The organism is Synergistes jonesii (genome assembly GCF_000712295.1).
GTDB classification, from domain to species: Bacteria; Synergistota; Synergistia; order Synergistales; family Synergistaceae; genus Synergistes; species Synergistes jonesii.
In genome coordinates, this window is record NZ_JMKI01000053.1 from 1 (window position 1) to 57,671 (window position 57,671).

The 57,671-nt window shown below is 57.5% G+C and carries 46 protein-coding genes, 1 tRNA gene, 1 rRNA gene, 1 pseudogene and 1 riboswitch (1 of these 50 running past the window's edge); of the genes and pseudogenes, 10 read left to right on the top strand and 39 right to left on the bottom strand.

The window, feature by feature from the left end; translation table 11 throughout:
* Positions 1–871: ribosomal RNA gene (locus tag EH55_RS12075) — 16S ribosomal RNA — on the bottom strand; the annotation flags it as partial.
* 267 nt (positions 872–1,138) lie between these two features.
* Between EH55_RS12075 and EH55_RS12080 the strand changes: the two genes are divergently transcribed.
* Positions 1,139–3,445, top strand: a complete 2,307-nt coding sequence (locus EH55_RS12080; RefSeq protein ID WP_051682889.1) for a transglycosylase domain-containing protein — start codon at positions 1,139–1,141, stop codon at positions 3,443–3,445.
* A gap of 45 nt (positions 3,446–3,490) precedes the next feature.
* Here the strand turns inward: EH55_RS12080 and EH55_RS12085 are convergent, their stop codons facing one another.
* From EH55_RS12085 to EH55_RS12170, 18 genes are all read right to left on the bottom strand, one after another.
* Positions 3,491–4,528 (bottom strand): deoxyguanosinetriphosphate triphosphohydrolase, encoded by a 1,038-nt coding sequence (locus tag EH55_RS12085; RefSeq protein ID WP_328286391.1) that lies wholly within the window; start codon positions 4,526–4,528, stop codon positions 3,491–3,493.
* Between the two features lie 113 nt (positions 4,529–4,641).
* Positions 4,642–7,278: a pyruvate, phosphate dikinase gene (gene ppdK / locus EH55_RS12090; protein ID WP_037978263.1), complete on the bottom strand. Its 2,637-nt coding sequence runs from the start codon at positions 7,276–7,278 to the stop codon at positions 4,642–4,644.
* A gap of 127 nt (positions 7,279–7,405) precedes the next feature.
* A complete protein-coding gene (glyS, locus tag EH55_RS12095) occupies positions 7,406–9,460 on the bottom strand; it encodes a glycine--tRNA ligase subunit beta (RefSeq protein WP_037978265.1) in 2,055 nt (684 codons plus the stop codon).
* A complete protein-coding gene (gene glyQ / locus EH55_RS12100; RefSeq protein WP_037978268.1) occupies positions 9,460–10,359 on the bottom strand; it encodes a glycine--tRNA ligase subunit alpha in 900 nt (299 codons plus the stop codon). Before glyQ ends, glyS begins: the two co-directional genes overlap by 1 nt.
* Positions 10,360–10,409: 50 nt before the next feature.
* Positions 10,410–11,123, bottom strand: coding sequence for a DNA repair protein RecO (gene recO / locus EH55_RS12105; protein WP_037978270.1), 714 nt, complete (start codon positions 11,121–11,123; stop codon positions 10,410–10,412).
* The gene (gene era / locus EH55_RS12110; protein ID WP_037978273.1) at positions 11,120–12,037 is read right to left on the bottom strand and encodes a GTPase Era; all 918 of its coding nucleotides are present in this window, start codon (positions 12,035–12,037) and stop codon (positions 11,120–11,122) included. The genes recO and era overlap by 4 nt, the downstream gene beginning before the upstream one ends.
* The gene (locus EH55_RS12115) at positions 12,021–12,464 is read right to left on the bottom strand and encodes a cytidine deaminase (RefSeq protein WP_037978276.1); all 444 of its coding nucleotides are present in this window, start codon (positions 12,462–12,464) and stop codon (positions 12,021–12,023) included. Before EH55_RS12115 ends, era begins: the two co-directional genes overlap by 17 nt.
* On the bottom strand, positions 12,454–12,960 hold the full coding sequence (gene ybeY, locus EH55_RS12120) for an rRNA maturation RNase YbeY (protein ID WP_051682890.1): 507 nt from the start codon (positions 12,958–12,960) through the stop codon (positions 12,454–12,456). The genes EH55_RS12115 and ybeY overlap by 11 nt, the downstream gene beginning before the upstream one ends.
* Before the next feature lies 1 nt (position 12,961).
* Positions 12,962–15,121 (bottom strand): HD family phosphohydrolase, encoded by a 2,160-nt coding sequence (locus tag EH55_RS12125; protein WP_037978278.1) that lies wholly within the window; start codon positions 15,119–15,121, stop codon positions 12,962–12,964.
* Entirely contained in the window at positions 15,075–16,070 is a 996-nt protein-coding gene (locus EH55_RS12130; protein WP_037978279.1) for a PhoH family protein, read from the bottom strand. The genes EH55_RS12125 and EH55_RS12130 overlap by 47 nt, the downstream gene beginning before the upstream one ends.
* A gap of 15 nt (positions 16,071–16,085) precedes the next feature.
* Positions 16,086–16,319: a NifU family protein gene (locus EH55_RS12135; protein ID WP_037978280.1), complete on the bottom strand. Its 234-nt coding sequence runs from the start codon at positions 16,317–16,319 to the stop codon at positions 16,086–16,088.
* Positions 16,320–16,335: 16 nt separating this feature from the next.
* Positions 16,336–17,139, bottom strand: coding sequence for a nucleoside triphosphate pyrophosphohydrolase (gene mazG / locus EH55_RS12140; RefSeq protein WP_037978283.1), 804 nt, complete (start codon positions 17,137–17,139; stop codon positions 16,336–16,338).
* Positions 17,132–20,281, bottom strand: coding sequence for a transcription-repair coupling factor (gene mfd, locus EH55_RS12145; RefSeq protein WP_051682891.1), 3,150 nt, complete (start codon positions 20,279–20,281; stop codon positions 17,132–17,134). The genes mazG and mfd overlap by 8 nt, the downstream gene beginning before the upstream one ends.
* Positions 20,268–20,852 (bottom strand): aminoacyl-tRNA hydrolase, encoded by a 585-nt coding sequence (gene pth, locus EH55_RS12150; protein ID WP_037978292.1) that lies wholly within the window; start codon positions 20,850–20,852, stop codon positions 20,268–20,270. Before pth ends, mfd begins: the two co-directional genes overlap by 14 nt.
* Positions 20,853–20,970: 118 nt before the next feature.
* Positions 20,971–21,639 carry a 50S ribosomal protein L25 gene (locus tag EH55_RS12155; protein WP_037978296.1) on the bottom strand — a complete coding sequence of 223 codons (669 nt, stop codon included), beginning with the start codon at positions 21,637–21,639 and terminating at the stop codon, positions 20,971–20,973.
* Between the two features lie 36 nt (positions 21,640–21,675).
* Positions 21,676–22,671, bottom strand: a complete 996-nt coding sequence (locus EH55_RS12160; RefSeq protein WP_037978297.1) for a ribose-phosphate diphosphokinase — start codon at positions 22,669–22,671, stop codon at positions 21,676–21,678.
* A 50-nt stretch (positions 22,672–22,721) separates the two neighbouring features.
* Positions 22,722–24,119 carry a bifunctional UDP-N-acetylglucosamine diphosphorylase/glucosamine-1-phosphate N-acetyltransferase GlmU gene (gene glmU / locus EH55_RS12165; protein ID WP_037978299.1) on the bottom strand — a complete coding sequence of 466 codons (1,398 nt, stop codon included), beginning with the start codon at positions 24,117–24,119 and terminating at the stop codon, positions 22,722–22,724.
* A 53-nt stretch (positions 24,120–24,172) separates the two neighbouring features.
* Positions 24,173–24,248 (bottom strand) — tRNA-Gln (locus EH55_RS12170).
* A 277-nt stretch (positions 24,249–24,525) separates the two neighbouring features.
* Between EH55_RS12170 and EH55_RS12175 the strand changes: the two genes are divergently transcribed.
* From EH55_RS12175 to EH55_RS12185, 3 genes are read left to right on the top strand one after another with little or no spacing between them, the layout of a single operon-like run.
* Positions 24,526–24,951 (top strand): Fur family transcriptional regulator, encoded by a 426-nt coding sequence (locus tag EH55_RS12175; RefSeq protein WP_037978301.1) that lies wholly within the window; start codon positions 24,526–24,528, stop codon positions 24,949–24,951.
* A gap of 7 nt (positions 24,952–24,958) precedes the next feature.
* Positions 24,959–25,492, top strand: coding sequence for a Synerg-CTERM system glutamic-type intramembrane protease MrtS (gene mrtS, locus EH55_RS12180; protein ID WP_037978306.1), 534 nt, complete (start codon positions 24,959–24,961; stop codon positions 25,490–25,492).
* Between the two features lie 57 nt (positions 25,493–25,549).
* A complete protein-coding gene (locus EH55_RS12185; protein ID WP_037978309.1) occupies positions 25,550–26,629 on the top strand; it encodes a hypothetical protein in 1,080 nt (359 codons plus the stop codon).
* 100 nt (positions 26,630–26,729) lie between these two features.
* On the opposite strand, the gene EH55_RS12190 is transcribed toward EH55_RS12185, so the two are convergent.
* The 19 genes from EH55_RS12190 to EH55_RS12280 all read right to left on the bottom strand — a co-directional run bounded on the left by EH55_RS12190 (position 26,730) and on the right by EH55_RS12280 (position 52,344).
* Complete coding sequence (locus EH55_RS12190; RefSeq protein WP_037978312.1) at positions 26,730–27,617, bottom strand: UTP--glucose-1-phosphate uridylyltransferase; 888 nt, start codon at positions 27,615–27,617, stop codon at positions 26,730–26,732.
* Entirely contained in the window at positions 27,610–28,974 is a 1,365-nt protein-coding gene (gene glmM, locus EH55_RS12195) for a phosphoglucosamine mutase (protein ID WP_037977628.1), read from the bottom strand. The genes EH55_RS12190 and glmM overlap by 8 nt, the downstream gene beginning before the upstream one ends.
* A 42-nt stretch (positions 28,975–29,016) precedes the next feature.
* On the bottom strand, positions 29,017–30,348 hold the full coding sequence (locus EH55_RS12200) for a CdaR family protein (RefSeq protein ID WP_037978314.1): 1,332 nt from the start codon (positions 30,346–30,348) through the stop codon (positions 29,017–29,019).
* Entirely contained in the window at positions 30,338–31,168 is an 831-nt protein-coding gene (gene cdaA / locus EH55_RS12205; RefSeq protein WP_037978316.1) for a diadenylate cyclase CdaA, read from the bottom strand. Before cdaA ends, EH55_RS12200 begins: the two co-directional genes overlap by 11 nt.
* A gap of 106 nt (positions 31,169–31,274) precedes the next feature.
* Complete coding sequence (locus tag EH55_RS12210; RefSeq protein WP_037978317.1) at positions 31,275–32,120, bottom strand: deoxyribonuclease IV; 846 nt, start codon at positions 32,118–32,120, stop codon at positions 31,275–31,277.
* 63 nt (positions 32,121–32,183) lie between these two features.
* The gene (gene mtrB, locus EH55_RS12215) at positions 32,184–32,417 is read right to left on the bottom strand and encodes a trp RNA-binding attenuation protein MtrB (RefSeq protein WP_037978319.1); all 234 of its coding nucleotides are present in this window, start codon (positions 32,415–32,417) and stop codon (positions 32,184–32,186) included.
* 32 nt (positions 32,418–32,449) lie between these two features.
* A complete protein-coding gene (gene dnaE, locus EH55_RS12220) occupies positions 32,450–35,878 on the bottom strand; it encodes a DNA polymerase III subunit alpha (RefSeq protein ID WP_037978323.1) in 3,429 nt (1,142 codons plus the stop codon).
* Positions 35,879–35,959: 81 nt separating this feature from the next.
* A complete protein-coding gene (gene dnaX / locus EH55_RS12225; RefSeq protein WP_051682892.1) occupies positions 35,960–37,687 on the bottom strand; it encodes a DNA polymerase III subunit gamma/tau in 1,728 nt (575 codons plus the stop codon).
* A 37-nt stretch (positions 37,688–37,724) separates the two neighbouring features.
* Positions 37,725–38,840: a M48 family metallopeptidase gene (locus EH55_RS12230; RefSeq protein ID WP_051682893.1), complete on the bottom strand. Its 1,116-nt coding sequence runs from the start codon at positions 38,838–38,840 to the stop codon at positions 37,725–37,727.
* A gap of 194 nt (positions 38,841–39,034) precedes the next feature.
* On the bottom strand, positions 39,035–40,231 hold the full coding sequence (trxB, locus tag EH55_RS12235; protein ID WP_037978327.1) for a thioredoxin-disulfide reductase: 1,197 nt from the start codon (positions 40,229–40,231) through the stop codon (positions 39,035–39,037).
* A 65-nt stretch (positions 40,232–40,296) separates the two neighbouring features.
* The gene (prmC, locus tag EH55_RS12240; protein ID WP_051682894.1) at positions 40,297–41,145 is read right to left on the bottom strand and encodes a peptide chain release factor N(5)-glutamine methyltransferase; all 849 of its coding nucleotides are present in this window, start codon (positions 41,143–41,145) and stop codon (positions 40,297–40,299) included.
* A 1-nt stretch (position 41,146) separates the two neighbouring features.
* A complete protein-coding gene (gene prfA / locus EH55_RS12245; protein ID WP_037978329.1) occupies positions 41,147–42,220 on the bottom strand; it encodes a peptide chain release factor 1 in 1,074 nt (357 codons plus the stop codon).
* Positions 42,189–43,157, bottom strand: coding sequence for a DUF1385 domain-containing protein (locus tag EH55_RS12250; protein WP_236617134.1), 969 nt, complete (start codon positions 43,155–43,157; stop codon positions 42,189–42,191). Before EH55_RS12250 ends, prfA begins: the two co-directional genes overlap by 32 nt.
* Positions 43,154–43,840 carry an FAD-dependent thymidylate synthase gene (gene thyX, locus EH55_RS12255; RefSeq protein ID WP_037978331.1) on the bottom strand — a complete coding sequence of 229 codons (687 nt, stop codon included), beginning with the start codon at positions 43,838–43,840 and terminating at the stop codon, positions 43,154–43,156. Before thyX ends, EH55_RS12250 begins: the two co-directional genes overlap by 4 nt.
* A 94-nt stretch (positions 43,841–43,934) precedes the next feature.
* On the bottom strand, positions 43,935–44,171 hold the full coding sequence (rpmE, locus tag EH55_RS12260) for a 50S ribosomal protein L31 (RefSeq protein WP_037978334.1): 237 nt from the start codon (positions 44,169–44,171) through the stop codon (positions 43,935–43,937).
* Between the two features lie 354 nt (positions 44,172–44,525).
* The gene (locus EH55_RS12265) at positions 44,526–45,833 is read right to left on the bottom strand and encodes a hypothetical protein (protein ID WP_037978339.1); all 1,308 of its coding nucleotides are present in this window, start codon (positions 45,831–45,833) and stop codon (positions 44,526–44,528) included.
* 24 nt (positions 45,834–45,857) lie between these two features.
* Entirely contained in the window at positions 45,858–47,825 is a 1,968-nt protein-coding gene (locus EH55_RS12270) for a TonB-dependent receptor plug domain-containing protein (protein ID WP_037978341.1), read from the bottom strand.
* A gap of 70 nt (positions 47,826–47,895) precedes the next feature.
* Complete coding sequence (locus EH55_RS12275) at positions 47,896–50,376, bottom strand: Ig-like domain-containing protein (protein ID WP_037978347.1); 2,481 nt, start codon at positions 50,374–50,376, stop codon at positions 47,896–47,898.
* 12 nt (positions 50,377–50,388) lie between these two features.
* Positions 50,389–52,344 (bottom strand): hypothetical protein, encoded by a 1,956-nt coding sequence (locus EH55_RS12280; protein WP_037978350.1) that lies wholly within the window; start codon positions 52,342–52,344, stop codon positions 50,389–50,391.
* 315 nt (positions 52,345–52,659) lie between these two features.
* A riboswitch (cobalamin riboswitch) is annotated at positions 52,660–52,925 on the bottom strand.
* 374 nt (positions 52,926–53,299) lie between these two features.
* Here EH55_RS12280 and EH55_RS14005 point away from each other — a divergent pair.
* Together EH55_RS14005 and EH55_RS14900 are read left to right on the top strand one after the other, a co-directional pair.
* Complete coding sequence (locus EH55_RS14005) at positions 53,300–53,575, top strand: type II toxin-antitoxin system RelB/DinJ family antitoxin (protein WP_081839583.1); 276 nt, start codon at positions 53,300–53,302, stop codon at positions 53,573–53,575.
* 61 nt (positions 53,576–53,636) lie between these two features.
* Positions 53,637–53,801: pseudogene (locus EH55_RS14900) on the top strand (type II toxin-antitoxin system mRNA interferase toxin, RelE/StbE family); the annotation flags it as partial.
* A gap of 157 nt (positions 53,802–53,958) precedes the next feature.
* Here EH55_RS14900 and EH55_RS12285 read toward each other — a convergent pair.
* Positions 53,959–54,549, bottom strand: a complete 591-nt coding sequence (locus tag EH55_RS12285) for an NYN domain-containing protein (RefSeq protein ID WP_037978353.1) — start codon at positions 54,547–54,549, stop codon at positions 53,959–53,961.
* Between the two features lie 901 nt (positions 54,550–55,450).
* Between EH55_RS12285 and EH55_RS13660 the strand changes: the two genes are divergently transcribed.
* The 4 genes from EH55_RS13660 to EH55_RS12315 form a co-directional block, all read left to right on the top strand.
* Positions 55,451–56,041 carry a zinc-ribbon domain-containing protein gene (locus tag EH55_RS13660; protein ID WP_051682895.1) on the top strand — a complete coding sequence of 197 codons (591 nt, stop codon included), beginning with the start codon at positions 55,451–55,453 and terminating at the stop codon, positions 56,039–56,041.
* A 78-nt stretch (positions 56,042–56,119) separates the two neighbouring features.
* Positions 56,120–56,332, top strand: coding sequence for a hypothetical protein (locus EH55_RS12305; RefSeq protein ID WP_037978358.1), 213 nt, complete (start codon positions 56,120–56,122; stop codon positions 56,330–56,332).
* Positions 56,325–56,591: a type II toxin-antitoxin system RelE family toxin gene (locus EH55_RS12310; RefSeq protein ID WP_037978360.1), complete on the top strand. Its 267-nt coding sequence runs from the start codon at positions 56,325–56,327 to the stop codon at positions 56,589–56,591. The genes EH55_RS12305 and EH55_RS12310 overlap by 8 nt, the downstream gene beginning before the upstream one ends.
* Before the next feature lie 49 nt (positions 56,592–56,640).
* Positions 56,641–57,671, top strand: partial view of a phage minor head protein gene (locus EH55_RS12315; RefSeq protein WP_037978363.1) — the 5' portion only. Its footprint extends 580 nt past the window's final position; 1,031 of the gene's 1,611 nt are visible here — the first part of the coding sequence; its start codon is at positions 56,641–56,643; its stop codon lies off the right edge, out of view.

Sequence of the window (57,671 nt, forward strand, 5' to 3'; positions counted from 1 at the left end):
AGTCTTGCGACCGTAGTCCCCAGGCGGGACACTTATCGCGTTAGCTGCGGCACGGAGTAACTGCTTACCCCACACCCAGTGTCCATCGTTTACGGCCAGGACTACCGGGGTATCTAATCCCGTTCGCTGCCCTGGCTTTCGCACATGAGCGTCAGTCTTGTGCCAGGAAGCCGCCTTCGCCACCGGTGTTCCTCCCGATATCTACGCATTTCACCGCTACACCGGGAATTCCGCTTCCCTCTCACATACTCTAGATTATCAGTTTCAACTGTGATGCAAAGGTTGAGCCTCTGCCTTTTACAGCCGACTTGATTATCAGCCTGCGTGCGCTTCACGCCCAGTAATTCCGGACAACGCTTGCCACCTACGTATTACCGCGGCTGCTGGCACGTAGTTTGCCGTGGCTTTCTCTTGCGGTACCGTCACTCGCTTCTTCCCGCAAAACAGGGCTTTACATCCCGAAGGATTTCTTCACCCACGCGGCGTCGCTGGGTCAGGGTTTCCCCCATTGCCCAATATTCCCCACTGCTGCCTCCCGTAGGAGTCTGGACCGTCTCTCAGTTCCAATGTGGCCGGTCAACCTCTCAGTCCGGCTATCCGTCTTCGCCTTGGAGGGCCTTTACCCCTCCAACTAGCTGATGGAACGCGAGTCTCTCTGTTACCGGATCGCTCCTTTTACCTCTCGGCTTATGGGGTATTAGCTGACGTTTCCATCCGTTGTCCCCCTGTAACTGACAAGTCCTCACGCGTTACTCACCCGTCCGCCACTAAAATCATGTCTAAGCAAGCTTCTACATGATCCCCGTTCGACTTGCATGTGTTAGGCGCGCCGCCAGCGTTCGTCCTGAGCCAGGATCAAACTCTCCGTTTGATGCTGACATCTCATTCGCTGGAATTAACTTGGTAATTCTTTTATCTCTTATACACCGTATTCTATTGACATGGTTCGGTCGTTGATATTTCTCAAAAAATGTCTCGTATCGACGACAAAAGGTATTGTATTACGCTTTCCTCAAAAAAGCAACCCCCGATTTTTGATTCCAGCCCGTTTTTTTGTTGACCTCAGCTTTCTTTGTTTGCCGACGCTTTATGATATAATGCGCTGATAGAAGGTATTTGCCGGAGGTATTTTTTGACTATGTCTTCAACTGCCCGTCAAGACACCGATTTTTCTATAGAACATAAGCCAAAGAAAAGGCCCTTTATCCTTTCGTTCTTCTCCTCCCTTCTGCTCCTTGCTGTGCTGCTTTGCGCGGCCGGCGCGGTCGCGATGATATTTTTTCTGAAGGACGTCACCTCTTCGCTTCCCTCTTACCAGGATATGCTGGATCATCAGCCGAGCCTCGCCACGACTCTCTACGACAGAAACGGAAAGGTGATTACGCAGCTTTTCCAGGAAAACAGGACGTGGGTGAAGCTCGACGCGGTCTCTCCGTGGATGGTGAAGGCCATCTTGGCCGCCGAAGACAGCTCTTTCTACGAGCATTCCGGCATAAGGCCGGTCGCCGTCATCCGCGCCGGGCTCGTCGATATTTTTCACAGAGGCGCGAAGCAGGGCGCGAGCACTATCACGCAGCAGCTCGCAAGGAATCTTTTCCTGTCGAGCGAGAAGACTATTATAAGGAAGGCCAAGGAGGCTGTGCTCGCCCTGAGGCTGGAGCGCATCTACACCAAGGACCAGCTTCTTGAGATGTATTTGAATACCATTTATATGGGGCACGGCGCCTACGGTATAGAGGCGGCGGCGAAAACTTATTTTGGGAAGCAGCCTAAGGAGCTCGGGATAGACGAATCGGCAGTTCTTGCAGGGCTGGTCGCCGCACCTGAAAAGTATTCGCCTTTCAGGCACGCAAAGAATTCGCATGTGCGCAAGGCTTACGTTATGCGCAGGATGCTCGACCTCGACTGGATATCCAACGAGGATTACAAGAGGCTGATAGATAAAAAGCCGGCGCTCGTGAAGCGTAGGAACAGGGAGACGAGTTCGCTTTCTCTCGACGGAGCTCCTTATTTCGTTTCGTACATTCTTTTCAATCAGCTGCTGCCGGTCTACGGCACGGATAAAATTTACCGAGGGGGGCTGAAGATTCATACGACGATCGACCTCGACATTCAGCGAAAGGCCGAGGAGATCGTTTCAAAGATGCCGCACGAGGGCGCGCTCGCGGCCATCGATCCGAACACGGGGGAGATCATCGCGCTCGTAGGCGGGCGCGATTTCAACAAGAGCAAGTTCAACCGCGCGACTCAAGCGTACAGACAGCCGGGCTCCGCTTTTAAACCGTTCGTCTACGCCGCCGCGATCGAGCAGGGCTATCGCGGAATCGATCACATCCTCGACGCGCCTCTCGAATTTTCAAACGGTTGGTCGCCGACTAATTACTCGTCGAACAAGTACGACGGAGAGGTCACTTTGATGACGGCGCTCGCTAAGTCTATCAACACCTCCGCGGTGCGCCTCGCGCAAATCGACGGCATAGAGCGCGTGGCGGGGATCGCGCGTCGCCTCGGCATCACGACGCCCTATCTGCCCGACGATCTGTCGCTTGCGCTCGGCTCGGCGAGCCTGACGCCGCTCGAGCTGCTCGTCGCCTACTCGGCCTTCGCAAACAACGGCTATCGCGTGAAGCCTTACTCCGTCAGAGAGGTCCTTTCGCGCAACGGCGACTCGCTCGAACAGAACGGACCGAGCATGGAGAGCGAAATTTCTTCGACGACGGCGGTAGAGGTGCGTTCGATGCTTCAGCAGGTCACGGCGTGGGGAACTGGGACGCGCGCTAAGATAGACGGCTATGAAACCTTCGGCAAGACGGGGACGACGAACGATTACACCGACGCGTGGTTCGTCGGAGGCGTGCCCGGGCTCGTCGCCGTAGTCTACGTCGGCAATGACGACCACAAGCCGCTCGGCGGACGCTCGACTGGTTCGGTGGCGGCTCTGCCTGTGTGGAGGGAGTTCGTTTCCTACGCCGTCGCTAAGATGAATTTGCCAGCGACCTTCTCCGTCCCTGCCGACGCGGAGGTGGAGGCTGTGAGCGTCTGCCGCAAAACGGGCTTTCTCGCAGCGCCGGGCTGCCAGACGGTAACGCTTCTTTTGCCGCAGGGTCAGGCGCCTTCGGCGACGTGCCCCTGGCACGGCGGCTCGAGCCTGGAGGCGCACTCAGACGAAAACGCCCCCGTTCTGTTGCTCGCGCCGGTGGACGACGAGATATCCGCAGAAAGGTATGCGATGAGGCTGCAGCCAAAGTCGAAGCCGATGTCTTCGGACGGTGGAGCGCCGGCAGAGGCGGAAACGGTGCCGCTTCCGCAGAAGAAGCCCTCGCTAAACGAGCCGGTGAAGCTTCCGAGCGCAACGGCCGACCCATATAAGAAAGATCCAAGCCAGATGAGCGAGATGGAAGCGAAGTATCAGCAGCTGCTGAAAAAGTATAAGCTCATCGAATAATATTTTAATATTTTTTGCCGCAGGCCGGCCGCGCTATCGCGGCGTTCAGCGGGCCTTCGGTATCGGCCAGGGGCTGGGGACGAACCTCTCCTGAAAGAAGTGCAGCGCGTAGCGGTCCGTCATGCCGGATATCATGTCTACAGCCTCCTGCGGCGAGCCGCCGTTAGTTTTGAGGCGCTCTTCAAAAAGGGCCGTGAGCACGTGCTCGACGCGCGAATCTTCTATCTGCGCGTTGGCGCGCGCGTAGACGTGACGGTATAAAAAACCGCGCAGCCTTTCTATGTAGGCTAGCATCTTATCGCTGAATTTTATTTCGCGCGCGCCGCTGTTCGCTATCACGTCGATTATCATGTCGTTGATTCTTTGGGAATTCGGAATCGAAATGATTTCCTCCATCTCGGGCGCAAGCGCGTCTCTGTCGATAAGGCCGGCGCGCAGCGCGTCGTCTATGTCGTGATTGAGGTAGGCAAGGGAATCGGAGACTCGCACGACCCACGCCTCCATCGTCGAGGGGTTCGCCAGCCCGTAGCCGGAGCGCACGTCGACCTGTCCCTTCGAATGCTGCAGTATGCCCATGCGGACTTCCCAGCTCAGGTTGAGCCCACGTCCGTCCTTCTCCAGCCTATCGACGACGCGCAGGCTCTGAGCCGCGTGATGAAAGCCCGCAAGCCCATGTTTTTTCGCGAGCTCGTTGAGGACCTTTTCGCCCATGTGGCCGAAGGGCGTGTGTCCGAGGTCGTGTCCGAGCGCTATCGCCTCGGTGAGGTCTTCGTTGAGGCGCAGCGCGCGCGCAACGGTGCGCGCTATCTGCGAGACTTCAAGCGTGTGAGTAAGCCGCGTCCTGTAGTGGTCGCCTTCTGGCAGCAGCAGCACCTGCGTCTTATATTTCAGCCGGCGGAACGATTTGCAGTGGATTATCCTGTCGCGGTCACGCTGGAAGCAGGTGCGCACCGCGCAGGGCTCTTCTGTCCTTTCGCGCCCGCGGCTCTCGGCGGAGAGGCACGCCTGCGGCGAAAGTATTCGTCTTTCTATTTCTTCCCAGCGTTCGCGTATCGTCATCTTTCCTTCTCCGTAATTTTTCATTTTTCCCGCCCATATTATGACAGCCAAAGCAGGCGGACGCAACGGTAATTGAAAGGCCGCGCCCGAAAAGGACGCGGCCCTTGTATTATATTTTCGTCAGCCGTTTAAAGCGCTTATTTGATCGCTCCGAGCGCCGCGAGCGCGGCCGAAAGCCTTGCTACCGGGACGCGGAAGGGGGAGCAGCTCACGTAGTTGAGGCCGAGCTTGTTGCAGAAGGCGATGCTCGACGGGTTGCCGCCGTGTTCGCCGCAGATCCCAAGCTTGATGTCGGGGCGCACGGAACGCCCCTTGGCCGCGGCTATCTCCATCAGGGCGCCGACGCCGTCGCGGTCAAGCTGCGCGAAGGGGTTTTCTTTGAATACGCCCATCTGGACGTATTCTGCGAGGAATTTTCCCTCCGCGTCGTCGCGCGAATAGCCGAAGGTCGTCTGAGTGAGGTCGTTCGTGCCGCAGCTGAAGAACTGCGCGTATTTCGCGAGCTGGTCCGCGACCAACGCCGCGCGCGGCAGCTCTATCATCGTTCCGACCAGATATTCGAGCTTCACGCCGCTCTCTTCGATGATCTTCGCTCCGACGCCGTCGACGAGTTCGCGCATCGCCTTCATCTCGAACTCCGTCCCGACGAGCGGGATCATAATGTCGGGGATTATACGCAGTCCCCTCTTAGTCAGCTTGCACGCGGCGTTGAATATCGCGCGCGCCTGCATCTCGTAAATCTCTGGGTAGATCATGCCCAGGCGGCAGCCGCGGAAGCCGAGCATCGGGTTCTGCTCGTGCAGCTCGCGCGCGCGGGCCATCGTCGCGCTTATCTTCTTCGCCTCAGCGCCGTTCGGGTCGCGCTTCGCAAGCGCCTTTTCCAGCTCCGGTATCTTCGGCAGGAATTCGTGGAGAGGCGGGTCAAGGAGGCGGATCGTCACAGGCAGGCCCTGCATCGCCTCGAATATTCCCAAGAAGTCCTCCTCCTGCATTTTTTCGAGCTTATCGAGCTGAGCCACGCGCTCTTCCTTCGTCGTCGCGACGACCATCGCTTCCATTACCGGGATGCGCTCCGCCGCCATGAACATATGCTCTGTGCGGCAGAGGCCGATGCCCTTCGCTCCAAAGTCGCGCGCGCGCTTCGCGTCTTCCGGCGTGTCCGCGTTCGCCCACACATGGAGCTTCGCTATCTTGTCGGCCGTCGCGAGCAGCTCGCGGAAGTTTTCGTCGAACTTCGGCTCCATCAGCGCCATCTTGCCGAGGATGACTTCGCCGCTGCTTCCGTCGAGCGTGAGGATGTCGTCCTTCTTCACCGTTACGTCGCCTACGGTGAATGTTTCGGCCGCGAGGTCGATCTTCACCGCTTCGGCGCCGGAGACGCACGGCTTGCCGAGGCCGCGGGCGACGACCGCCGCATGGCTGGTCATTCCGCCGTGGCTCGTGAGGACGCCCTGCGACGCAAAAAGCCCGTGGATGTCGTCCGGCGTTGTCTCCGGACGGACGAGGACGACCGCTTCGCCCTTGCCGCCGCGCTCGGCCGCTTCGTCGGCGTCGAAGACGACCCTGCCGACCGCCGCGCCGGGCGACGCGGGGAGCCCCTTGACGAGCACATCGTGCTTCGCCTTGGCGTCGATCTGCGGGTGCAGCAGCTGCTCAACCTGCTCCGGCGAAACGCGCGATACCGCCGTCGCTTCGTCGATGAGGCCCTCGTGCAGCATTTCGACGGCGACGCGGACGGCGGCCGCGGCGGTGCGCTTGCCGTTGCGCGTCTGCAGTATGTAGAGCTTGCCGCGCTCCACCGTGAATTCTATATCCTGGGCGTCGCGGTAGTGTTTCTCAAGGAGCTTCGCGATGCGGTGGAATTCGCGGTAGACCTCCGGCATGTCCTTTTCAAGCGCCGCGATGGGCACTGGCGTGCGTATGCCGGCGACGACGTCTTCGCCCTGAGCGTTGATGAGGTATTCGCCGAAGAGCTTGTTTTCTCCGGTCGACGGGCTTCTCGTGAAGCAGACGCCGGTGCCGCAGTCGTCTCCGAGGTTTCCAAAGACCATCGTGACGACGTTGACGGCCGTACCGTACTCTTCGGGAATCTTGTTTATCTTGCGGTAGGTGATGGCGCGCGGCGTGTTCCAGCTGCGGAAGACCGCGTCGATCGCGAGGCGGAGCTGCTTCCACGGATCCGTCGGGAATTCGCGGCCGGCCTCTTTGACGATCTCTTTGTAGTCGGCCACGAGCTTCTTGAGTTCGCCGGCGGGAATCTGATAGTCGGCCTTCACTCCGGCGTTTTCCCTCGCCTTCGCGAGGCGTTCTTCAAACTTAACTATGTCCACGCCCAAGACGACGTCGGAGAACATCTGGATGAAGCGGCGATAGCTGTCGTAGGCGAATCTTTCGTCGCCGGCGGATTTCGCGAGAGCTGCGACCGTATCGTCGTTGAGTCCGAGGTTCAGTATCGTATCCATCATGCCGGGCATCGATACGGGGGCGCCGGAGCGCACCGAAACGAGCAGCGGGTCTACGGAGGCGCCGAACTTCTTCCCGGCGAGTTTCTCCACTCTGGCGACGGCCGCCTGGACGTCCTCCCATATGCTCGCTATAAAATCCTTTTCCTCCCAGTATTTGTGACACGCTTCCGTCGTTATGATGAAACCCGGAGGCACCGGGAGCCCTATTCTCGACATCTCAGCCAGATTGGCTCCCTTTCCGCCGAGCAGCGTCCTCATATCGGCGCTGCCCTCGCAGAAGTCATAGATGTACTTTTTTGTTGTCCGCATTACTTTATCCTCCTACTCAATTGCCGCAACGCCACACGCGTTAATCGCGGCAAGAATCTTGCCGCGGCGGCCGCTTCGCTGCACTGAGTTCGCACGGCGGCCGCCGTAATTGTAAATCCCTCCGCTGCTATTTAAGTATGCTGAAGTCTCCTATATGCATGAAGAAATTCTGACATTCCCCGAGCAGGGCCAGGCGGTTCGCGCGGATCTGCGGGTCCTTGTCCATGACGAGGACGTCGTTGAAGAATTGCGCTATGACGGGGGCCAGCTCCGCCATCGTCGCGGCGAGCTTCTCCCAGTCGCAGCCGGCAATGGCGCTCTTCGCTGCGGCGGTCAGTTTGCCGAGCTCCCCATATAATTCTTTCTCGGCGTCCGCCGAGAGCTTCGAGGCGTCTACAGCGCCGGGCTCCTCTTCGGCTTTCGAAAGGAGATTCTTCACGCGCACCGCGGCAGTGACGAGTTCGGCGAACCACTCTTCGCCGCTGGCCTTAGTAAGCACCTCGGAGAGGCGGAACATCTGAAGCGGCCTATTCGGCACGGTCTGCATCGCGAGCGCGACGGCCTCGTGGCTCTCTCCCTTTTCGCGGAGCTGGACCTGCTGGCGCTGCGCGACGAAGGCCTTTAATTTCTCCAGGCGCTCCGGCGCGAGCTCAAGCTGCGACGCGGCCATCTCCAAAGCTTCGTCCATATCCACGTCCAAAGAGAGCCCCCAGAGGAGCTCGTTGATCGTCCTCGCCGCGCGGCGAAGCCCGTAGGGGTCCTGGGACGAGGTCGGTTCGAGCCCTATCTTGTATATCGCGGCGAGCGTGTCGAGGCGCTCGCCTATGCCGAGCAGAGCTCCCGATATACGCGAAGGTAGCTCGTCGCCGGCGAATCTCGGCAGATACTGCTCGTAGAGGGCGAGGGCTACTTCTTCGGGCTCGCCGGCCTTGCGCGCGTATTCGCGCCCCATCACGCCCTGAACGTCTGAGAATTCGTAGACCATGTTCGTGACGAGGTCGGCCTTCGCAAGGTCGCAGGCGCGCGAGAGCACCGCGCGGTCGACGTCGCTGCCGAGGTCGTCGGCGAGCTTCAGCGTTATCTTCTTTATGCGCTGCACCTTATCGTAAACGGAGCCGAGCTGCTCCTGATAGGTAACGTTTTTAAGCTCTTCGGCGCGCTCGTCCAGCGACTTCTGCTGGTCTTCCTTCCAGAAGAAGGCCGCGTCGTAGAGGCGCGCGCGCAGAACTCTTTCGTTGCCTTCGCGCACGACGTTCATATCTTTCGCGCAGTTGTTGCTGACGCCGATGAAGTTCGCCATCAGACGCCCCTTCGCGTCGTGAACGGGGAAGTAGCGCTGGTTCTTCGCCATCGAAAGGATAAGGACTTCCTCCGGTATTTCGAGGAATTCCCTGTCGAAGCCGCCGTAGAAGGGGATGGGATATTCGTTCAAGTGAACGTTCTCTTCGAGCAGTTCGGGATCTACCGTGACCTTCGCGCCGAGCTCCTTTTCTATTTCGGCGATTCCGGCGAGTATCATCGACTTGCGCTCTTCGGGATCCGTGATGACGGAGTTTTCGCGCATCGCCGAGGCGTAAGAAGCGGCGTCTTTTATGAGTACGGAACAGCTTCCCATGAACCTGTGCCCGCGGGAGAGGTTTCCGCTCTTTACGCCGCCGAATTCGACGCCGACGACTTTGTCTCCGTAAAGCGCGACTATCCAGCGCACGGGGCGCGCGAAGCGGACGTTTTTATCGGCCCAGTACATGCTCTTTGGGAAGGAGAGGCGGCGCATGAGCCTTTCGAGTATCTCCGGAAGCAGCGACATCGTCGCTTCGCCGGCGGTGCGCTTCTCCGCGACGACATATTCTACGTTTCCTATCTCCTGTATCTTCAGCTCGGATACGTCGACGCCCTTGCCGCGCGCAAAGCCCTGCGCGGCTTTCGTGGGGTTGCCTTCCGCGTCGAAGGCGGCGGCTTTCGCCGGGCCCTTGAAGGTCTCCACGGCGTCCTCCTGCCTTTCGGCCAGGTCGACGGCCGTCAGCACTAGGCGGCGCGGCGTGCACTGCGCCTTTACCCCTCCATGCGGGATGTGGGCTGCGGCGAACTCCTCCTCCGCGAACGCGGCAAGGTCGGCCAAAGCCTTCGGCATAAAGCGCGCCGGTATCTCTTCCGTTCCTATTTCAAAGAGAAGGTCTGCCATTATTTCGCGCCCCCCTTTTCGTATTCGTCGAATTTTCCCATGAGCGGATGCCCCATTTCTTCGCGCTGCTTCACGTAGGCCTGGCAGCACGCCGCCGCCAGGGTCCTGACTCTGCCTATATAGCCGGTCCTCTCCGTGACGCTTATCGCGTTTCTCGCGTCGAGCAGGTTGAAGGAGTGCGAGCACTTCAAAACGTAATCGTAGGCCGGCAGCACGAGCCCGGCTTCGAGCACGCGCTTCGACTCCGCCTCGTATTTGTTGAAGAGGCTGAAGAGCATCTCCGTGTCGGCGATCTCAAAGTTGTAGGTCGAATGCTCTACCTCGCCCTTGTGGTGGACGTCACCGTATTTGACGTCTCCGACCCATTCGAGGTCGTAGACGTTGTCGACCTTCTGCACGAACATCGCGATTCTCTCAAGTCCGTAGGTAAGCTCTGAAGGAACGACATCCATGTCCATCGAGCCCATCTGCTGGAAATACGTGAACTGCGTGATCTCCATGCCGTCGAGCCAGACCTCCCAGCCGAGCCCCCAGGCACCCGTCGTAGGGTTTTCCCAGTCGTCCTCGACGAAGCGGATATCGTGCTCCGCTGGGTCTATCCCGAGCACCTTCAGGCTTTCTATGTACAATTCCTGAATGTCCTCCGGAGCCGGCTGTATGATGACCTGATACTGGTAGTAGTGCTGAAGCCTGTTCGGGTTCTCCCCGTATCTCCCGTCCGTCGGCCTTCTTGACGGCTCTACGTAGGCCACGCGCCACGGCTCGGGGCCGAGGACGCGCAGGGTGGTCGCCGGGTTCATCGTACCGGCGCCGACCTCTATGTCATAGGGCTGCTGAATCACGCAGCCCTGGGAAGCCCAGAAATGTTCAAGACGCATTATTAATTCCTGAAAGTTCACGCACTTTGCCTCCTTTGGTCGGTGCTGCCTTTTCTCAATAATTTGCTATTTTATCTCATATTGGCGAAATATGGCGAAAGTAATTTGATATTCTTGAGAAAATTCTCGTTTTTGCGAGGCTCCTTCGACCAGAGAAGAAATTTCTCGTGCGGCAGCAGCGCGGCCGCGCGAAGTTCCGCAAGCTCGGCGGCGTCCATACTCAGCCCGCCGTTTTTCGCGCAAGAGGCGCAGAAGACCCCCTCCTTCGTCATGACTCCGCGGCCTGAGAGGCGCGTCCCGCAGGAGGCGCATATATCGTAAGAGGGCGCGAGCCCCATCAGATTCAAAAACTTCCAAGTGTAGCGGAACTCGACGGCCGCCGGGGGGCATTTTTCGCGCAGCTGCACGAGCGCGCTCCACAAAGCGCGCAGGAGCGCGTCGTTCTCGCAGCCGGTCGGAGCCTCCCTCGCGGTCAGCTTATAGAGCCGCATCGCGCATAGCAGCGTACCGCCGCTTTCGCGCAGCGTCAAAAAATCCTCCCTGACCTCGGCGTCCTGAAGATATAGTTTTGTCGGGCTCTGATATAGGGAGTAGCGCGCCCACGTCAGCGGCTCGGTGGCGCCGCCGAAGCGGTTCTTCGCGTTCGCGCGCGGCGCCCCCGCCCAGCGCGGCCCGAGCTCCCGCATGAATATCAAAATGGACTGCCCCTCTTTCGCCGAATCTTTGCGCAGAAGGACAGTCCCCGTCTTTGTGTAATAACCCTGAGGCAGATGCGCGGGGATCAACTGCGGTACCCGAGGCGGCGCAGCTCTTCGGGAGACTTGCGCCAGCCAGGTTTTACCTTGACCCAGAGCTGAAGGAAGAGCTTATAGCCGAGGCGCTCCTCGAGCTCCCTGCGCGCCTCACTGCCTATCTGCTTCAGCATCGTCCCGTTCTTTCCGATGATGATTCCCTTCTGCCCGGGACGCTCTACTATCACCGTCGCGCGAATCGTACAGAGCTTTTCCCCGGGATGCTCATCCGGGCTTTTGAATTCGTCGATCAGCACCGCGACGCTGTGCGGGACTTCCTCGTCGGTGTGACGGAGGATCTTTTCGCGTATGACCTCGGAGGCCAGGAAGCGCTCGGTCGAATCCATCAGCATATCTTCCGGATATATCGCCGGCTGCCGCGGCAGCAGCGCGCTTATCGCGGCGGCGAGCTCTTCGAGCCCCCTGCCTTTGTTCGCAGAGAGCGGCGCGACGGCGGCGGGCTTTATGAATTTTTCGTAAAGGGCGACCGCCTTTTTATAATCTTCCGCCCTCGCGAGCTTGTCGATTTTGTTGACCGCCAGAACGACGGGGCGGGAAAGCGACGCAAGCATCTTTAAAATGATCCCGTCCTTCTCGCCGACGGCCCTGTCCTGCGCTTCGACGACGTAGCAGACGACGTCGACGGACAAAAGAGCCTCTTCGGCCTCTTTCAACATGAAGCCGCCGAGCGCGTGCTTCGGCGCGTGGATGCCTGGCGTGTCTACGAAGACGATCTGCTCGGACGCCGTTGTGTAGATGCAGCGCACCGCGTTGCGCGTCGTCTGAGGCTTCGGCGAAACGGCCGCGACTTTTTCCTTGAGCAGCGCGTTTATTATCGACGATTTGCCGACATTCGGACGTCCGAGCAGCGCCGCGAAGCCGCAGCGGAAATCACTTTCCGCGCCCATCATGCGCCCCTCCGCGCGCGTCGTCAAGCGAAAAGGAAAATGGCAGCAGCTCTTTCAGCGGGTAAATTTTCGGCTCGCCGCCATCCTCGAGTATCACGGACATATGCGGATTGAACTCGGCTAAGAACTGCCGGCACGCGCCGCACGGCGGACAGAACATCCCGTCCTCCCCCGCGACGGCGAGCGCTACGGGCTTCGTCAGCCCCTTTATGACCGCCGCGGCCATAGCGCTGCGCTCGGCGCAGATAGAAAGGCTGTAGCTTGCGTTCTCGACGTTGCAGCCGCAGACGGTCTCTCCGTTTTCGAAGAGAAGAGCGGCTCCCACGCGAAATTTTGAATAGGGCGCGTAGGCCATTTTCCTTGCCTCGGCGGCCTTTTCGAGGAGTTTTTTCGCGTCGGCCGCGCCGACCGCGGCTTTAGGCGCCATTCTCGCGCACCTCTTCCTCCAGAAAGCGCGCGACGAGAGAGTCCTGCGCCCTCCACATCGCCTCGCGCTCCCCGTCGTCAGCGTGGTCGAAGCCGAGAAGGTGCAGGAAGCCGTGGCAGATGACGAGCGCCGTCTCGCTCTCCGCACTTTTTTCGTTTTCCTCCGCGTTCTTCGCAACTATCTCCGGACAGACGATTATATCGCCGAGCGGAAGCGAAGCCCAGCCCTCGGGAGGCGCGAACCCCCCCCGCCCATCCTCCCACATCGGAAAGGAGAGCACGTCGGTAGGTCCCGACGTCTTGCGGTATTCCGCGTTCATCTCCGCCATCTTATCGGCGTTCGCGAGGACGAGCGAAATTTCGCACTCCACAACGGCTTCGGGCAGAAGCTTTTTTCCTTCGAGATATTCGGAAAATATTTTTTCAAGCCTTTGAAGCTTCTCTTCTGACAACGCGCAAGCCTCACAGGAAAGCCCGCATCTTATGACCGCCTTCATTTCATTTGTCCTCTTCCTTTTTTTCTTTTTCCTCTTCGCCGTCGCCGCTCTGAAGCAGCGCTGCTCCCATGTCCCGCGCCGTAACGTCGTCGACCTGTTCGCCGCGCTTCAGCTTCGCTTCCTTTATTATCTCCTCGATGTTTTTCACCTCGCGCGAATGGTAGGTCGAACGAAGCACCTCCATGAACGCTTCGGCTACCAAGGACATCTCCCTCATGGTAAAATCGACGTCGTTGAGCTGCTGAGCTTCGACCTTGCTGCGTATCACCTGAATGATGAAATCAGAAAGCTCCTTGCCGTCCGCGAAGGGCTTGTTGCGCCCTTTGACGGCGGCTTCGACGGAGTCCGCGAGCATCACGAGGGCCGTCTCGCGCGACTGAGGGCGCGGCCCTGGATAGCGGAACTGCTCTTCCGTCACGTTTTCGCCGAGGGCCTTCGCCTTCTCATAGAAATATCTCTGCAGCGTCGTGCCGTGATGCTCGCTGATGAAGCACCGCAGCGCCTTCGGCAGGTTCGTCTGCTGCGCTATCTCCAGCCCCTCTCGGACGTGTGATATGAGCAGGCTGCCGGAAAGCGTCGGCGGCAGCCTGTCGTGGATGTTTTTGCCAGGGCGCTGATTCTCGACGAAGTACTGCGGGTTCTTCAGCTTGCCTATGTCGTGGTAATAGGCCCCGGCGCGCACTAGCAGATCGTTCATGTGCAGCCTGTCCGCCGCCGCTTCGGCGAGCGTCGCGACCATCAGCACGTGATTATAAGTTCCCGGCGCCTCCATCTGCAGGCGCTTGATGAGCGGCTGCGACGGGTGGCTGAGCTCGAGCAGACGCAGCGGCGAAAGTATATCGAAGATATTTTCCCAGAGCGGCAGCAGCGCGATGACGATGGTCCCCCAGACCGCGCTGAAGAGTATCGTCGCAAGGATGAGGTTGTAATTGAAATAGAGGCCGAGCCCCCAGTGTATGCCTATCGAAGCGGCGCCGAGGCAGAGGCCGAGAAAGAAGAGGTTGCGCCATATCGTGATTCGATGGTTCGGCGGGTCGATGAAGAGGACCCTTCCCACGCTCGCCGAAACGGCCGCAAGGATGCAGCCGAGACATACGATTCCCGGGTTCGTCCCGTAGGCGATGATTACGCTGACGACTCCTCCGCCGAAGATGACGTGGAAGGAGAGCGAAACGGGCAGGGTGAGACAGAGCCAACCCGTCAGGCCGAGCACGGCCATCGAGTAGCCGCCGAAGCGCGCGAAGACGACCTCAAGCGTCCATACTACCGAGATGACGACCGCGATGTAGACCCATTCGCGCAGAGAGAGCTTCTCGCGCAGCCCTCCCGCGATCCATACGGGCCAAAAGCTCCATACGGCGATGACGCCGAGGATGAAGATGAGATGTTTCCACGGGAAGGCCGCGTCGGGGTAGCCCTGCGACGCGAGCAGCTTAGCGAGCGACGGAGTGACGACCTGCCCTTTCTGAACGAGTACGGAGCCGGTGTGTATCTCCTTTATGACCGAAGGTATCTGAGAAGCGACGTCCTCGCGCAGCTTCTGCACCATTTCGCCGTCGGACTGCAGCGACGGGTTGAGGACGACGTCGAGCATTTGGAACGCGATATTGCGCTCCGACTGAGTGAGCGCGGATTCTTTGAGATATTTCCAGATAAGGGCGGTCTGCTGTTCTCTGTCCGTGGACTGATTTTGGACCTTGCGCCCGATTTCCACCGCGCTGCCGACTATGGCCTTCCGCGACTCCTCGCTCTGCTTGCCGAATATGCGCAGCAGCGGCTCGTTGAAGAGCTGCTGGTAGGAGCCGTCCTTAAGGAGTTCGAGACGGCGCGAGACCTCCGACGCTATTTTTTCATCCTGCACCATCACGTCGATGATTCGCGACGCGGCGCGCTGCCGTAGCTCAAGAGTCGCTGCGCGGTCCTCGTAGCGCGCGGATGTCAAGGCCAGATAGACGCGCTTCGAAGGCATGCCTATCTGATAATTTTCCAGCCTGTCGAACAAATACCAGTTGATACTGACGAGCAGCGCGGCCACGACGAGCAGGATGGCGCAGAAAATTATAAGCTGCCTCTTTTCGCGCAGAAAGGCGAGCTTCGCGACAAAAACCTTTATGTCATCTTTCAGCTTGTTTTTCCGCTCTTCGCCTGTCATAGTCTTCATAAGCCCTCACGATCCTCTGAACTATCTCGTGCCGTACGACGTCGTCGTCGCCGAGCCTTATGAACTCGACGCCCGGGATATCCTTCAAAATATCCTGCACGACCTTTAGTCCCGATTCCTTCGTCCCGGGCAGATCAACCTGCGTTATATCGCCCGTAACGACGGCCTTTGAGCCGAAGCCCAGGCGCGTCAGGAACATCTTCATCTGCTCCGGCGTGGTGTTCTGCGCTTCGTCTAGGATGATGAAGCTGTCGTTGAGCGTACGCCCGCGCATATAGGCGAGAGGCGCGAGCTCTATCACGCCCTTCTCAAAGTAGCGGTCGAAGCGCTCCGCCGGGAGCAGATCGTAGAACGCGTCGTAAAGAGGGCGGAGGTAAGGCGCCACCTTCTCGTTCATATCGCCCGGAAGATAGCCGAGGCGCTCGCCCGCCTCGACGACGGGGCGCACGAGTATGATTCTGCTTATTTTAGCCGACTTGAGCGACGCGACGGCCAGCGCGGCCGCGAGATACGTCTTGCCGGTCCCCGCCGGGCCGATCCCAAAAGTTATGTCGTTGTCGCGTATCGCTCTGATATATTCCTTCTGCCCGCTCGTATAGGGGCGTATCGCCTTGCCCCTGTTGCTGACGCAGACGACGTCGTTGTAGAGCGAGCGCAGGTCGACGCTCCCACCGCTGCGGATGCTGTGGAGCCCGTAGCGCACCTCGGCGCTGTTCAGCTTATGTCCGGAAAGCGACAGCTCGGCGAACTGCATGAGAAGATTCTCTATTTTCGCGACGAGTCCTTCGTCGCCGCCCTTTATGGAGAGAGAGCTGCCCCGCGCGTAGACCTTGACGGGGAAGCTCTGTTCCACAAGGCGGAGGATCTCCTCGTGCTCGGCGAGCAACTTCACGACGGAAGCGTCGGTCAGCGATAAGAGATTTTCCGCCGATTCTCTTCCTTCTTTCATTACAAAAAAGAAAGGCTACGCCCTTTCTACGGCTTTGACTTCGGGGATGGCCGAAACTACCGTTTCTTCGACCATCATGCGAAGCGTTTCCAGCGCGAAGGGGCAGCTGCCGCATGCGCCTTCCATCGCAACGTAGGCCGTCGCGGTAGGTTCGTCGAACTTTACGAAAGTGCAGAAGCCGCCGTGCGACGCGAGCGCCGGCGAGACCTGGCTCTTAAGTACGTCTTTGATCTTCTCTTCTGTTGTCATGATGACTCCTCCGATTTTATTTGTTTGTTTTTGCTTTATTCCAGAATTCGTCGAGCTCGGCCAGTGTGAAATCATTCCACGGGCGCCCCGATTGCTCTACCGATTTTTCCACGCCGCGGAAGCGCCTGTCAAATTTTTCGCACGCGGCGTGCAGGTCTATCTCAGGGTCGACGCCGAGATGCCGCGAAAGATTCACCGCCGCGAAGAACAGATCTCCGAGCTCTTCGGCGATCTCCACTTTATCTCCGCCGGAAATCGCTTCCTTCAGTTCGGCAAGCTCCTCCTCCAACTTCGCAAGCACGGCGGACGTCTCTCCCTTAGGCCAGTCGAAGCCGGGCTTCGCGGCGCGCTCCTGTATGCGGTAGGCGCGCAGCAGCGCGGGCATCCCGCGCGGTATCCCCGCCATATAAGAGGAATCCTCCTCCTTGCCCCTGCGTTCAGCAGATTTTATCCGCTCCCAGTTTTTCAGGACGTCTTCTGAATTTTTTACGCTCGTTTCGCCGAATACGTGGGGATGGCGCCTTATGAGCTTGTCGGCGAGGCGCTCCATTACGTCGCGTATCGTGAAATCCCCGCGCTCCTCCGCCACGCGGGAGACGAAAATCACCTGAAGCATCAGGTCACCGCACTCCTCGCACATATTGGGGACGTTTCCGGCCTCGATGGCCTCTATCAGCTCGTAGGCTTCTTCGACTATGTAGCGCCGCAGCGACATGCAGTCCTGCTCGCGGTCCCACGGACAGCCGCCGGGCTCGCGCAGGCGCTTCATTATCGCGACGAGCTTAAGAAATTTTTCCGCGGTTTCCTTTTCCTTATCCATTGCGATCACTCCCGCTCTGCAATATTTTATCAGATAGGTGCGCGTTTTGTTCTATTATTGTCCGCGCCGCCTCTTTTATTCCGGCGAAGCCGCCGGGGCCGATAAATCCGTCGAGCCGCCTGCGCCACCTCGGGGGGAACTTCAGCCCTTCCCAAGCCGCGTCGGGCCTGCCTTGGAGCACGAGCTCGTAGCGGCTGCAGATCAGTTTAGTTATGCCTAAGGCGTACGAGGCGCCGCGGATGGCCGCGAGGCTGAAGAGGAAGTCGAGCTCGTTGGGAATCTTCCCGAAGCGGTCCTCCGTCTCTTCGCGCAGCGCTGTCGCCTCTTCGGCCGAATCGACCTTAAGCAGCCTCCTGTATAAAGTGACGCGCAGATTCTCCTGCGGCAGATAGTCGCCCGGTATCGAGACGGGGAAGGATATTTCTACAGCCAGTTGCTCGTGGTATCTGCCCTTTATCTTCGCTATCTCGTCGGCGAGCAGGTCGCAATATTTCTGATAACCTATCTTGCTTGCGTTGCCGTGTTGCGAGATTCCTATAAGGTCGCCGCCGCCGCGAATCTGCAGGTCGCGCTGCGCGAGCTGGTAGCCGGCGCCGAGCTCGTCGAGGTCGGCTATCGCTTCGAGTCTTTCGCTCGACTCGACCGAGATATGAGCCTCGGGCGGATAGAAGAGGAAGGCGTAAGCCTGGTCCTCCCGCCGCCCCACCCTGCCGCGCAGCTGATACATCTGCGCAAGTCCGAGCTCCTGCGCGTCGTCGACGATCAGGGTGTTCGCGGCGGGTATGTCGAGCCCGCTTTCGACGATTGTTGTGCAGACGAGCATGTCTACTTTTCCGGCGGAAAAATCCGCCATCGTCTTTTCCAGCGACGCCTCCGCCATTTTGCTGTGCGCGACCGCTATCGTGAGTTTCGGGAAGAGGCGCTTGAGCATCACGGCACGCTCCTGCAGGTCGCTTATCCTGTTGTGCACGTAGAATATCTGCCCGCCGCGGTTCTTTTCGCGCAGCACCGCGCTCTTCAGCAGCTCCTCGGAGAAGGGGCGGACGACAGTTATGACCGGCAGGCGTCTCTGCGGAGGCGTTTCGAGCACTGACATGTCGCGGAGGCCGCTCAGCGAAAGGGAAAGAGAGCGTGGTATAGGGGTGGCGGAAAGCATCAACACATCCACGCCGGGCGCCAGCTTCTTCATATGCTCCTTGTGCATGACGCCGAAGCGGTGTTCCTCGTCGACGATCACGAGTCCGAGGTCTTTGAATTTTACATCGTCGGCAAGAAGCCTGTGCGTGCCTATAAGAATGTCGACCTTGCCCTCCGCGAGCTCCTGCAAAATTTTCTTCTGCTTGCTCACGGCGATGAAGCGCGAAACGACCTCGACTCGCACCGCGGTGTTCGCGAAGCGTGCGCTGAAGGTCTCGAAATGCTGCCGCGCAAGCAGCGTCGTCGGCGTCATGATCGCGGTCTGCTTTCCCGCGAACACCGCCGTACCGGCCGCGCGGATCGCTATCTCCGTCTTGCCGAAGCCGACGTCTCCGACGACCAGGCGGTCCATCGGGACGCCGCTCGCCATGTCGCGCATGACGTCGTCTATCGCCTGCAGCTGGTCCTTAGTCTCCTTGTAGCTGAAGCTCTCTTCGAGCTCGCGCATCATCGCGCCGTTTTCCGGAAAGGCGAAGCCGCCGCTCACCTCGCGCTCGGCGTAAATTTTGACGAGCGCCGCAGCCGCCTGCTCCGCCATTGCCTTCGCCTTCGCAGCGGCTTTCTTCCAGTGCGACGTTTTAAGATTATCCGGCTTCGGCTCCTGCCCCGGCAGAGGCGACCACGGAGATATTTTGTAAAACTGCATCACGGGGATAAGAAGGCGCCGCTCCTCGGCGAATTGAAGGACGAGATACTCCTGCTCCCCCTCGGAGGTTTTGACTCGCTCGGAGCCCATATAGAGCGCGACGCCGTAGTCGTCGTGGACGACCCACTGGCCGCGCATGAGCCCGCTTCCCCAGTCCGACGGCGCCCTGTTTTCTATGCCGCGCCGCGCTACGGTGATTCCGGAAAGCTCAAGCTCGGTGAGCACCGCCGTTTTCGACGCGGCGTCGATAAAGCCCTCGCTCAACACGCCGCTCTTTGCGCCAAAGGAGTTCACGCGCGCCCATTCGAGGTTGCGCGCCGTCTCCGATACGACATTTATCTTGTATCCCTCTTTCAGCAGCGAAAGGCAATAATATTCGACATTCTTAAGCTTGCCCCTGAAGTTCGGAAACTGCGCAACAGGCATCCTGGCGATGCAGTTCTTTACGTCGGGCAGTATTCTAAGCCTTTTGAAGCGGGTGAGCACCGATAGGATGTCGTTCCAGGCGCGCCACTGAAGCTCTTCCCCGCTCTGCGCGTTTATGCTTCTGCTGAGCCACAGCGCGTTTTCGGCGGTCACGTCGAGGGCTGCCGGGTCAAAGAGAAGCGCCCTCATATCGTCGGGGAAAAACTTTTCGAGCCTGCTTTCGCTCTTTGAGACAAGGCTCTGCACCGAACATCTGCGCAGCCGGCGGAGGCTCATCTGGCTCTCCGGCAGGAAAAATCTTATATTTTCAACGTCGTCGTCAAAGAATTCTATTCTGAGCGGATAATCGTCCGAAGGGCTGAAGATGTCCACAACGCTCCCGCGCACGGCGTACTGTCCGGGCGTCCAGACGAGGTCGCAGCGTTCGTAGCCCTTCTGCGCGAGCCAGTCGGCGAGGCGGTCGCGCCCCGCTTCCTTTCCGCATTCCAGCTCAAGGTAGTCGGCCCCCGTCGAGAAGGGGGCCATCAGGGACGCCGGCGTCGCCGCGAGCACGCCTCCGCGGTATTTGAAATTTTCCAGCGCGTCCCCGCGGGCGAAGCGCTGCGCCCCGCTCTTCGAAGTGTCGTCGGCGAGCGTTATCTCCGGCAGTACCTTAACGTTCTCAAACACGCCGAGCGCCGCCGCGTCCGCCGCGAAGTCGCGCGCCTGACGCGCGTCGGGCAGCAGCGCGAGCAGAGGCTCCTCTATGCCGCGGCACACCCAGGGACGCATCGCCCCCTTGGAGGCGACGTGGACGCCCTTGTTCCGCAGCCACAGCTCTTCGTCCAGCTCGACGAGCGCGCCCGCCGAAATGTTTTTTTTATTCTCCGTCATTTAAGCGAAAACCGTTGGCCTTCGTCATGGCCTTGTCGATGCCTTCCCTTATCCAGAGTCCCAGCGCCTCCCAAGCGGCGTCCTCTATTTTGTGCCACTCCCTGCGTTGTTCCGGCGGAATTTTTCCGAGCACCCACTCTTTCATCTCCATTTTTCCCTCCGGCGAGCCCGTGCCGATTCTAAGGCGCGGCACGTCGAGGGTGCCGAGCGCCCCGAGAATCGATTTCAGCCCGTTCTGCCCCCCGGCCGAGCCGCTCTTGCGCATGCGTATCCTTCCGAAGGGAAGCGCGGAGTCGTCGGAGATTATCAGCAGATCGGAAAGTTCGATGTTACCGTAGCGCACAGCCTCCGAGACGGAGAGCCCGCTGAGATTCATGTAGGTGTGAGGCTCGAGGAACGCGACCCTTTCGTCGAAGCAGAGCGCCGGCCCCCAATATGCGCCGCGGAACTTTATCTGCGGCTCGTGAAGAGCGAGGCGCGCGACGAACGAATCCACGATGAGCCAACCGGCGTTGTGGCGCGTCCATACATATTCATATCCCGGATTCCCCAGTCCTACTATCAGCTTCATTTTTCCGCACCCGCCGCGCGGCCTCCGCCGCCGTGAAATAAAAGAGCGCAGCAGCCCGGCACAGTCAAAAGTGACGGCAGGGCGCCGCGCGCGGTTTTTTCCGATTTTGAGAAAAATATTATTCCTCTTCCTTCGCTGCCTTGCCCTTGGCGACGACTTCGACTTCCTTCGTCTCCTCTTCGGCCTCTTCCGGCGCGGGCTCTTCTTCGAAGGCTCTCACCGCCGCTATATGCAGTACGAGGGTATCGGGGTCGCTGAGGACCGTGACGCCCTCCGGTATCCGTATGTCTTTGACGAAAATTTCCGAGCCGATTTCCAGGTCCTGGGCGTCGACCGTGAACTCTTCGGGGATGTCGCTCGGCTGCACTTCGACGAGAAGCATGCGGGTCTTATGGGCGAGCAGCCCGCCCTCCTTGACGCCCTTAGAAAGCTCCGCGTTGACGACGCGGACGGGAATTTCGACCTTGACCTTGTGCCCTTTGAGCACCTGATAAAGGTCTATGTGGCGGATGGCGCGCGTGAGCGGATGGCGCTGCACGTCGCGGATAAGCGCGTTAGCGGTCGTGCCGTCGCTGATCGCGAGCTCTACGAGCGTCGTCTCCCTGCGCGCGCTGTTTGCAAGCGGCGTGATGAATTTTGCCGACACTGTGCCCGGAAGGCCGTTCTTGTAATCGGGGCCGTAAAGTACTACAGGGATGAGATTCTTCGAGCGGATCTTACGGCACGCCCCTGTGCCGGTGACTTCCCTCTTCGCGAAGTCGAGTTTGAGCGTCTGATTCTTAGCCATTGGCGTTTCCTCCTCAGAAATGTTTGCGACTTTAATCTATTTTGTTTCTTTCTTTTCGCTGTCTGCGAACAGAGTGCTGACCGAATGCTCCGAATGGATGCGCCTCAGAGCCTCGGCGAATAGCGGCGCTATCGACATGACCTTTATCTTGTCGATCTTCTTCTCCGAAGGAATGGGTATCGTATCGGTGAGGACGACCTCTTCGATGTCGGATCCCTTCAGGCGGTCGATCGCCGGATCTGAAAGCACGCCGTGCGTCGCGCAGGCGTAGACTTTATCCGCTCCTCTCTCTTTGAGAGCCGCGGCCGCTTTGACTATCGTCCCAGCGGTGTCGATTATATCGTCTACAAGGATGCAGGTCTTGCCTTTGATGTCCCCGATGATATCCATCACCTCGCACACGTTCGCGACTTCGTGCAAACGGCGCTTGTCGACGATGGCGAGATCCGCGCGGCCGATATGCCCGGAGAAGGTCCTCGCGCGCGCTACGCCGCCTATGTCGGGGGAGACTACCGTAAGGAGGTCGTCCTTTATCTCTTTCGAAAGCTTCTTACGGAAGTAGGAGGCGAGGAGCGGGCCGCCCATCAGATGGTCGAGCGGTATGTCGAAGAAGCCCTGTATCTGTCCGGCGTGGAGGTCCGCCGTTATAACGCGGCTCGCGCCGGCCTTTTCAAGAAGATTCGCCACGAGCTTCGCCGTGATGGGTTCGCGCGCCTTCGTCTTTCTGTCCTGTCTCGCGTAGCCGAAATAAGGTATCACCAGATTGACGTTGTAAGCCGACGCCCTCTTCAGCGCGTCGACCATTATCAACAGCTCCATCAGATGCTCGTTTGCCGGCTTACAGGTAGGCTGCACCACGTAGACGTCCGTGCCGCGGACGCTCTCCTCTATGGAGACGGCGATCTCGCCGTCCGCAAACCTCTTCGTCTTCACATTGGAAAGGGGTACGCCGAGATTATCGCAGATACTCTCTGCGAAGTTCTTGCTGTCTCTTCCGGAAAAAATTTTTACCTCCCGTATTCCTGCGAACAATTTCTTCTCCCCCTTAAGGTAGTCGATAAAGATAAAAATTTATAGCTGCGCTATTTGTTCATCTTATGCCTGCGCCTGCGGCTCCAGCCCTCTATATTGGTCTGGCGCGCGCGCGCTACGCCGAGAGCTCCGTCCGGTATGTCCTGAGTTATCACGGAGCCCGCCGCCGTCGATACGTCGTCGCCTACGGTCACCGGCGCGACGAACATCGTGTCGCTGCCTACGAAGCAGTCCCGCCCTATTTTAGTCGTATTTTTCTTTTCGCCGTCGTAGTTGCAGGTGATCGTGCCCGCGCCGATGTTCGTGTTCTCGCCGATCTCGGCGTCGCCTATATATGAGAGGTGCGGCACCTTAGAATCTTTGCCGACCTTGCTCTTCTTTATCTCAACGAAGCGGCCGACGTGAGCGTTAACCAAAAGCTCGGCGTGCTCGCGCATGAACGCGAAGGGGCCGGCCGACGCCCTTTCTCCGACCGTCGAATCGTTCAGCCTGACGGAGCCCTTCAGGTTCGCATTCGCACGGACCGTCGAATTCTTAAGCACGGTGAAGCTTCCGATAAAGGCGCCGTCCTCAACGACGGTATCGCCCCAGAGCTGCACCGACGGATGGATCGTCACGTCGCGCCCTACCTTTACCTTAGGGCCGATCCACACGCTCCGCGGGTCCATGCAATGCATACCGTTGTTCAGCATAAGGGACTTCACTATGCGGTCGCGCATCACGGAAGCGGCCTTTGCAAGCTGAAGCTGGTCGTTGACGCCTAAGAATTCGTCCGGCGCGTCGGACTTTATCGCGTCCACACTGCCGCCCTCTTCTTCTATAAGAGAAAGCGCGTCGGGCAGATAATACTCGCCCTGCGCGTTGCGCGGGGAAATCTTATCTATCACCGAGGCAAGCGCCTCGCTGTCGAAGATATACATGCCGCTGTTCACTTCTTTTATCGCGCGCTGCTCCTCCGTCGCGTCCTTATGCTCGACGACGCTTACTCCGCCGCGTCCACGAATCACGCGCCCGTAGCCGGTCGGGTCGTCGAGGTCGAAGCTCAGGAAGCTGCACGCTTTTTTTTCTTCCTTGTGGCGCGCGGCAAAAAGGGAAAGGGTCTCGGGCGTGACAAGCGGGGCGTCGCCCGCCAAAATCATCACGTTGTCGAAAGAGCTCCACCACCGCTGCGCAAGCTTCGCGGCGTGGGCGGTTCCCTTCTGCTCGCGCTGCCATATTATTTCGCTTTTGGGAAATTCGCTTTCCAGCCAGGATGAGACGGCTTCTCCGCCGAAGCCCACGACGACGGCGCTCTCTGAAAAACCAGCGCTCTGCGCGGCCTTCAGCGGATAATAAAGGATGGGCTCTTCGAGCACCGTATGAAGGACTTTGGGAGTTTTGCTGCGCATGCGGGTACCCTTCCCCGCAGCCAAAACCAGTACCCCGAAGGATTTTTTTTGCTGTTTCATTTAAGGCTCCCCTCCAAAGACGCGCTCCCGGCATACGCTACACCATAAATAAATGGCTGGGGTGGATGGACTCGAACCATCGATGTCGGAGTCAAAGTCCGATGCCTTGGGCCGCTTGGCTACACCCCATTATCCGCAACGGACATTATAACGTCAAATTATACAACTCTGCAAGCGCAGAATGCCATAGTTCAGTCGTCGTCCCGTCAAAGCAGTCTCAAAAAAGCCCGCGGCGGCGCAAGAATAGCGGCATGAGCGATTTATCCGCGCCCAAAGCGCATAACCGATCTTAATTGAATTTTCATTTTACATTTATTATTATTTCAATATACACAAATCAAAAGATATGCTCTATAATAATAATGATTTGCAAAATCATCACGCAGATAGAAGCGGGGGGATAAAAATGTGGGCAGTTGACGATGGAATAGCCGTACTGAGGGAAAGAGGCGCTAAAATAACCGCGCAGCGAATCGCCATCTTAAAGCAGCTTCAGGGAAGAAAAGATCATCCGTCCGCCGAAACTCTCTACAAAGAGCTTTCAGGAGATTATTCGACGATGTCTCTCGCCACTCTGTACAGCACCGCGCAGCTCCTTGAAGAAGCCGGCCTGATCAAGATTCTCAGCATCGACGACAAGAGGGTCTATTTCGATCCCGATACAAAGACGCACGGCCATTTTCTCTGCCAGAAGTGCGGAAAACTTTTTGATATCCCGGTCGACGAAGAAGCGATATTCAAAACGGCCACCGCGGCTAACAACGATATCGCTCAGATCGAACACACCGAGATCTTCTTCTACGGAATGTGCACCGACTGCCTGAAGATCTGATGGGAAAATGAGCGCTGTCATATCGTTCTGTGCCGGCGCCTTTCTGCTTTACTGGCCGTATCTCTGGTGCATGTACAGAAAGGAAGACCCCGGCGCCTACGGCCTCCGCTGGGAGTTCGATAGGCGCGATATAATGCAGACACTCGCCGTGTCTGCATTAATTTTGTCTTTCCTCACGATCGTCGCGGTGAATTGGCCGTGGGACGAACTCCCGCGCAGGCGCGGGCTGTGGGAAGCGTTGAACCTCGGAGCGTCTGGGCTCGCGGCCGCCGTCATCGAAGAAACTTTTTTCCGCGGATGGCTGCAGCCGACGTTTGAAAAAAAGCTCGGCCCTTACGCCGCGATCGTAGTCACCAATCTTATATTCGCGCCGCTGCACCTTATCGCGGCGCCGCGGCTCATATCGCTGTGCACCTTTTTCCCCGGAGTCGTCATGGGTCTGCTGAAGCATCGCTATAAAAACCTCACGCCGCCGGCGCTCTTTCATTTTATCGGGAACGTCTGGGCGATATGGTTCTTCCCGACATCTATCGGTTTTTGACTTTGCTTCTTGATAACGGCGCGCTTTGGTGATATATAAATTCAAGAGGTGGTCTCAATGAATTTCAGAAAAACATTTTTTGTCGCGGCGTTCTGCGCGGCAGTCGTTTTCTCTCAGGCGCGGGGCGAAGCGGAGGAGAAAAAATTGTTCGAGATAAAGATACCGCTGGAAAAGGGAGCGGCGGTCGTCGTCACGACGCCGGACGGCGCGGAACGCGAAGTCGGGCGCGTCAACGCGCTCCCGACGGCGACGCGCTGGCCGAGCTACACTGCGAGCGCCTGGGGCCTTCCCGGGACTGTATGCGCGTCGGCGGTCAACGCGATACATATGCTCGTCTCAGTGGAAGGCGGCAAGGGGCGCACGATGAGCGTGATACCGCAGGAGACGATAGCGCCGGCGGCGGGGGCGGGAGCCTCCGTCATAATCTCGCCTAAAGCGGGAGAGAGCCTATTCGGCGCGTGGGCGCCTCCAGTCGGCGCCCTGGTGCTCGTCGAAAAGCCTGATAAAACGGCCGCGCCCCTGGCCGCCGACAACCTTCCGAAGCCCGGCGACGCGCTTTTGATCACAGCCGACGAATTCGGCGGAACGCCCTACATGATCGACATCGAAAACAGGCCGGGCGGTCGCGTCGTCGCTTGGAGGCGCGGCGGCTGCGAGCTGCTCGCGCGCGTGATAAGGCCGCTCGGCGGCACGGGGCGCTTCGAGGGGACGCTATTTCAGCGAGCCGGCGCGATACGTGCGAACCACTGCGGCGTCATCGACGTCTCGACGTCCCCGCGCGGAGCGGTCGGAGGCTTTCAGATAATCCCGTGGGATCACGCCCTTAAGTCGAAGGAGATGCAGAACGTCTGGACGATGACGCAGTGGCTCGTCGTCGGCGCGGCGGACGGAAGGTCGATGATGGGAGGGAGCGCTCCGCTCTTCAAAAACGGACTCGTCTCCGGTCCGGCGTCCGGCGAAAGGCTCTGGGACGTCTGGTCGACCTACGGCAGAAAGTCGCTCGTCCTCGCGCGCTACGGCAACGGGAAATGGCGGCGCATGAAGGAAGCTGCGGGACGCGGCGACGACGCCCTCAAGGATATAACGGAGCTCAGGATATATTATCCCTTCACTGAGGAGATTCAAAAAATAAATTAGGCCGGGCGAATAGAAGACGAGGCGCCGCGTTCGCGCGGCGCCTTCGATTTATTCGTTGTCTATGTGTCGTTCGTCCGCGCGTGACGCGCGGCGCCGCCTATTAGAGGAGCGCTCCGCTTTCCTTAACGGCTTTTATTACTATTTTTCTCAGCTTGGGGTCTTCGAGCGCCTTTACGACCGTCGCCTTTATCCAACCCTCTTTGACGCCGCAGTCGAGGCGGCTGCCGTTGTAGAGGAGGGCGTAGAGCGGCTCTTCTTCGAGCAGCAGCGAGAGCGCGTCTGTGAGCTGATATTCTCCGCCGGCGCCACGCTTTATTCTTTTAAGGCAGCCGAATATCGACGGCGAGAGAAGGTAGCGCCCCATTATTGCGAGATTCGACGGCGCGTCCGCCGGGCGCGGCTTTTCGACGAGCCCCTTGACGCGGTAGACCCCCTCTTCGACCTCTTCGGCGGCGACTATGCCGTAGCGCGATACTTCGCTTTCCGCGACCTTTTCCACGCAGAGCACGGAGGAATCATATTTTTCCGCGACCGCTTCAAGCTGGCGCAGCACGGTAGGCTTCGCCGCCATCACGTCGTCGGGCAGGATCAGCCCGAAAAATTCGCCTTTGCAGAATTCTTCCGCGCAGAGCACCGCATGGCCGAGGCCGAGGGGCTTCTGCTGATAGGCGTAATGGAATTCCGCGAGCTTATGTATGCCGTCGACCTTTTCCGCGAGGTCCTCCTTGCCGCGCTCGCGCAGGGCAGCGACCAGCTCCTCCGACGGCTCGAAGTAGCGGCGTATGCTTTCCTTGCCCTGCCCGGTGACGAACATTATCTGCGTGCAGCCGGAGGCGACCGCCTCGTCGACCCCGTGGTGTATGAGCGGCCTGTCGATTAGCGTCATCATTTCCTTCGGCACATCCTTAGTCGCGGGGAGGAATCTCGTCCCCAGCCCGGCCACGGGGAATACCGCTTTCTTTACCGGCTTGTAGCGGACCTCAGACATGGCATTCTATTTCCTTTCTGATCGCGTCCTCCATGATGCCGGCGGCTTCGTTCATAAGCTTTTCGTCGCGCGATTCGACGAATATTCTGATAAGGGGCTCCGTCCCCGACGGACGCAGAAGCATGCGCCCCCTGCCGCCGAGGAGTTTCTCCGCTTCGGCGGCGGCCGACGCGACTTTTTCGCTCTTCATTATCTTTTCTTTGCCGTCGACGCGCATGTTGCGCAACAGCTGCGGATAGCGCTCGAAGCGGTCGCTGAGCGTCGAAATCTCTTCGCCGAGCTCCGCGACCCCCTTCAGGAAGAGGACTCCTGCGCAGAGCCCATCGCCGGTGTTCGCGTATTCGAGCGCTATAATGTGGCCGGACTGTTCGCCTCCGATTCGCGCCCCCTCTTTACGCATCGTGTCGAGCACGTATCTGTCGCCGACCGGGCAGCGGAAAACTTTTATACCCTCCTTCGCGAGGAGCTCTTCGAGCGCCATATTCGACATCACGGTCGCGGCGACGCCGGCGCCGAGCCTGTCGCGCTTAGCGAGCCAGCGCCCTATCACCCACAGCATTATGTCGCCGTCGAGCACACGCCCACTGCTGTCGCAGAGCAGCACGCGGTCCGTGTCGCCGTCGTACGCGATGCCGAGCTCCGCTTTGTTCTTTACTACCTCCGACGCGAGCGTATTGATGTGCGTCACGCCGACGTTTTCATTTATGTTCACGCCATTCGGCTTATTGGCGATGAAGGTGACCCTGCCGCGCCAGTCTGAGAAGAGCGGCTCGACGAACGCCGACGCGGCGCCGTTCGCCGCGTCTATAACTATCGGGCAGGAATAATCTTTTATCTCCTCTATTATTTTTTTCAAACGCTTCGCGTACTCTTCGCGGAAGCGCGAGCCGTCGCTGACGCCTCCGATGTTTACCGGCGCCGCGAAGGCGCGCTTCTTTTCGTCGAGGAATATTTCTTCTATATCGGCCTCGTCGTCGTCCGTGAGCTTGAAGCCGTCCTTGTCGAGAAATTTTATGCCGTTGTATTCCGGAGGATTGTGCGACGCGCTTATCACCGCGCCGCCGTCGAAGTCGTTGTGGGCGGCTACGCTGCTGACGCCGGGGGTCGGGATGACGCCGAGGTCCGACGCCGAGCCGCCGGCCGACGTGATACCCGCCATCAGCGCGGACTGGAGCATCTCGCCGGAGCGCCTGGTGTCGCGTCCCACTGCGATCTTAGGTGTACCTGCGCCGCGCTTCCTCAAAAATACCGTGTAAGCCGCGCCCAGCCTCATAGCCGCTTCGGGGCGCATCATCCCGCTGTTTGCAACGTCGCGCACTCCGTCGGTCCCGAAGAATTGTCTTTTCTTATCCTGCATTTTTACGCTGACCCCTCTCAAAATTCACATGAAGCCAGAAAATCATTTGCCGTCCACGGCGGTGACGCGCACCTGCTCAGGTTCGGTCTGAACGATCTGAAAATCCCGTTTCAGGTTTTTGACGAGCACGGGGAGCTCCGTCTGCTGCGATACGATGTTCGAAACGTCCACGTACAGCTCGCAGGGAGCGCCGTCCGTCAGAGAATCGATAGCCGTCTGCGTCCCCTCCACCGTCAAGCTGACGGATTGAGGCGAAAGCTTCCACTCCTTTCCAGACTCGGACCCTTCGACGAGCAGAGGGACGTTCGTGAAGGTCTTTACGCCCATCTTCTTGGACAGGCGGATCTCGACCCTCGCGCGGTCAGGACCGGAAATCTCCACGCCCTCCTCAAGCTGCTCCGGCCTCATCGGTATCATGATCTGGATGTTCTGGTCCAGCCCCGTTATATCGACGGGAGGAAGGACGAGTGACTGCATCCTTTTGACCGCTTCGCTTCTGCCTCGAATCGAAACGCTCTCCGGTATGACCTTGATAGACTCGACTTGCAGATCCTCCTGCGGCGAACCGACGACTGAGACCTTCACAGGAATCCGTTCGCCGACTATCTCGTTTTCAAACGCCGCCGTCGCGTTCGTCTCTTTCGGCGTTATCGTAAGCTTGCCCGTCGGAGTCGTGAGGAAGGGCTGCTTGACGTTCGCCTGAGCCTTCAACGCGACGCTGACGCGCGCCTTGCCGCCCTCGTCGAGCTTGTCGAGCGCTACGACCGCTTCGAGCCCCTGCACCGCGAGGACTTCGTTCTCCGGTCCGCTGATCACCGCGCTTGCGGGGTCGAGCGTGATCGAGGATAAAATCATGCCCTCTGGCGGAGCGCCTTCAGCTCTCGCCTTTATTTCCACCGTGCGTTCGACGTGGCGGTAGACCTCGACCTCGGCAACCGCCGGCTTTAGGCTTATCACGCGCGCGAAGGAGGGAACGTCAAGGTTTATCGGAAGAGTATACTTTCCGGCCTGCAGATTCGCAAGGTCGACTTCGGCGATAAGGTCCGACGGTCTTACGCCCGACAGCATGTTTATCTTGCCGGATATTTTGAGTTCTATCTTATTCGTCGGCGCGTAGAGAGAAAAGCCGGCAGGGAGGTTCGCGTAATTAATCTCGACGCTCAGAGTGCGCGCCGATTCCGAGTCGCTGTCGAGCGCTACGAAGGCCCAGAGCGCCACTGAAATAAACACGGAGACGCATATGAAAAAGCCCTTCGACTGGAGAATCGATTCTCCTTTATAGTTCAGCCTGCCGCTCAACGACGAGAGCTTTCTGTCGACGGCGTTGAGCGTGCCTATGATAAGTCTTTCCAGCGTCTTCTTTTCATTCGGCATTTTTAACGCCCCCTGACCACTGCTGCTGTATTTCTTCGCGCAGCCGCTCCATAAAGTTCGTCTCCCTGCTTTCGAAGCTGAAATAATGGTTGCATATCTTTCTCAGCTGCTCTTCGTCGAGAGGCTTGGAAAAATGCCCGCCTACGGCGGCCGTTATCTCTCCGCGCTCCTCTGAGACGGTCAGAGCTATCGAATCGGACATTTCCGTCACTCCGAGCGCCGCACGGTGGCGCGTACCGTACCATCTCGAGATGTCGGTCTTCTCCGTCAATGGAAGGTAGCAGCCGGCCGCAACTATGCTGCTGCGGTCGAGCACGACCGCGCCGTCGTGCAGAGGCGTGCCGGGCCAGAAGATCGATATCAGAAGCTCCTCGGTGATGTCGGCCTTCAGCATGACCGCGGTGCGCCAGACTTCCTTGAGGCTCGTGTCGCGCTCGAGGACGCAGAGGGCGCCGATGCGCTGCGAGCGGCAGTAGATCAGCGCCTTTGTAAGCTGCTCGGCCCTCGCGTCTATATCCTTTTCGTCCTTAGCCATTTTCCAGAGGTGTCCCTTTCCGAGCTCTTCCAGCATGTGGCGCATCTCCGGCTGGAAAAGCACGGGGATGACTATGATGAACGCGCCGAGCATCTTTCCGATTATCCACGAGAGGCTGCGCAGCTCGAGGATGTTGGCTATCATCCCTATGAAGGCTATCGTCAGCACGCCGCGAATCAGCTGCATCGCGCGCGTGCCGACCAGCAGCAGCAGCACGCGGTATATCAGGAAGGAGACTATCAGAATGTCGATAAAGTCCTGCCAGCGCAAGTCGAAAAAAGCCACCGAACACACCCCTTACTACAGCTCTAAAAAATTATAGCTCAAAAAACGGCTCGAAACTTTACAAATGCCAATCGAATATCAACAACTTATTCGCATATTTTGCCTTTTACTGCCCTCTTACCTTTCGCAGAAACGCCAGATTGCCCTCGTCGCCTACGCCGTCCTTCGGCGTTTCCAGGATGGCCGGCACGTTCTTAAAGCGTTCGTCGTTCATTAGAAGCGAAAAAGGCAGCGTGCCTATCTGTCCTTCGCCGAGGTGCGCGTGGCGGTCGAGGCGCGAGCCCTTCGCGCTTTTACAGTCGTTGATATGCCAGCAGAAGACGTTGTCGATCCCGCAATGCTTATCTATCAGCGATATGAAGCGCTCGTAGGCATCGGCAGAGCGAAGGTCGTAGCCTGCCGCGAAGACATGGCAGCTGTCGACGCAGAAGGCGAGGCGCGGAGGCCATCTCAGCAGATCGCCGATAACGGAAAAATGTGACAAATCACCACCGAGGACGGAGCCCTGGCCGGCCATCGTTTCAAGCAGGACGCGCACCCTGTACCCCTGCGTCTCCTCGAAGAGCAGCCGCAACGACTCCGCCGCGATTTCCAGCGCCCTTTTCTCGCCGCCCTCCTTCGCGAAGCCCGGATGGAGGACGATATCGCTTATCCCCAGCTGATGGCAGCGCTCCGTCTCCGCGCGGAGCGCCCTTCTGCTCTTTTCCAGCGTTTCCGCGTCGGAGGAAGCGACGTTTATCAGATACGACGCGTGCGAGACAACGCTTTTAACGCCGGAGCTCCGCCACGCGTCGTAAAAGCCTCGCGCCTCTTCGAGGGAGACGGGCTTGCTCTGCCACTGCAGCTGGTTGCGGGTGAATATCTGCATCGCTTCGCAGCCGAGCGCGTCGGCCCTGGCGAAGGCTCGGCACACGCCGCCGGCCGCCGAAATATGAGTCCCTATAAGCGCCATCACCAGGCACGCCTCTCAAAAAGGCGGCGCCAGGCACCTGCAACTCTTCCCACTCGACCGCCCTTAAGCCTTGCCGCTCTCGATCTCCCCGTGCGACGTGAGCAGCTTCGCGCGCCCGCGGATCTTCATCGCGGATATATGTTCGGTGAACTGCGCGAGCCAAACCTCGCCCTCTTCAAGCTTCTCGGTGTGCAGAAATTTGTTTTCCGCGCCGCGCGTCACGCCGGTTACGGTTACGCCGTTTTCGAGAGCCTTGACTACTATATATTCTCCCGCGGCAGCCGTGTTTTCTGTCATTTCTTTTCTCCTCTTTTCTTATCTTTCCCGTATCAGATACAGCTTATATGGTCGTGGGAGTACTCAGAAAGCTCTTTCTTCAGCTCTTCTGTAGCCTCCGTCTTTACCCTTTTGATCAGCGAGACGATATAATCGTTCGTAAGGCCGCCGGCGCGCACCTTCAGTATTATCTCGCTTTTCCCCGGATGCTTCATAATGATCCTGAACATGCCGTCGTAGAAACTTTCCGACGTCTCCGACTCTACGGTGATTATAACGCGCCTCTCGAGCTTCTCCCTGTACTCCTCCTCCGTGAATATGTCGTCGGCCATTATCGATATTCCGCGGTCTTCGCGCGGCCTGCCTTTTATGAAATAGAGCTGCCCCGGCTGGAGTATCGGCTTGAACTGGGCCCAGCGGCTGTTGAATATCATCACGTCGAGCGTGCTTCGGTTGTCCTCGAAGACCGCGGTCCCATAAGGGTTGCCGGAGGACTTGCTGTATTTTTCCGTAACGCTCGACAGCAGCCCCGCGGTAACGGCGGGGCTCGGGGACTGCCAACTGCCGAGGTCGCCTATCGGACATGTGATATAGGGCCTGACCTCTTCCTCGTAGTGGTCGAACGGATGCCCCGAGATGTAGAGCCCCATGCTCTCCTTCTCCATGCCGAGCTTCTGATGCTCGCTGAAGTCGGGAAGCTCATGCATTTCAGGTATCATCGACGCTTCGTCGTCACCGAAGAGCGAAGCCTGGTTCGTATGCTGAGCCTGCTTCGCGGCCTGCTCCATGAACTGCGGCATCGCTCCCAACAGCATCGCGCGGTTGGGCTCAAGGCTGTCGAAGGCTCCTGATTTTATCAGATTCTCTACGACCCCCTTGTTGACCTGCCTCATGTCGACCCTCGTCAGGAAATCCCAAAAGGAGGTATATCTGCCGTCTTTATCGCGGCTCTCTATTATGCTCGCTACGGCGGCGTCGCCGACCTTGGCGACGGCGGAGAGCCCCAGCCTTATGACCTCGCCTACGACGGTGAATTCCTCTCGCGATTCGTTTATGTCGGGCGGCAGGACCTTGAAGCCCTCGTCGCGGACGCTGCGGATATACTGCCCGAGGGTTTCCATCTTCGAGCCCACGAGGCTCGAAAGGTAGGAGGCGAGATATTCCGCGCCGTAGTGCGCTTTAAGCCACGCGGTCCAGTACGCTATCAGGCCGTAGGCCGCGCTGTGCGATTTGTTGAAGCCGTAGCCGGCAAACTTTTCGATAATGTCGAATATATCGCCCGCGTTCGCCGCGTCGACGCCGTTCTTCCGCGCGCCTTCGATGAACTTCACACGCTCCTTCGCCATGACGTCCTTCTTCTTCTTGCCCATCGCGCGGCGCAGAAGGTCCGCTTCGCCGAGCGTATAGCCGGCAAGCGCCTGCGCGCTCTGCATGACCTGTTCCTGATAGAGTATGACGCCGTAGGTGTCCTTCATGTACGGTTCGAGCTTCGGGTGCAGATAGTGCACCTGCTCCTCGCCGTGCTTGCATCTGACGTAGGTGTCGGCCATGCCGCTGTCAAGGGGGCCGGGGCGGTAAAGCGCCACGAGCGCGATTATATCGTCGAAGCAGTCGGGGCGCAGACGGCGGACGAGCGCCGTCATGCCCAAAGATTCAAGCTGGAAGACGCCGAGCGTGTCGCCGCGCTGAAGCATTTCATAGGTCTTCTTGTCGTCGTCGGGTATCTCATTCAGATCGATCTTCCCCTTGCCGTTCGCCTCGATGTTCTTAACCGCCCCGTCGAGCACCGAGAGCGTGCGCAGCCCTAAGAAATCCATTTTTACCAGCCCGAGCTTTTCGCACGGCTCCATCGAATACTGAGTGGCGACCTGCCCTTCGCCGAACTTTCGCACCGGCACCATGTCGCTCGTCGGCTTAGGCGTTATGACGACGCCGGCGGCGTGCTGCGAGCAGTGCCGTGCGAGCCCTTCGATATGTATCGCCGTATCGACCAGCTTCTTCACCTCCGGCTTGCCGTCGTACATCTCTTTGAACTCGGGCACCTCGACGAGGGCGTCGGTTATATGCTTGTGCTGGAGAGGGTAATTTACAGGAATCAATCTTGTGATCGAGTTGACCTCCGCTATCGGGATGTTCATGGCGCGTCCGACGTCCTTTATCGCGCCGCGCCCGAGCATACGCCCGAACGTCACTATCTGGGATACGTGGTCGATGCCGTACTTTTCGACGATGTAAGCTATCAGCTCTTCGCGCCCCTTGTCGGAGACGTCGGTGTCGATATCCGGCATGCTTATGCGCTCGGGGTTTAAAAAGCGTTCGAAGAGCAGATCGTACTTTATCGGGTCGAGATCCGTTATACCCAGCGAGTAAGCGACTAAAGAGCCAGCGGCCGAGCCGCGCCCCGGACCTATCGGGATGTTTCTTTTCTTCGCCGCGACTATTATGTCGGAAACGATACAGAAGTAGCCGGGGAAGTCCATCTGCTCGATGACCCCGAGCTCGTATTCGAGGCGCTCTATGTAATCCTGCGGAGGATTTTCGCTCTTCAGCCTGTCGCGCAGCCCCCGCTCCGCCATTTTGCGCAGATGGGTTGAGAGCGTTTCGCCCTCGGGCAGCGGAAACTCGGGCAGGTAGTAATGCCCCGTATTCAATTTAACGTTGCAGCGGTCCGCTATTATCTGCGTGTTAGTCAGAGACTCGGGCAGATCGTCGCCGAAAATCGCCCACATCTCCTCCGGCGAGCGGAAGTAGTAGTCGTCGCCCGTGAAGCGGTAGCGCTTCTCGTCCGTCACGACGCTCCCCGTCTGCACGCACAGCAGCACGTCGTGCCACTCCGCGTCTTCGCGCCTAAGATAATGCGAGTCGTTCGTCGCGATGAGAGGTATTTCAAGCTTCTTCGACATCTCGACGAGAGCCTTGTTCACTATCGCCTGCTCAGGCACGCTGTTCGACTGCACCTCAAGGAAGTAGTTGCCCGCCCCCATGATGTCGCGGTAAAGCTCGGCGCACCTATAGGCGCCCTCTATATCGCCGCGGATTATGAACTGCGGCACCTCGCCGCCGATGCACGCGGAAGAGCATATCAGCCCCTTGCTGTAGCGCGCGAGCAGTTCGTGGTCGATGCGCGGCCTATAGTAAAAGCCGTCGGTGTTAGCTATCGAGACGAGCTTCGTCAGATTATAGTAGCCTTCTTCGCTTTCCGCAAGCAGGATGAGATGGTTCTGCCCCTTACCCTCGCGGCAGGTGTGGCCGTTCGGGTCGACGTAGACCTCGCAGCCGAGTATCGGCTTCACGCCGGCGTCGTTGCACTTCGTATAGAATTCATAGCAGCCGAACATCACACCGTGGTCGGTGATGGCCACGGAATCCATACCCATATCTTTCGCGGCCTTCGCCAGGTCGGCGCATCTGTTCGCGCCGTCGAGCAGGCTGTATTCGGTATGCACGTGGAGATGCACGAACGGCTTATCCGGCGAGCCCATGGCCTCTCCTCCGTCCGCCCGCGCGGCGCGCGGCTTCTGCTTCCATATATCGTGTGGCGTTCATTATTTTCCTCTCTTTCTCTATAAGTTTTCCGACAAACCTTCCAAACCGCTGTCGCCCTTCTCGACGTACAGCACTTCGGCGCCCGCGCGCCGCAGCATGCGCGAGATGCCTGGGTCGGCGTCCAAAAGCGCGCTCCCCTGCCTCTCCTGCTGCACGTTCTGACGCTGCGCCGGCTTATCGGCCGCTTTTTCCTCCTGCGCCGTCACTGGAGCGCCGGCTTCTTGCATCTGCGGCTCCGGCTCGGCCTCCTGGACTTCGGGAATATCTATACCCCACGTCCTGGCCGCGGCACGCAGCGCGTTTTTTCTGTTGCGCTCCATCGAAAGGAAGTTCTGCGAAGGGCAGGGGCGCTCAAAGCTTATTTCCAGCCCGCCGTCCGCGCTGTAAATTTCCGCGTTCAAAAGCGCCGACGCGACGGGAAGCCGATCGGAAGAAAGGTTCCCGACGAGGCGCGAAAAATCGCCGTCGCCCAGCCTGGCGCAGAGAGCCGCGGCGTCTAAGGACGAAGCTTTCTCGCCTGTCGAAGGCGCGGGAAGGCCGGCGAAGGGAGCCGTGAGCTGCGTCTTGGGCGCGGAAGTCGGGCGCGCGTACTGCGCCCCCTCCGCCTTCCGCGGCTGAGCGATTCCCTGAGCCGGAGCCGGCTGCGCCTCGCTTCCGCTCATGATGTTCCGCAGCTCCATGAAGACGAGGCCGCTGAATATGTCGCCCTTCATCCCGTAGCGCATCTTCGGCATGAGGCGCGACAGCACCATGCAGGCGGCCTGCAGCTTCTCCACCTCCCACTCCTTCGCCTCCGACGCCAGAAAGTCGCGCTCTTCAACGGAGGTTTCCAGCGCTTCGAGCGCCCTCTCCTGCCAAAGAGAATAAAGCCACAGGTCGCGGAAGAGCACGAAAAGCGACTCGCAGAGCCTTTCGGGCGAGATTCCGCGCGCCATTATCGAATGAAGCGCCGACGCGGCGCTCTGCGGGTCTGTGCGGAGGGAGACGGTCCAGCGCTCGAGCTCCGAGCGGCTGCTGCCGCCCGTCAGCTCGCGTATCGCGTCGAGCGACAGTCTGCCGCGGCCGAGCGCCACGGCCTGCTCTGTGAGGGAGAGCGCGTCGCGGAGCGCTCCGTCCGCCTGGCGGGCTATTTCCCAGACCGCCTCCTCATCCGCTTCGATATTTTCTTTTTCGCATACGTATTTGAGGCGCGCGACCGTATCCGCTGTAGTAATTCTGTGGAACGGTATATGCTGGCAGCGCGAGCGGATCGTGACCGGCACCTTGTGGGGCTCCGTAGTCGCGAGCAGGAAGACGACGTTCGCCGGCGGCTCTTCAAGCGTCTTCAGCAGCGCGTTGAAGGCCGCGTCGGTCAGCATGTGGACTTCGTCTATTATGTAGACTTTATAGGAGGCCGACAGCGGCTTCAGGCTGACGTGGCTCTTGAGGTCGCGTATCTCGCCTATGCCTCTGTTCGACGCGCCGTCGATCTCTATCACGTCGAGATGCTCGCCGGCGGCTATCGCGCGGCAGTTCGCGCATTCGCCGCACGGCTCGCAGCCGTCCCTCCTGTTCAGGCAGTCGAGGGATTTCGCCACGAGGCGCGCCGCTGATGTCTTGCCGCATCCGCGCGGGCCGGAAAAAAGATAGGCGTGCCCAAGCGCCCCCTCGCGAAGAGACTCCATCAGAACGCCCACAGCGGCGCTCTGCCCTACCATATCGGAGAATGTCTGGGGCCTGTACCTGCGGTATAGTGAAATATACATGTTACCCCTCCTAAATCGATTTACGAACGAACGCGGCTCACTGGAAATAGTCGGTGACCATATTTCCGCGCCGCGCCCTGTTGAGGGCGTCGTTTATCCTGTCGCGGAGCTCGGAAAGCGCCGGCATGCCGGGCAGCAGATCGCGCTCGGATAAAATTTTCTCGCGCCTTATCATCAGAACGCTTCCGCCTTCCGCCGCGGCTACCTTGACGTCGTAGGGGGCGAGCTCCAGCTCCAGCGCGCCGTCGAGGCGCTCCGCGAGCTCGCTGAAAAGTCTTTTCGCTTCGCCGCCTGCGGGCGCCTCCAATATCGGCTCACCGTCGACGAGCAGGCGGACGGAGCCTGAGTCTTCCTCCAGCGTGACCTTCAGAGAGCACACGACGTCCTTTCTTTCTATCTCTATCCCGTTGTCGCGCAGATACTTCATCGCGGCCTCCACGCGCTCGTCCTCTTCGGGATGCGTCTGGTAGATTCCCAGCTGATACTGCGCGCGCTTCAGCTTCTCGAGCTTCATGCGCTCCATCATCGTGAGCATCGCGGCCGGATTGTAGCCGGCCTTGCGCAGAACGTCTATGCCCATAGCGTCGGCCTCCTTTTCGAGGTCGATGCTGTAGCTGTTCATCAGCGCGGTCTGAAGTCCGCTGGACATCGCAGCGATTCCCGCGCCGCTCTTTCCGCCAGCCTGCGCAGCGGCGATGAGCCCCGCTATCGTGAGCAGGCTGAGCGCGTTGTTGCGCTTCGCCTGGACTATCCCGTGCGCGCGGTCCGCGTGGATGAATTCGTGGCACATGACGGCGGCTATCTCGTCCTCGCTCTTCAGGAAGTCGAGCATCCCCGTAGTGAAGTAGGTGATGCCGCCCGGCAGCGAAAAGGCGTTCGGCTGTTTCATCTCGATGATTCTGACGCTGTATTCGAGGTCGCGCTGGAGGTGCGGCGTCAGCTTTGCGGCGATCATCGCGAGCTTCGCCTCAGTGGAGGGGTCGAGCACCCGCGGATACTGCTTTTCGACCTCCTGCGAACCTTTGCGCCCGATCTTAAGCTCGCGCTTGATCGTTTTTTCGCTCGGCTCGGGAGAGGCGGCGGCGTATGCGCACGCGGCGCAGAAAAACAGCGCGGCGAACAGCGCGTACGCTGCAAAAAGTTTTTTGCTCAAGCGACTCGACCCCTTTCCGAAAAAATCCCGCGAAGCACGCTCCTATTATTATAACGAAAAAACGGCGCTTATTTTGCCCGCGGGCTTCGGCGAATCGAATTCTTCGACCTCCGGCCGCGGCGGCCCCCTTGCGCAAAAAAAGAGGAGGACGCGATACGCGCCCTCCCGCCGAGTCTCAGCCTCTCGAATTTTTATCAGCCGACGAACTTCTTTACGTCCTCTATCGTCTTCGGCTCTTCGCAGCGCGCCATCGCGCCCTTCTTCATCTCGATGAGCGCCGGCAGCTTCGCTATGCCGAGTTTCTCCGCCATCTTGCCGTTCCTGTAGCCGTCGATGAAGGCGATCTTTTTGCCGCTCTCCTTCGCGAATTTCTCGGCCTGCACCTGAAGGTCGATCTGCCGTTGCTCGATGCTCGAGGTGAAGAGCGCTATCACCTCTTCGGGCTCGATGAGGACGGAGCGCAGGTGAAGCTGCCCGGATATGTACGCGTATGCCGCCATCGCCGCTACGGCCCCGTCGCCGGCCGCAGTCACGACCTGGCGCAGATATTTGTCGCGTATGTCGCCCGCCGCGAAGATGCCTTCGACGTTAGTCTCCATCCTGTCGTTCGTCACTATCCAGCCGCCCTTCGCCTGTTCGACGAGCGAATTGTCGGGCTTGAGGTAAGAGACGTTCGGCTCCGTGCCTACGAAGACGAAGCAGCCCGCCACTGGCAGATCGGAAATATCTCCGCTCTTGACGTTCCTCAGGACGAGCTTTTCAACGACGCCTTCGCCCTCTATAGACTGTACGACGCTGTTCCAGATCGGCACGATCTTCGGGTTGGCGAGGGCCTGCTCCGTCGCGAAGCGGTCCGCCCTCCACTCGTCGCGGCGGTGGATGACGTAGACCTTATCGGCAAATTTCGTAAGATAGCCGGCCTCTTCGACCGCGACGTTGCCGCCGCCTACTACCGCGATCGTCTCGCCTTCGAAGAAGGCCGCGTCGCATACCGCGCAGTAGCTGACGCCGGCGCCTGTGAACTCGGCTTCGCCGGGGCAGCCGAGCTTCCTGAAGCTCGCGCCGGTCGCTAAGATGACGGCTTCGGCCTCGATTTCGCCCTGATCGGTAACGACGATCTTGCTTCCGCTTCTCAGCTCGATCTTGTTCACCGTGCAGGAACGGAACTCCGCCTTGAAGTGCTCCGCGTGCTTGCGGAATGCTTCGCCGAGCTCCGAGCCGGTCGAATGGATCGTGCCGGGCCAGTTTTCGATTTCGTCCGTTATATTGATCTGTCCGCCGGCTATGCCCTTCTCAAGAATAAGGGTGTCGAGCCCGGCGCGGCGTCCGTAAACGGCTGCGGCAAGACCAGCGGGTCCTGCTCCGATTATTACGAGTTCTCTTTTCTCCATCAAAAACATCCTTTCTGCAGAGAAGGTGACGTGTCAGGTCTCTTATAATCAAATTATATAAAATTTTAGCGTTTGCGCCATATTATGTGGCGAATTATCGCGTTGTAATCCAAAACTTTATTCACAAGAACAAAGCTGTCGCCGGAGAGCTCACACAGCTCCTCGGCCTGGCGGCCGCCGGCGCATTCGCAAAGAATCATCCCGCCGCTTTTGAGGAAACGCGGAAAAGCCGCGAAGAATTTTTTATACAGAAAGGTGCCGCCGCGGCCGCCGTCAAGCGCGGAGTGCGGCTCGTAATCGCGCACCTCGGGCATCAGCCCGGCTATCTCTTCGCTGGGAATATACGGAGGGTTCGCGGTAATGAAATCGAGACTCTCCTCTTCGACGGGCGCGAGCCGCGGCTCCCCGTTCAGCAGGAACTCGACGCGCGCTTCGAGCTTCAGCCTCTTTGCATTCATCCTCGCCCAGCGCAGCGCCTGAGGGCTCTTGTCCACCGCTACGCAGGAAAGCGACGGATTTTCCAGAAGCAGAGCGCAGGCTATGCAGCCGCTGCCGGTGCACCAATCCGCAAAGCGCGCAGCGCGTCCCTTGGGAAAATATTTCAGCGCCTCTTCTACGAGGAGTTCGCTCTCCGGACGCGGAATCAAAACGCCGCGCCCCACCTTGAAGGGATAGCCGTAAAATTCCGCTTCGTGCAGCACGTAGGCAAGGGGAACGCCCTTGGCGCGCTTAGCGGCGGCAGAAAAAATCCCGCGGCAGACGTGCGCGGGAATTTCGTCGTCCTTATAGATGAGCTCGGCGCGGCTTATGCCCGCGCGGAGCGAGATTATCAAATCGGCCGAATACTCGGGCCTCGCGCTCTGCGCTTCGCGTAAAATAGAGCGCAGTTCGCGGCGCAGCCGCTGAAGCTTCATCTCACACGGAAAGGAGCTTCAGCTTCTCGGCTTGGTCGGCCTCGGAGAGCATCCTGATGAGCTCGTAGAGGTCGCCGTCCAGAATCTGGTCGAGCTTGTAAAGCGTCAGGTTTATCCTGTGATCCGACACGCGGTTCTGCGGATAGTTGTAGGTGCGTATGCGCTCGGCACGGTCGCCAGTGCCGATCTGCCCCTTGCGCTCGGCCGCCATCTCCGCGTTCTGGCGCTGTAGCTCGGCGTCGTAAAGCTTCGTGCGGAGGAACTGCATCGCCTTTGCGCGGTTCTTTATCTGTGAGCGCTCGTCCTGGCATGTCACGACGATTCCCGAGGGAATGTGCGTGATGCGCACCGCCGAGTCGGTCATGTTGACATGCTGGCCTCCGGCGCCGCTGGCGCGGTACGTGTCGATCTTCAGATCCTCGGTGCGAATCTCCACATCCACTTCGGCGGCTTCGGGAAGGACCGCGACCGTCGCCGTAGAGGTGTGGATGCGTCCGCTCGCCTCGGTCTCCGGCACACGCTGCACGCGGTGGACGCCGCTTTCGTATTTGAGCATACTGAACGCGCCGCTCCCGTCGACGCGGAAGACTATTTCCTTATACCCGCCGATGCCCGTCTCGTTGCCGGAAATTATTTCGGTCTTCCAGCGCTGGCGCTCGGCGAAGCGCGTGTACATCCTGAAAAGGTCCGCGGAAAAGAGCGCGGCCTCTTCGCCGCCCGCTCCGCCGCGAATTTCGATTATGACGCTCTTCTCGTCGTTGATATCCTTCGGCAGAAGAAGCACGCGGATCTCGTGCTCGAGCTTCGGTATGTCCTCCTCAAGCTTCGAAAGCTCCTCCTCGGCGAGTTCCTTCATCTCTTCGTCCTCTACGGCGATCATCTCCTTAGCGTCCGCTATGCCCTTTAGCGCCGCCTCGTAGCGCGAAAAGGCGTCGACTATCGGCGCGAGCTCGACGTGCTTCCTGCCGAGCCGCTGCATCTCCTGCGGGTCGTTCGCGACCGCCGGGTCGGCCATTTTTTCTTCAAGCTCCTTATAGCTCGCTTCAATTTCCTTCAGCTTGTCTATCAGTTCCATCCTTTGCACCACCTGACGCAGTATCTTTTTCTATCGGGCGAAGCGCCTCGCCCAGCGCGGCTATCGCCACCTCCAGCTGATCGCGGGAGGGCGTGCGCGTCGTTATATATTGAAGCAGAAGGGCCGGCATTATCAAATATCTGCCCCAGCTCTCCGACTCAGCCGCGCCGCGTATGAACTCATAAGAGAGCCCTATGACGAGCGGCAGCAGCGCGACGCGGCTTCCGACGCGCCACAGCACGCCGCCCTTTCCTATCGATGCGAAGACTAAAATGCCGACGACGATCACGACGATGAGGAAGGACGTGCCGCAGCGGCGGTGTATCCGCGAATACTCCGCGACGCGCTCCGGTTCCAGCCGTTCGCCGTGTTCGAAGGCGTTTATCGTCTTATGCTCCGCGCCGTGGTACTCGAATACGCGCGCGATGTCCTTCCACAAAGATATGAGCGCGACGTAGGCGACGAAGACGGCGCCGCGCGCCACGCCCTCGATCATGTTCGCCGCGAAGCGCGAAAGCGCGAAATGCGCCGCAAGGTACTCCGACAGCAGCATCGGCAGCGCGATAAAAAGAACGACGACTCCGAGCAGCGCCGCCCCTATCGACAGCGCGCCCTCCAGCGGCGATATTTTCTCCTCTTCTCCAAGGCTGATGTCCGCCGAGATGGAAAGCGCCTTCATACCTACGCGCATCATCTCCACCATCGTAGCGAAGCCGCGGACCACGGGATATTTCCACGGAGCGGCCTTAAGCCATTTCGAGGCCGGCCACGACTGTAGGACTACCTTGCCCTTCGGGTCGCGCACCGCGAGCCCCCAATTCTCGGAGCCTCTCATCAGCACGCCCTCTATCACAGCCTGCCCGCCGACAGGAATCCTCCTCTTTGCTTCGCCGTCGGCGAAAAGCATCATGTTGAGAAGCGCGAACGCCGCGATCAAGAAAGCAGCTCCTCCATGCCGCTGTAAGGCTTGCCGCAGGGATGCGCCTCGCCGCAGGCGCCCGCGACGCAGGCGGGGCCGGCCGTGCCGAATATGACGGGCGCGGCCGCGCGCGCCTCGCGCAGCATCCCGCGCGCCATCTCCTGTATCTCCCACTGGGCGCGGCGACAGAGCCTCAGCGCGAAAAAGTGATGCAGCTCGCGCGCGTTCATCGTGACGACTATGCGCGTCTCTCCGCCGTGCGGCAGTATGAAGCGCGCGTCCTCCTTCGGGATTCCCAGGGAGAGCAGTTTTTCATAGGCGAGCCCGGCCGCTTCGGCCTGCTCCACGAACACCTTGAGCGCCTCCGCGTCCGCCGAGACGGACGGCGGCACCACGCAGCCGTTGCCTTTCATGCCTACGTAGCGCTGGCTCTGCTGCGAATAGCTCGCGACCCTGTGGCGCACGAGCTGGTGCGTCGCGACGCGGCTCACGCCTTCGATCGCGAATGTGAAAGAGGCATGCTCGAAGGGCGAAAAATGGCCGGCTTCGCGCAGCTTGGACAGAAACGACGAAATCTTAGCGGAATCGAGCCCGTCAAAAATTTCCGCAGCGCCCGACGCGCTGTAGCATAATTTCGCCGCCGCGGCGACCACCCTGTCAGCATCAGGGGTAGCCGCTATAAGTTTTATAAATAAGCTCATTGCGCCGCTCCTTTTTTCGCAAAACTAATTTACCGAATATTCTCATAAAAGAAAAAAGAGAGGGCGCACGCGGCGTCCCCTCTTTGGATAACGGCTATTCGGCTTTCTCTTTTGCCGCCTTCTGCCCGTAGTCGACGCCGGCGTACTTCTGGCGGAACTTCTCAAGGCGTCCGGCTTCTATCACGCGCCCTTTTTTGCCGGTGTAGAAAGGATGGCAGGCGCTGCATACTGAAACCCTGATGTCGCCTACCGTCGACTTTGTCTCAAATGTATTGCCGCACGCGCAGGTCACCTTGCAGACCTCGTATTTCGGGTGAATGTCCTTTTTCATTTATCGCACCTCCAAATGCTCGATTACTTCCAACATACAGCAAAATATTATATTCCACTTCGCCCGGCGGCGCAAGCTTTCGTTTGTTTTGTCTGCTTTATCGACCTATTGGTCGATTGTCCAATGTATGATTGACAAAAATACACTTCACGCGTCACCGCGTTGTTTTCAGTGCTTTGCAACACATACCCTAGATTGCCGTTTTCCCGCCGGCGGCATTATGGGAAATACAACAGGATTAGCGTTTTGCCATTAATCTGCCGAGTTGGAAATAAACCGACCTTTGGGAGAAACTATAAAAGATTGTCCCGATCATTTGCACCATCGGTAGTTGGAGCTTATACCTTACGTCATTTATGTGCGGCGTTTTTTTATAAAGCATGACAGTATCGCCAGAAGGGCGGCGATCCCAATTCCGCCGTTGCATCCACCGCCGCCGTCTGAAGGCGTGTCAGGCTCCGCCGGGGTAACGGACCCCGTCGGGTTCACTGCAGTATATGCGGAAATATTGCCGCCTAAGTCGTTACTTCCGAACTCCTTCCAGTGCGTTCCGTCATAGCGCCAGAGGCTATAGCCGACGCCAATCCAAAGATATTTCGTGCCTTCGTCGTAGACCAATCCCAGGCGGTAGCCATATTTGCCTTTGAAATCCCTAAGTAGCGTGCCTATATCGCCATTCTGTAGTTTTTTCAGAGTCGTCTCGTAGAGACGGATGCTGTATCCCGGCGTATAATCCTCGCCCGAAGTCCATTTGGCCGCCTGTATGTAGACCTTGTCGCCGGCTAAGACAATCGCGTCAAACATGTGCTTGAACGTTGGATCCATAGCGTTCACCTCTTCAGCGGTGATGAGGCTGCTGACCTCCATCGTACTAAGATCCGCCATCTCGACGCACGATTCGGGATTCCAATCATCCCCAAACTTCTGTACGCCGCCCAGCGTGGCCACGTAGAGCTTGCCGTCGATCTGCGAATAGGCTCCCGGCGTGAAGCCGTCGAGGTTTTTGCCCTTCATCTCCACACGCTCCAACTCGTTCAGCTCCGCGTCGAGCTTTATCAGATTGTTAAGCCGGTATGATCCCGAAGCCGTATCCCATGGGTCGTTGCTGCCGGTAAATATCGCGTAAATATTGCCGTCATAGGCGCACAGAGCCTCGCCGTGACCGTCGTACTTGGAATCGTTGTGGAAGTATTCGTACTTCTTGTCCTGTTTGTAGACGTCGTCCGCTGTGGTGATACGGCTGACGATCGGAATATCATAAGCTGTGGCGTAAAGGCGGCCGCCCAGCTCTGCTATCGCCCTCGTATTGTGCAGCGTCGTCGTCGCCTCTCGCAGCGGTTTACTCCAGGCCGACGGCTGCGCCCACTGTGACTGTTCTCCTGGGTTATAAATGGGAATTACGTCGGTGCCGTTTCCGGTGTAGAGCGTCACAGCGATGCGGAAATTGCCGTCGGCGTTCCTGAATGGGTAGAGGCCCTGCCCGGCATTCCCGCCCATATTGCTGATGAGCGGCGAGACGGGAGCTTCCGCCCCCTGGACTATGCCAAGCGCAGTGTTCGCATAATTGTTGTCCTGCCTGGTAAACAACAGATCGGCCCGCGCCGGCAGCGAAGCGACAAGCAGTAAGAGAATGATTAGCGGTAATACGATTTTTCTGCGCATATTGCTTCCTCCTATAATAATTTTTTAGAAAGTCCAAAGCAGGGCGGCGTAAAATGTCCTGCCCTGTATCGGGTACCAGAGAACTCTTTCCGGACCGTTGCCGACGGCGAAAATCATCACGTCTGGGCCGGAGTTGAAAACATCGTCAACGCCGAAGACCAGCTTGAGGCCGTCGCGTATCTGCCAGTGCACGCCGAGACCCAAAGTCGTCAGATCGTCCCAGCCAACTTCTCCCTGCATATCGTAATAGTTCTTGCCTATATGGTGCAGCTCGGCAAAGAGCTTCGCGCGGTCGTCCTTAAAAATTTTTCTGCTCACGCGCAGCAATCCCTCAAACTCGGGGCGGTTGGGCAACGGATCGTCGTACATGTATCCCGGCGTCTTATTCTTAGGATTCATCCAAGTCGCGGAGAGATAAATATCCCACTTGTCGCGCTTTACCGTCGCTTCCAGTTCCACGCCGGATATCTTCGCCTCTCCGATATTCACGTACTGCGCGTATCTGGGGTTGACCATCAGATAGTCGATGAGATTATTTGACTTGCGGTAGAAATAAGTCAGCTCGGCCCTGACCTGCGCCTTGGATATTTCTCCTTCCCAGCTCACGCCGGCGTCATACTGCGTGCCGTCCTCCCACTCAAGCTCTCTATTGGGGACTATGAACGCTCCGTCTCCGTAAAGCTCATAAAGATTGGGCGCACGGTTATAAGTACCTCCGGTCAGCTTCAGCGTCCAGCCTCTGTAAAACTTTTTCGTCAGCGCCGCGCCCCAGGAAAATTCCGTGACTCCTTCTGCGGCATTCCACCTTACGATCGGCGTGAACCATAAGTCGCCGGCTTTGTTGAGGCTGATAGTATCCTGTATCTGCCCGTTCCACGAATTGCGCGTGTGGCGCTCTCGCCCGCCGAATTTCTTAACGACATCTCCCATCGTATGGAGTTCTTCGTTGTAATAATTCCACAGAAACTCGACCAAATGGCTATCGCCCAGCGGCAGCGAACCGTCGACGGCCGCGCCGAAACGCTTTGTCTCATATCTGTTGTGCTGCTCGCCCCAGCCTCCGATCTTATTCTCCGGGTCGTCATAATCCTTCGTCTGATGCAGGTATTCCAGACGCAGGCCGTAGTCAAGATCGCCAAGCCTGTCCTGTCGCATAACGATGGCGTTCCACTGGTCCGTTACCTGTGCGGCGCCGGGCACGCTGTCGAACTTGTCCGCGCCTGGGGCCGAATAGGGCAGCTCTCTGTCGTTGCGTTTCCAGCCGCCCTCTATCTTCCACTTATCGCCGTTCCACTTTAGCAGAAGATTAGAATTTTTATAGCCGCTGTTCTGCCTCTTCGCCTTATAGTCGTCGTCGGGGGTGTAAGGCGTGTTATTGTCGTTCCAATACTCAAAATCGCCGTCCGTGCGGTCGAAATTGACGGAGCCCATAAAAGCCCCCTCGCCCAACGGCGAGTGATATGTCAGGCCGCCCGTTAATCTACCGAAGGAGCCGACGCCGGCTGCGGCGGAGCAGCCGGCCTTCTTCGGCTTCACCGTGACGATGTTGATGACGCCGCCCATCGAGGCCCCGCCAAAGCGGGCGGGAATATAGCCGCGGTAGACTTCTATCCTTTCGACGTTTTCCACAGGGATAGTGGAAAGGTCGACTGCCGGTTCACTGCCAAGGTTCATCAGCACTCCGTCTACATAAACGGCTACCTGCGAGGAGCTGCTGCCGCGCACCGAGGCCGTTGTGTAGGCGCCGCGCCCTTTTGTTTCGATAACGTGCAGCCCCGGCACCTGTTTGAGCAGTTCGGGAAGGTTCTTCTGTTCCCCCTTCATTTCCTGCGGCTTGATGACGGTGACGGTGCCCGGAGAGAGGAGCAGCTTCTCCTCCCGCTCTGCGTCGGCGGTGACCTTCTCCTCAGGCAAGCTCACTGCATTGTCCGCAGCGGCGGCCCCCGCGCAGAGGAAGAGGCACAGCGCTGTAATAAAAAGATATATCCTCATATCTTCCGCCTTTCAGTGACTGGGACGCCCCGGCTCCGTATGTGCCGGAGCATCCCGCCGTCTATCCTGGCTATGCCCCAGAATTATTTCGTGACCTTCTCTTTGCCGCGTGTGTGACGAGGGGGATCGCCGCCAGCAGCATAATTCCCATGTACCCGGCGGCATTGCAGCCCCCGGAGGAGCCGCTAGACGATGCTGGGGGCTGCGGGGCTTCCGCCAACCTGACGACGGCGATCGAACTGATGATGCCGCACTCCGCCGGGTTGAGGTCAAAGCCACCGTTGTCCTGGATGTAAAGCGCCAGTTTGTAGGAAGCGTCCGGGTCGATTTCATCCTCGGGGGCCATCATCCTGTCGTCCATCGTCTGCAACGTGAAACGCTTGTCGCCGAAGGCGTCCTGATCTTCGGCGTAGGCGAAGAACTCCCCTGTGCCGTCCGGACGCGTGCAGACGAGCGCCGCCTTTTGCGGCGTATCGGCCATCAGCAGGTCGCCGCTGACTACTAAAGCCGCCACAGCGAGCTTGTTCGGCTGCCGTGTGGTCATCTGCATGACGGGCAGCGGCTTTATCTGCGTTATCTCCGCCTTGTCCAGCGAGGCGGCGTAGTCGACCGCGGCTCCGAGCAGCGCTGAACTGAGGAAGGCGACGCCCTTTGAATTGGTTCTGAACGCCGATATGTCGGCGCCGCAGGCGGCGGCGATATCGACGAGCATATCCGAGGTCGCGCCCACTACTTTCAACGCCTCCGCGTAGGTCGGGACTACGCTGCCGGCCGGAATGATGCCGGAGATGTCCACATCCTTGATCTGCTCACCTTCAAGCGTGATGGAATCCTTGAATCCTCCGTCGGCAGTCGCAACAGTGAAGGTGTACCCGTAGGCCTTATCGTGTCCCTTCCTCAGCGTAACCCGAAGAGTTCCGTCTTCCCTACGCTCCAAGAGCACGTCGTCGGAGAGGGCCTCGCCGGACAGCGCGGAAAGGCTCCAGGCGACGCTCGTGTCGTCTGCGTCGGAGGGAAGCACGGCGACGCCGAGGGTACGCGTCTCCCCCTCCGTCAGCTCAGATCTGTCGCCGTAGGCAATAACGGCTTCCACCGGGATGTTGCCTTTAGCTACTTTAAGCGTCGCTTCAAGCGTCACGGAGGTTTCAAAGTTCGATATATATCTGTCCTTCGGCTGGCCGGAACCTGTGTCCGTATGGCCGAGAAGGCCTTTTATATCGGCGGAGAGCGCCGCGTAGGAGATATCATCCGCTGTAGCGAGGGCCTTGACCTTAATCGTTTTCGAGCCCTGCCCGCTTATTATTTGGAGCTTAGCCCCGTCCGCGTGCCAGGTATATTTGAGCCCCGAGGCGTCGGCCTGCGGCGGATAGGAGATGATGTGTACCTCGCGCTCTTCGCCGGGCTTGATCGTGCCGAAGTCGGCTGCGTCGAATATCGCGGCGGCCACCGGCAGCTTGCTTTCGTCCGTCACCCTGCCGTATTCGTAGTGCCCCATAGATGCGTTGCCGTTCAGCGGCTGATCGTCCGTCATCTTGAGCCAGTAGCAGTTCTGATAATCATAACCGAAGGCGCCGACTACGCCGCCGGTGTAGCCTGCGGCGCCACTGATCTTAGCGGCTACCGACACGGAATCTGCCGTGATGTTGCTGTTGAAGCCTCCGAAAATGCCGCCGGCGTCCATGCCGGAGATTATCGAGTTGGACATTACGACGCAGTTGCGGACTTCGCCGTGGTACCACGATGAGAAGCCAACTACACCGCCTGCGTAAGCATAACTTATCGGAACCGAAGCTACTGGGCCGAAGACGACGCAGTTGCGTATCATAGCCTTGATGCCATCCGTCACAGGTCCGGTACCGTCACCCCTTGGGTTGCCGTTGAGCCCGGCGATGCCTCCGGCGTAGCCCCTCTTAGAGCTGGTGGCGAATACCGCCACATCGGTGGCGCAGTTTTCGATCAAGCCGTCGGCCCAACCGGCGACGCCTCCGACGCCTTCGCATTTGGAGGCATCGACGCTCCCCTTGACGACAAGGTTTTTGACCGTACCTTCGTTGTCCAGATAGCCGAAGAGCCCCGCCGTTTCGCTCTGCGTATCGTTATGCACGTAGAGATTCTCGCAGGTGACTATAGAAAGGCCGGATATGGTATGGCCACCGCCGTCGAAGGTGCCGTCGAAACCTTTATAATTTGGAATTACACTAAACCCGCTTTGAACTGACTTATAGTCGATCTTCCACCCTATCGGCGCCCACTCTTTCCCCTGGAGGTCGATGTTGCGCGTTAGCAAGATGTGTTTATCCTTAAAATAGATACTTGGGTCAAACCAGTTGCCGACCCTGTTCGTCAGCTTCGCAAGCCCGGCGAGCTCCTCCGGCGTCGAGATGAGGAAAGGCTTTTCCTTGGTGCCGCGTTCGTTTTTGTAGTCGTCATACCACCTGGTGTCCGGCGTCCACGAGTCGGCGTACACGGCGGCGGCGAAGACTAAGAGTATCAGCAGCGCTAGCTGCGCCGCGACGGCCCGTTTTGTTTTTAAGAGAGTCCTTACGTTCATCTTGCTTTCCTCCTATTTCCGGCATCCGCGCCTGACGCTCACCGCCATAAACGCCGCCGGCAGCAGCAGCGCCAGCAACACTATTGGGCCGCAGGCCACCGTCGAACAGCCGCCGGAGCTTCCGCCGCCGGGAGTCACCGTGTCTGCCTTGGCCGTGACGGTCAAAGAGGCCGATAGGCCCGTTCCGTCAACGGCTTTCGCAGTAAGCTTATATCGTGCCCCTTCAACGAAATTCACGAGCGTTACCTTCACCCGGCGCGTCGATTCGATATAAGTTATCTCAAGGTCGTCAGTCGTGGCCGCGTCGCCGGAGATTACTTCGTAGCTCCATTTCAGTTCCGGGTATGAGACACCACTTTCGGGAGTGATGGAGGCTGCCACCTCTTCGCTCGCACCGGCGCTCTTGAGGATTATCTCCTCCGCGCTGAGTAACAGCTCTTGCAGCGAGGAGAGCACACTCAGCACGACCGCCTTAAGCGACCATGAATTTCCGCCTGGAAAGCCTGAGGCGCTAAGGTAAAGTTCGGTCGTTCCGCTTTTTCCGCTCCTTATCACAGCAGTATCGCTGGAGTAGGCCACAGAAAGAGCGGATTTATCCGAGGTCCCCCAGGAAAACCCGAGTTCGCCCATGTCGCCGCAGTTAGTTGGGAAGACAAGAGCCTTTATTGTTGTAGGAATGTTTTCCACAACCTTATAAATAGGCGGCAGTATCACTGAAGCCGCACGGAGGTTTTTCGCCTCGATCACCTTGAGAGCCTGTTCGTCGGTTATTTCGTCAATGTCGCCGACGGCTTCTTCCGCCCGTCCGTCGCCGCCGAGCCATTCGCATCCTGTGAAGGTGGATATCCTTGCTCCGTGCCCGATCAGGCCGCCGATCATTGCCGACGGCGCTGAAATAGAGACGGCGGAGGAGCAGTATTCAAATAATATGTTGTTGGTATAGCCCACGACGCCGCCAACATAGAGTCTCTTGCCCTCCGCAGCGGAGGCCGTTATTTTTCCTTCTCCAGTACAAGCCACAATAGCATTGCTGGCCCAAAGATTTCCCGCGACTCCGCCAATCTGGGCGCTTTGCGCGGTCTTTATATTCATATCACAGAAGCTCGCGCAGTTTGTCATCGAACCGACAGTATGTATCCATCCCGCGATACCTCCTATATATGATGTCCCGCCAAGCGAGGCGTCCCCTGGAGCCGTAAGTACTATCGAGCCGGTAAAGCCGCAGTTTTCAACAGCGCGTCCGGCTTCCCCCACCACGCCCCCTACAGTGGCGTCATAAGACAGGCTGATATCCGCCGAGACATAACAATTTAGGAAACTACACCAGCTCATACCGGAAATGCCTCCGACATGCCCGTGGCTGTCGGAAGAGATTTTTCCACTAAAGGAGCAGTTTTCAATTGTTTTGTTGATCGTCCCATTGGCGGTTGCCTGTGTGGCACCCAACAGTCCACCGATGTAGAAGCCAACAGATCCGGCGTCTTTGTCCGCCTGGGATGGGCGTATATCTCCCTCTATATGCAGGTTTTTAAAGACAGGATAGACAGCTTCGCAATAGCCGAAAAGACCGATATATGAAATATATGAAATGCCATCACTAATGGGATTTTTTATTTCGCCAAGTCCACTTACTTTATGCCCGCAACCGTCAAAAGTGCCACGAAAACAATGCAGAAGCTGCCAGCCGGTCTTGGTGCGGTGGCCGATGGCCGTCCATGTCCCGCCAGAAAGGTCTATGTCGCTCGCCAGTTTCACCGTCTTGCCTTCAAACTGCTCTGTGCCGTCGTTCACGAGCTTAGCAAGCCCTGCAAGCTCCTCGGCAGTGTTAATCGTGAAGGTAGCGTCCGCTGAGTTCGCCTCATACCAGCCGATGTCGGCTGACTCTATCCAATTCGCAGCCGAGGCCGCACCGGCGAATAATAAAAGCGCAGCGAGGATGATGTGAAAAGTGATTTTTCTTATGAGCATCGTTATTTTTCCCTCCTTCGATTTATTGAGCTTCTTTCGACGCCTGAATAGCGGAAGAAGTTCTCAACCGTCGGGTGAATGCTGGAAAAATAACGCCGTCTTTTTATAAGGGAATAACGACATCTTCTCAGCTCCTTTCATATAAAGGCGGTCAGATAACATCCGCCTTCGCCGGAGCGGGAAGACCTTGACATAGATAAGGGAGAGAGCGTTGTGTGATGCAAAACGACTCTCTCCCCTATGAATATGTACACAACATCTGTTTGCATACAAAAAGTATATGCGGAAATCGCCGTCCTGCGCCCGCTGCGCATCGCTAACTCCGAATCCCCGGTAGGTCTTCTGGCTCCCGTTCATCCTACTGCAAAGCGTCTGTCCCACTTTGCATAAACAGCTTACGCGAATTTGTAAAAAGCATGCAAACTTGTTTTGCTGTTTACCCCGCGCCTTCTCACCCGTGTCGCTAACCTAAGGCGGCGACTGTCGGCAATGGCATATCGCGGTTTCGTCCCGATTACAGCAGCAGCGGCTGCCCCGGCTTTCATACCGGATTCCCTGGCTCCGCAGATTCTGAATTTTTAATTACTCAATCGACCGACGCATTTCAAGGTTGTCTTTTACCGGCAGAAGCCCCCCTTCCTATATCGCCACATTTGCGGTTTACACTGTTTTCACAAAACAAAAACAACTAATAAACGATATGACAACAACAAACATACAGCACCGTACAGAGGACGTATCGCAACATACCAGACTCTTCCGTAGAAAGCCGAACCAATGTACAGTGCGCTTTCAAGCTTGGAGTAAAGTATAACATCTACGCCACCTCTGTCAAGACATACTCGCTTACACATCCAGGATGTCTGTGTAACATATAAGGGCTCTGTTTTTAGCTTGACTTTATATGCACCTTGTTATGTATTGTGCGTACAAAACATAGAAAAGAGTACTATAAATGCCATCAGTAAATCCGATAATACAAGTGCGTGTAAATCCTGAAATAAAGGCCGCGGCCTCAGAAGTTGCGGATGGTATAGGAATTCCGCTTTCAACGCTGATAAACACCTTTGTAACACGGTTGGCATGGGAGGGGAAAGTGCCGTTTGAACTTATAGCTCCGGCCGTTCCAAACGAACGCGTACGCGCGGCGATAGCCGAGCTCGAAGATGGAAAGGGGACTCGTTGCGCCACCATCGAAGAAATGTACAAAACAGCCGGAATAGAAAAATGAGAGAGCTTGAACTATCGACACAATTAAAAAAGACCTTAAGCGCCTGTAAAAACAGAGAGCGCCGCTTGACGAACTAAATACGGCAATCGAAATACTTCAAAGCGACATTCCTGTTCCAGAGAAATATAAAGACCATATCCTTATCGTCAACTGGAAAGAATATCGTGAGATTCACATAACGTCGGATCTGTTGCTGATATATAAAAAACAGGAACAGACAGGCTGAAACTCGCCGCCGCGGGAAACTACGTGGAGCTGTTTAACAGGTAAATGACTAAAAACGCCTCTTAAACGATAAGCCACAGAGACTCAGGGCCTGTATTTTTATGTTTTTTATCGTAAAACGCCAAATACGAGTAGCAAAAAGTTTATAAATAAGCAGGTTATTTATTGCGATAGTCGTTTGCGTCTATGCAGCGATCGTATTCTTCTTTTGAAAGGCGTATCCAGTCTGTGCCGTCGATGCCTCTTTTTAAGTCCGGGTGGTCAGGCATGACGGAGGCGATCTTTATCCAGCGTTGTTTTTCATGTGCGATAGCTCGTATCTCTTTACCTACCTCCGCGAAGTCTGTGTCACGGCTGAAAAGAACAGCTACGTCACAGCGGCCGAGACGGGCGGTGCGCACAAGATCAAGGGCGATTCTGATGTCCACGCCTTTTTCACTGGGTGTACCGTTGTTGTAGTGGAGCGGCGTGGTAAAGGTATCGACGCGCGTGTCCTGCGCTTTATGGGCGGCCAGTTTATTATTCCAAAATGAGTGCCAGAATGGATTCCTGTCATACGTGTGTACACCGGTATAAAGATGAATACCTGCAAGTCTCCAATCTGGATACCTACCGACTATTAATCGGGAAAGAGCGACAGGATCGAAATTGGGATAATTTATCTTCCAGGCTGCTTTTACTGAGAGATAAAGATTCTGGAGGTCAAAGAATATTTCAGCACGTTTTATTTTTGGTTCGAAATAATGCATTTGAACCTCCTAAAAAATAACCCCTTTGAAGCTATTGCAACGGGTACGCCCGTCAACTCCAAAGGGGAGAAGATACTCATATTATACAAACGGATAGGAGGGGAGTCAAGGCCGGCCGGCGATCCTTAATCTCCAAGTACCCCGAGGCACAAAAACAACAATACCTCACTGTTGCGTTGTCAGCGCAGGGTTATGATATGTCCAGCAAAAGAAATACTATAAACCAGTGAGGGAAGGAGGTGCGGACAAAATATTGGACTGATCATGCAGCCAGACCAAGACTTTGGTAGCCACGGCTCGACGCCGAAAAATATGTAACAAACTCGCCGGCATTTTAGAGATATACCGTCTCGCCAGGGAATGGCGCGCCGTTGAATCCGAGCGCCGGGCTTGAAGCCGCCAGAAAACACGGGACAAAATAGCTGCCTTTACTTCGCCCCGTCTCTCAGTGCGTCAAGATAATCAGCATACCACTGCATCATCTCGACGCGCTTATCCATACTTTCTCCAAGCAAAAACGCCACGAGCTCTTTCCTGAAGTCAATACATCGAGAACGAGTCCGTTCTCGATCGGAATCTCGCCGCGCTTTCACGAACTCAAAATACGGGCTATCTCCTTCTTCAATTCTTTTTCGGTTATCACCGAAGCCCCCCCTTCTGTCTCTCAAAACCGGCGATTTAACACGAAACGCAATCCAGCAGACGCGCATGATACACGAAACACTCTCAATCGTTATACATCACCCCATAGTGCCTTTAAAAACAAAAAAACCGCAAAAGCCCGTCTACAACAGGCCTTCCGGCTCATTTCAAGGTGTTTTGATTTACTTTGAATTTAAGAACTGGTGCCGGAGGGGGAGATAGTTTATAATCAATAATAAATATAAGGGGAGGTTTTATCGTGGCTCTTATCAAATGCTCAGAATGTGGCAAAGAGATTTCAGACAAAGCGTCCGCTTGTCCGCACTGCGGCTACCCAATGGGCGAGATAAAAGTAACAGAGGTGGAGCGCCCCGCGCAGGAAGCGCCGTCCGTGCAGGTAGAAGCGCACCCCCCGACGGCAGAACCCCCGCACAAGAAGTCCTCCATTATGATTTTCGTGGCTTTTTTAGTCATTTTGACCGCGGTGGCGCTTGCGTTCGCAAGTTTCGACGACCGAACGAAAACGGCTAGACAAAATAACGAAGGCAAGACAAAAACAATCCCCACAAACGCCACTCGGGTAGAAACTGTTTCTAAGCCGGAGCCATACATTCCATATGAATTCGCTAAAGATTTTGTTCGCGATAGACTGGTAGCGCCAAGCACGGCAAAATTCATGCCAATCTCCCGAGTTCATTATGTCCTTTACCCTGACCAAAAGACATGGAGAATTACTTCGTTTGTTGACAGTCAGAACGCTTTCGGGGCGATGGTGAGAACGAAGTGGTCGGTTAAGCTGATCGAGACTAAGGATACATGGAAGCTGCTAGACATAAAGTTTGAGCAATAAATCTCCTTATCTCAATCACAGAATCAATAATATAAAGTAATAGGCATTATAATAGGATACCAGGAGGAGGGGATGAGCATGTCTCCAACGAAGACGATGGAAAGAGAGAAAGCGGCAAACATATTCCTGTCGCTCGACGAAGAGAATTTCGACCGCGCCGCAAGCTACATCGCATATCTGGCGGAGATGGAGCGCCTTGAAGATGAGGATGACATCGCTTACATTGAAGCCCATAAAGACGAGCCTTCCGTCCCGCTGTCCGATGTGTTAAAGGAGCTGGGCCTTGGGTAAGTACTCCGTGAGGCTGAAAAAAAGTGAAGAGAAAGCGCTCGCCTCTTTTGATGCCTCAACTCAAAGGGCCATAGCGGCGAAGCTGCTTTCTCTCGCGAAAGACCCATACCCGCAGGGGTGCAAGAAAATTCATGGGCTAAAAAACACATGGCGTATACGCAGCGGAAATTTTCGCATAGTTTACGCCGTGCATGAAGACATTCTGCTTATCCTCGTGATAAGGATAGGCGATAGAAAAGACGTCTACAAGGGAATGTAAATGATATTTACCATGCAAGATAAGATTATGGGTTCCAGAGGTAAAAGCAATGTGTGCGCTTTTAAAACTGTTTGTCGTCTTATTTATTCTTTATATATTCATGCCAAAGGATTTAATGGTAATATTTGCCGTGGTAGGAGGCATAACGGCTGTCTTTTGGGCATCACAGCGGAACAAGCCGTCCCCACCCGTTCCAAGCTCCCCGCCTACTCATAAACGGCGGGAGCCGCTAAATCCGCCTGCAGCGCCCAAAACAATAAACGCAGATTGGAATATAAGCGTTTCCTTTAGCAAATCCCGCAGTGCAAATTTTGAACGCGCCCTGTTTCTTGCACGAGAGGCCCCCAAGTTCGAACAATTTGATAATGCTGAAAACACGGTATATCAGGCGACATTCTCGGCGCAGCCGCATGATTACATGCGGTTTGTCAAGCTATATGAGATGATTTCCGGCTGGAAATCCACGCACGTTATGATTTGCGGAGAGCTTGTTGACAGGAAAATAGTAAGTAATCTTAATTATTGTTATGGTGACAGAATACGCTCCGGCAATCCGGATTTTTGCTACGGCGCAAGCCACATGACGGCAAATCCATTTGGGTGCCACAGATTGCAAATCAGCGCGTGCAATAACCCGTGGATTAAGTTTTTCCGCCCCGTTGGCGATGGTAGTTATAAACTGGATAAAAAGGCTATGAAGGCGCGCATTGACAGCTTCGCCGCAATTTATCGACATTGTCCCGTGTTTGATTATGGTGAAATCCTGCTGAAATTGGAACTCCTGCCCGATATTGTTTCAGGGCGTGAATATCACGAAATATACGAGAACGAAAACGGCCCTGTACTCTCTGCCGAAGAAGCGGACACAATAAACAGTGGCGCGTGGCTTCATAATCCGACGATACATAAGCTGTTCCAAGGACAAGATGAAGAGACGACAAATAAAATTCTTAACGCTATTAAAGTTGGATATGCAGGAGGGGAAACTAATTCGCAAATAAAACAACGCATCGATAAACTCGTAGAGAGTTCGGCAAAAAACGAATCTCTTCCTACCCCAAAAACCATTGCACAAACAGC

Excerpts from the sequence above, each read along its gene's own strand:
- EH55_RS12080 (WP_051682889.1), top strand. The coding sequence starts at position 1,139 with ATGTCTTCAACTGCCCGTCAAGACACCGATTTTTCTATAGAACATAAG.
- EH55_RS12085 (WP_328286391.1), bottom strand. The coding sequence starts at position 4,528 with ATGAAAAATTACGGAGAAGGAAAGATGACGATACGCGAACGCTGGGAA.
- ppdK (WP_037978263.1), bottom strand. The coding sequence starts at position 7,278 with ATGCGGACAACAAAAAAGTACATCTATGACTTCTGCGAGGGCAGCGCC.
- glyS (WP_037978265.1), bottom strand. The coding sequence starts at position 9,460 with ATGGCAGACCTTCTCTTTGAAATAGGAACGGAAGAGATACCGGCGCGC.
- era (WP_037978273.1), bottom strand. The coding sequence starts at position 12,037 with ATGGGCGCGGAAAGTGATTTCCGCTGCGGCTTCGCGGCGCTGCTCGGA.
- EH55_RS12115 (WP_037978276.1), bottom strand. The coding sequence starts at position 12,464 with ATGGCGCCTAAAGCCGCGGTCGGCGCGGCCGACGCGAAAAAACTCCTC.
- ybeY (WP_051682890.1), bottom strand. The coding sequence starts at position 12,960 with ATGAAGGCGGTCATAAGATGCGGGCTTTCCTGTGAGGCTTGCGCGTTG.
- EH55_RS12125 (WP_037978278.1), bottom strand. The coding sequence starts at position 15,121 with ATGAAGACTATGACAGGCGAAGAGCGGAAAAACAAGCTGAAAGATGAC.
- EH55_RS12130 (WP_037978279.1), bottom strand. The coding sequence starts at position 16,070 with ATGAAAGAAGGAAGAGAATCGGCGGAAAATCTCTTATCGCTGACCGAC.
- EH55_RS12135 (WP_037978280.1), bottom strand. The coding sequence starts at position 16,319 with ATGACAACAGAAGAGAAGATCAAAGACGTACTTAAGAGCCAGGTCTCG.
- mazG (WP_037978283.1), bottom strand. The coding sequence starts at position 17,139 with ATGGATAAGGAAAAGGAAACCGCGGAAAAATTTCTTAAGCTCGTCGCG.
- mfd (WP_051682891.1), bottom strand. The coding sequence starts at position 20,281 with ATGACGGAGAATAAAAAAAACATTTCGGCGGGCGCGCTCGTCGAGCTG.
- pth (WP_037978292.1), bottom strand. The coding sequence starts at position 20,852 with ATGAAGCTGATAGTAGGACTGGGGAATCCGGGATATGAATATGTATGG.
- EH55_RS12155 (WP_037978296.1), bottom strand. The coding sequence starts at position 21,639 with ATGGCTAAGAATCAGACGCTCAAACTCGACTTCGCGAAGAGGGAAGTC.
- glmU (WP_037978299.1), bottom strand. The coding sequence starts at position 24,119 with ATGAAACAGCAAAAAAAATCCTTCGGGGTACTGGTTTTGGCTGCGGGG.
- EH55_RS12175 (WP_037978301.1), top strand. The coding sequence starts at position 24,526 with ATGTGGGCAGTTGACGATGGAATAGCCGTACTGAGGGAAAGAGGCGCT.
- mrtS (WP_037978306.1), top strand. The coding sequence starts at position 24,959 with ATGAGCGCTGTCATATCGTTCTGTGCCGGCGCCTTTCTGCTTTACTGG.
- EH55_RS12185 (WP_037978309.1), top strand. The coding sequence starts at position 25,550 with ATGAATTTCAGAAAAACATTTTTTGTCGCGGCGTTCTGCGCGGCAGTC.
- EH55_RS12190 (WP_037978312.1), bottom strand. The coding sequence starts at position 27,617 with ATGTCTGAGGTCCGCTACAAGCCGGTAAAGAAAGCGGTATTCCCCGTG.
- glmM (WP_037977628.1), bottom strand. The coding sequence starts at position 28,974 with ATGCAGGATAAGAAAAGACAATTCTTCGGGACCGACGGAGTGCGCGAC.
- EH55_RS12200 (WP_037978314.1), bottom strand. The coding sequence starts at position 30,348 with ATGCCGAATGAAAAGAAGACGCTGGAAAGACTTATCATAGGCACGCTC.
- EH55_RS12210 (WP_037978317.1), bottom strand. The coding sequence starts at position 32,120 with ATGGCGCTTATAGGGACTCATATTTCGGCGGCCGGCGGCGTGTGCCGA.
- mtrB (WP_037978319.1), bottom strand. The coding sequence starts at position 32,417 with ATGACAGAAAACACGGCTGCCGCGGGAGAATATATAGTAGTCAAGGCT.
- dnaE (WP_037978323.1), bottom strand. The coding sequence starts at position 35,878 with ATGGGCTCGCCGGATAAGCCGTTCGTGCATCTCCACGTGCATACCGAA.
- dnaX (WP_051682892.1), bottom strand. The coding sequence starts at position 37,687 with ATGTATATTTCACTATACCGCAGGTACAGGCCCCAGACATTCTCCGAT.
- trxB (WP_037978327.1), bottom strand. The coding sequence starts at position 40,231 with ATGGAGAAAAGAGAACTCGTAATAATCGGAGCAGGACCCGCTGGTCTT.
- prmC (WP_051682894.1), bottom strand. The coding sequence starts at position 41,145 with ATGAAGCTTCAGCGGCTGCGCCGCGAACTGCGCTCTATTTTACGCGAA.
- prfA (WP_037978329.1), bottom strand. The coding sequence starts at position 42,220 with ATGGAACTGATAGACAAGCTGAAGGAAATTGAAGCGAGCTATAAGGAG.
- thyX (WP_037978331.1), bottom strand. The coding sequence starts at position 43,840 with ATGAGCTTATTTATAAAACTTATAGCGGCTACCCCTGATGCTGACAGG.
- rpmE (WP_037978334.1), bottom strand. The coding sequence starts at position 44,171 with ATGAAAAAGGACATTCACCCGAAATACGAGGTCTGCAAGGTGACCTGC.
- EH55_RS12265 (WP_037978339.1), bottom strand. The coding sequence starts at position 45,833 with ATGCGCAGAAAAATCGTATTACCGCTAATCATTCTCTTACTGCTTGTC.
- EH55_RS12270 (WP_037978341.1), bottom strand. The coding sequence starts at position 47,825 with ATGAGGATATATCTTTTTATTACAGCGCTGTGCCTCTTCCTCTGCGCG.
- EH55_RS12275 (WP_037978347.1), bottom strand. The coding sequence starts at position 50,376 with ATGAACGTAAGGACTCTCTTAAAAACAAAACGGGCCGTCGCGGCGCAG.
- EH55_RS12280 (WP_037978350.1), bottom strand. The coding sequence starts at position 52,344 with ATGCTCATAAGAAAAATCACTTTTCACATCATCCTCGCTGCGCTTTTA.
- EH55_RS14005 (WP_081839583.1), top strand. The coding sequence starts at position 53,300 with ATGCCATCAGTAAATCCGATAATACAAGTGCGTGTAAATCCTGAAATA.
- EH55_RS12285 (WP_037978353.1), bottom strand. The coding sequence starts at position 54,549 with ATGCATTATTTCGAACCAAAAATAAAACGTGCTGAAATATTCTTTGAC.
- EH55_RS12305 (WP_037978358.1), top strand. The coding sequence starts at position 56,120 with ATGTCTCCAACGAAGACGATGGAAAGAGAGAAAGCGGCAAACATATTC.